This is a genomic window from Synechococcus sp. CCAP 1479/9 (assembly GCF_019038535.1).
Lineage (GTDB): Bacteria > Cyanobacteriota > Cyanobacteriia > PCC-6307 > Cyanobiaceae > Cyanobium.
Genome location: NZ_JAFKRK010000028.1, coordinates 1 through 53,777, shown reverse-complemented (window position 1 = coordinate 53,777; position 53,777 = coordinate 1). Strand labels below are relative to the sequence as shown.

The following is a 53,777-nucleotide window of genomic DNA, read 5'->3' as shown; positions in this document are numbered from 1 at the left end:
GCGCCGGGTGACGATCTCCGACACCAGGCAGAGGCGCGCCGCATCCTCCAGGGAGAGGTCCGGGCGGCCGATGTAATCGAGGGGAGGCTTGCCGTACTTGGTCTCGCCGATCTGCAGGAAGGGCGTGTCGTCGGTGGCCATGATCGCGTTCCCCTGGGGGTAGATCATGTAGAGCCCATGGGGCTGGCCGGCGATCTGGCCGCCGAGGATGAAGCTGGCCTCGCCGCTGGCGCCCGCCTGGCGCAGGTTGGGATTGAACTCCTTCTGGACCATCACGTTGAGCCGGCCGATGTAGTCGGCCACCTCGAACAGGTAGCGGGCCGTGAGCATGCTCGGCCCGGCCGGCGGGTCGTCCTGGCGGGTCCACTGAGGGCTGGGGCCGGCGCCATGGTTCTCGATGTCACGGCGGATCCGGTTGAGCACCGCCTGGGTGGTGCCCAGATTGCCCGCCGCCATCAGCACGAACAGCCGGTCGGGGGCCGGGGCCAGCACGTGCATCTTGCTGTAGCTGGAGATGTAGTCGACGCCCGCATTGGTGCGGGAGTCGGAGGCGAACACCAGGCCGCTGTGGAGGAGGAAGCCGAGGCAGTAGGTCATCAGCTGAGCAGCCTCTCCAGGATCGAGGCCACCGACTGGACCGCGGCGCGGGCGGTGGCGTAGGCCATGCGCATCGGCCCCACCAGGCCCACCTGGCCGCGGCCGCCGTGCCCGGTGCGGTAGGTGGCCTGCACCACCGCGCACTGGCCGAGGGCCGCATGGGGATGCTCCGTGCCGATCCAGATCGCTTCGGTCGCGAGCGGGTCCTGGGCGCCGGTGATCCCGAGCAGGGTGCGGGGGCCGTGCTCCACCAGCTGCACCACGGGCAGCACGCTGGAGCTGTGGCGGAATTCGGGCTGGGCCAGCAGGCCGCCCAGGCCGGCGGCCACCACGGCATCGAGCTCCTCGCTGCGGATGCGGCCGTGGCTGTCGAGGGCCTGGCGCAGCAGACCGCCGCTGCGGCGCAGTTCCGCCGGCAGCCGCTCCCAGGGGATGCGGCCGTCGCCACCGGCGCGGAGCTGCTCGTTGCTCCAGCGCTCCAGGATCGGCAGCTCCTCCTCCAGGCCGGCGCCGAGGCGCAGGTTGAGGCTGGTGCTGAAGTCGGGCCCCTGGACGAGAAACACCAGCAGCCGGTCGCCGCTGGGCACGAGCCGCACGGCCTGCAGCAGGGGGCTGGGCCGCTGGGGGCGGGTGATCAGGCTGAGCAGGCCGGTGAGATCCGCCAGGCGGCGGGCCAGGTGCAGCAGCAGGTCATCGAGGGCGGCCCACTGCAGGCTGATCCCGGCCAGCTCACGCTCCAGCTGCAGGGCGGCGGCCCCCGGGGCCGGCAGCAGCTGGTCGACGTAGAGGCGGTAGCCCCGCTGGCTGGGGATGCGGCCGGCGGAGGTGTGGGGCTGGGTCAGCAGGCCGCGCTGTTCCAGGGCCCCCATGGCCGTCCGCACCGTGGCGGGGCTGGCCGGCAGGCCGAAGCGCCGCACCAGCGTGTGGCTGCCCACGGGTTCGACGGTGTCCACGTAGTGCCGCACCGTGGCCCGGAGGACCTCCTGTTGTCGGCGCGGCAGCGTGTCCAAGGAATGGGGGAAAAGTTGAAAAGATAAACAGAAGGTTGATCCTAGGTGCGGTGGTCCCGCCGACCGCCCCGGGGCGGGGACTCAGTAACGGGGAACCTGGGGATCCACCTCCCGGCTCCAGGCATCGATGCCCCCCTTCAGATTCCAGACATCGCCGTAGCCCTTCTCCTGAATCAGCCAGCAGGCGAAGTCCCAGCTGCGGATGCCCGCATGGCAGAGCACCACCACCGGCTGTTGGCGGTCCAGGCGGTCCTCCAGGTCCGGCAGCCATTCGCGGTGACGGCTCAGCGGGAGATGCACAAACGGGAGCGGCAACGTGGCCAGGGCCAGTTCGCCGTCCTCCCGCACGTCCACGATCCGGAGCGGTTCCCCCTCCGCCAGGCGCCGCTGCAGCTCCGCGGCGGAAAGGGTGCGGGGAGTGCCCGGGCGGGTCGGCTCGTCCATGGCGGGCGTCGGAGGGGGGGTGGCGTCAGGATGGTCCCATCCTGCTGAGAACAGATGAAGGCCCGCCCATTCCTGGCGGTGCTGCTGGCGCTGGTGCTGGTGGTGCTCGGTCTGGGGTTCGGTGGCTGGTGGCTGGTGTGGCAGCGCAGTGCCCTGCGTCTCCAGCGGCTGCCGCTGGAGGTGCCCCGGGCGGCCCGGTTCGTGCCCCGGGACGCCCCCTTCAGCCTCCACCTGTTCACCGATGGTGAGCAGCCCCTTGACTATGCCCGTGCCGTCGCGCCGCCCCGCCAGCGACGCCAGGCGGCGGAGGCGGTCGGCCGGCTGCGCGACGGGGCCTTCGCCGCGGCCGGTCTCGACTACGGGACGGAGCTGAGCTCCTGGCTGGCGTCACCGGTGGGCCTGGCCCTGTTCGAGGCGGACACCGGCGGCGCGGCGGGGGCCACCCGGCGTGGAGGGTGGCTGCTGGTGCTGGGCAGCCGGGACGACGGCGGCGCCCGCCGCTTTCTGCAGCGTTTCTGGCAGACCCGCAGCCTGGCGGGCACCGATCTCCAGATCAGCACGTACCGGGGCCTGGGTCTGATCAGCGGCCGGGGAGCCCTGCTGGGCCGGACGCCGATGCCCCTGGCCACGGCCCTGGTGGATGACGACCTCGTCCTGATCGCCTCGGGACGGGGGGTGCTGGAGCAGGCCCTCGACGTGTCCCAGATCGACGAGCTCAACCAGGCCGGCCAGCCCGGCTTCCAGGAGGGGCTGCGGCGCCTTGGCACCGGGGCCGCCCTGGTGCAGGCGGCCCCGGATGCCCTGGAGCGCTGGCTGGGGCTGCCGCTGCCGGCCCCGGCCGACCAGCGGCCCGGTGGCCTGCTGCTGGCCCTGCGGCCCGACGGCCGCAGCCTGCGGCTGTCGGGCCTGCTGGAGCTGCCCCCAGAGACGACCCTGCCGGAGGTCGGTGCCGATGGCGACCTGGGCCGGGCCCTGCGGGCTGCCCTGCACCGCCCCTCCGCCAGCCTCGCCGTGGTGCAGGACCCCGCCGCCATCGACGCGATTCCCCTGCTGCAGCCGCTGCTGACCCGCATGGCCGGGGCGGCAGGGGCGGCGGGGCCCCTGCCCGCCCTGGTGCTGGGGGCCGACGCAGGCCCCCTGCTGGCCGCCGCCAGCGGCGATCGCTGGCTGCTCGGCACGGCGGCCGATCGCCCGGCGTCGGCGGCCGTCGAGGCCTCCCTGGCGGCCGATGGCCTGATCGCTGCTCCCCTGGACGTGGAGGGCCGCTCGCTTCAGGTCTGGACGCGGCTGCGGGCCGGCACCGGCCGGCGCGACGACAGGGCCGAGCAGCTGCAGGCCCCCCTGCTGGGCTGGCGCTGGCAACGGGGCGACCAGGCCTGGTGGGGGGAGTCCCTGGGGCAGCTGGAGAGCCTCGACGCACCAGGCTCGAAGGGCGCCGCCCACCCCCAGGACCCGCTGGAGGTCCTCGCCGCCCCGGAGGCCGCCCTCCAGTGGGCCCTCGATGGTCCGCGGGCCCGCGACCTGCTGGCCTCCTGGCAGCCGTGGCAGCGCCTCACCGCCCTGGCCGGAGGCCCCCTCAGTGACCCGGTGGCGGGGCTGGCCCTGGCCCTGACGGGGGAGTCCGGGGTGCTGGCGGTGGACGCCCGTCTCGACTTCGGGGACGCCTGACCATGGCGTCCCTGGGCTGGGAACTGCTGCTGCTGCGCCATGGCATCGCCGAGGAGCGCAGCCCTGACCGCGTCGACGCCGAGCGGGAACTCACCGCCGCCGGCCGGGCCCGCACCCGGGCCGTGCTGGAGCGGGCCGCCGGCCTGGGGCTGCGGGCCGATCGCCTGCTCTCCAGCCCCCTGGCCCGCGCCCGCCAGACCGGGGAGATCGCCCGCGAGGCCGGGCTGGCCCCAGCCCTGGAGCTGGCCCAGGCCCTGGAGCCGGGGGGTGACCCCCTGCCCCTGCTGCCGGCCTGGCGGACCCAGGCGGAGGGGGACGGGGCGGCGCCTTTCCGGCTGTTGCTGGTGGGCCATGAACCGGACCTGGGGCTGCTGGCGGCCCGCCTCCTGGGGGCGCCGCCCGGGGCCATCACCCTGCGCAAGGCGGGCCTGGCCCTGCTGCGCCTGCCCGCGGTGCCGGCCGGGGCGGCGCTGGCCGGCACCGCCCGTCTGGAATGGCTGGTGCGGCCGAAGCTCTGGCTGCCCCGCCCCTGAGCCGGCAGCCGGCGCTACGGCAAAAGCCCGTTCCTGCGCCTAAGTTCGTCCCATCCACAGGATTCGGCATGGCGGCGGTGAGCACCCCAGAGGCCAACGACCCTCAGGGCACCCCTCCCTCTCCATCGCCCCAGGCGCCGGCCATGCCCACGTTCCGCCCGGGTCTGGAAGGGGTGCCGGCCACTCAGTCGGCGGTGTGCGACATCGAAGGCCAGCGGGGCCTGCTCACCTACCGGGGCTACCCGATCGAGCAGCTGGCGAGCCACAGCAGCTTTCTCGAAACTGCCTACCTGCTGATCTGGGGTGAGCTGCCCACCATCTTCCAGCTGCGGGAGTTCGAGCAGGAGGTGCAGATGCACCGGCGGCTCAGCTTCCGCATCCGCGACATGATGAAGTGCTTCCCGGCCACGGGTCATCCGATGGATGCCCTGCAGGCCAGTGCGGCCTCCCTGGGGCTCTTCTATTCCCGCCGCGCCCTCTACGACCCGCAGTACATCGTCGACGCGGTGGTGCGCCTGATCGCCAAGATCCCGACGATGGTGGCGGCGTTCCAGCTGATCCGGAAGGGCCAGGACCCGATCCAGCCCCGGGACGACCTGGCCTACTCGGCCAATTTTCTGTACATGCTCACCGAGCGGGAGCCCGATCCCCTGGCGGCGCGGATCTTCGATGCCTGCCTGATCCTGCACGCCGAGCACAGCCTCAACGCCAGCACCTTCAGCGCCCGGGTCACGGCCAGCACCCTCACCGACCCCTACGCGGTGGTGGCCTCGGCGGTGGGCACCCTGGCCGGCCCCCTGCACGGCGGTGCCAACGAGGATGTGCTCGACATGCTCGACCAGATCGGCAGCATCGACCAGGTGGAACCCTGGCTCGACCGGGCCATCGCCCAGAAGCACAAGATCATGGGCTTCGGCCACCGGGAGTACCGGGTCAAGGATCCCCGGGCCGTGATCCTGCAGGGCCTGGCGGAGGAGCTCTTCCAGCGCTTCGGCCACGACGCCATGTACGACGTGGCCCTCAAGCTGGAGGAGGTGGCCGGCCGGCGGCTCGGGCCGAAGGGGATCTACCCCAACGTCGACTTCTACTCCGGTCTCGTCTACCGGAAGCTCGGTATTCCCCGCGACCTGTTCACCCCCATCTTCGCCATCGCCCGTACGGCAGGATGGCTGGCCCACTGGAAGGAACAACTGGGTGCCAACCGCATCTACCGTCCCTCGCAGATCTACACCGGCCCCACCGAGCGGGGCTGGCTCCCCCTGGAAAGCCGTCCGGTTCCTGGCTGAGTCACTGGCTGACCCTTTTCCCCCTAGGTTCCCCACCAACGGAGTTCTCTGATGCTGTCCACTGGCCTGCTGGGTGCCGCCGTTGCTCCCCCCGGTCTCGACCTCCAGTCGAGCTTCCTCGACCTCGCAGAAGGCTTGGGCCTCACCCCCGGTGCGGCCCGCCTGCTGTGGCTGCCCCTGCCGATGGTGCTGGTGCTGGTGGGGGCCGTTGTCGGCGTGCTGGTGAGCGTCTGGCTCGAGCGCAAGATCTCGGCGGCGGTGCAGCAGCGCATCGGCCCTGAGTACGCCGGCGCCCTGGGGGTGCTCCAGCCCCTGGCCGATGGCCTCAAGCTCGTCTTCAAGGAGGACATCATCCCGGCCCGGGCCGATGCCGTGCTGTTCAGCCTCGGCCCGGTGCTGGTCGTGGTGCCCGTGATCCTGTCCTGGCTGGTGGTGCCCTTCGGCCAGAACCTGCTGATCAGCAACGTGGGGGTGGGCATCTTCCTGTGGATCGCCCTGAGCAGCATCCAGCCCATCGGCCTGCTGATGAGCGGCTACTCCAGCAACAACAAGTACTCCCTGCTGGGCGGCCTGCGGGCCGCCGCCCAGTCGATCAGCTACGAGATCCCCCTCGCCCTGGCGGTGCTGGCGGTGGTGATGATGAGCAACTCCCTGAGCACCGTCGACATCGTCGCCCAGCAGACCGGGGCCGGCATCTTCAGCTGGAACATCTGGCGTCAGCCCGTCGGCTTCGTGATCTTCTGGATCTGTGCCCTGGCGGAATGCGAGCGCCTGCCCTTTGACCTTCCGGAGGCGGAGGAGGAGCTGGTGGCCGGCTACCAGACCGAGTACTCCGGCATGAAGTTCGCCCTCTTCTACCTGGGCAGCTACATCAACCTGGTGCTCTCGGCCCTGCTGGTGTCGGTGCTCTACCTGGGCGGCTGGGGCTTCCCGCTGCCCGTCGAGTGGATCACCGGCTGGCTGGGCCTCTCCCCCGACGCCCCCCTGGTCCAGGTGATCACCGGCTCCATCGGCATCGTCAGCACGATCCTCAAGGCCTATCTGCTGGTGTTCTTCGCGATCCTGCTGCGCTGGACCACCCCACGGGTCCGGATCGACCAGCTGCTCGACCTGGGCTGGAAGTTCCTGCTGCCGATCGCCCTGGTCAATCTCCTGGTCACCGCCGGCCTCAAGCTGGCCTTCCCGGTGGCCTTCGGCGGCTGAACCCGTTCCCCGGATACCAACACAGCGGCCCCCACGGGGCCATCATGGTCCCCATCCCGTAACCCCCTCGCCCCAGCCATGTTCGGGTTTCTCAAGCAAGTCGGTGATTACACCCGGGAGGCGGTGAGCGCGGCCCAGACGATGACCCAGGGGCTGGCGGTCACCTTCGATCACCTGCGCCGGCGGCCGATCACCGTCCAGTACCCCTACGAGAAGCTGATCCCCTCCGAGCGGTACCGGGGGCGGATCCACTACGAGCTCGACAAGTGCATCTCCTGCGAGGTGTGCGTGAGGGTCTGCCCGATCAACCTGCCCGTGGTGGACTGGGTGATGAACAAGGCCACCAAGAAGAAGGAGCTGCGCAACTACTCGATCGATTTCGGGGTGTGCATCTTCTGCGGCAACTGCGTGGAGTACTGCCCCACCAATTGCCTCTCCATGACCGAGGAGTACGAGCTGGCGGCCTTCGATCGCCATAGCCTCAACTACGACAACGTCGCCCTCGGTCGCCTGCCCACCAGCGTCACCTCCGACCCGGCGGTGTTCGCCCTGCGGGAACTGGCCTACCTTCCCAAGGGCGCCATGGATCCCCATGGGGTTCCCGCCAGCGAGCCGCGGGCCGGCCAGCTGCCGTCCCAGGTGCTGGAAACCCTCCAGCCGGTCCCCAGCGGTGGGTCCCCCGCCGCCGCCCCCTCCGACAGCACCGCAGAGTCCTGATGTCGATCGCCTCCACCACCCAGCAGATCTGTTTCCTGGTGCTCTCGGCCACCACGGTGATCGGCTCCCTGGGCGTTGTCCTGCTGCCCAACATCGTCTATTCCGCCTTCCTGCTCGGCGGTGTCTTCCTCTCGGTGGCCGGCCTCTACCTGCTGCTCAACGCCAGCTTCGTCGCGGCCGCCCAGATCCTCGTCTATGTCGGGGCGGTCAATGTCCTGATCCTGTTCGCGATCATGCTCGTGAACAAGAAGGAAACCCTCGCCGCGATCCCCGGGCTGCTGGTCCGCCGTCTCCTGTCCGGCGCCGTCTGCGCCGGCCTGTTCGCCCTGCTGCTGCGGGTGGCGTTCACCACCCCGTGGGCGCTGCCGGGTCCCACGCCGGTCGGCGAGGAAGCCACCATCCGCATCGGCGAGCACCTCTTCACCGACTATCTCCTGCCCTTCGAGCTGGCGTCGGTGCTGCTGCTGATGGCCATGATCGGGGCCATCGTCCTGGCCCGCCGCGACGTCTTCAGCACCGACGTGATCACCGGTGAACCGGCCGATCAGGGTCTGATCGAGAAGGATCGCACCCCCCTGCTGATCGAAACGTCCGCCAACGCCCCCACCCTGCTCACCAAGCCATGATCTCCGACGCCGCCTCCCCGATCCCCCTCGAGGCCTTTCTCGCCGTCGCGGCCATGCTGTTCTGCGTGGGCGTCTGGGGGCTGATCAACAGCCGCAATGCCGTGCGGGTGCTGATGAGCATCGAGCTGATGCTCAACGCCGTCAACATCAACCTGATGGCCTTCTCCAACTACCTCGATGGTCAGCTGATCCGGGGGCAGGTGTTCGCGATCTTCGTGATCACCGTGGCCGCGGCCGAGGCGGCCGTCGGTCTGGCCATCCTGCTGTCGCTCTATCGCAACCGCGAAACCGTCGACATGGAGCGCTTCAACCTGCTGCGCTGGTAGCGGTGTCAGCGTCCCCGGCTTTCGCCCATGCGGCTTGAGAGGGTCTGGCTGATCCTTCGCAAGGGCAGCCAGGCTGCCCAGCGCCAGGCCCGTCGCTGTGCCCAGGACCTGCGCTCCCAGGGGGCCAGCGTCACCACCGCCGTCAGCGGACTTGGCCTCAACCCCTTCCCCGGCCTTCTGGCCACCGAGGCCGAGCTGCCTGATCTGGCCGTGGTGCTCGGCGGCGATGGCACCGTGCTGGCCGCAGCCCGTCACCTGGCCAGCTACGGGGTGCCGGTGCTCAGCTTCAACGTCGGCGGCCACCTGGGCTTCCTCACCCACGAGCGGCGCCTGCTCAGGCTCCAGGGCGATGGCCACGGGGAGCCGGGCCACGATCCGGACGACACCCTCTGGCAGCGCCTGCGCGACGACCGCTTCGCGATCGAGCGGCGCATGATGCTGGAGGCCCGGGTCGACCGGGGCGACGGCGTGCCCCAGGAGGGGGACGGGGCTTCCGACGTCGACCTCAGCGGGGGGGGCGACGGCCCCCACACGGCCCTCAACGACTTCTACTTCCGTCCCGCCCTCGACGAGCTCTCCCCCACCTGCATGCTCGAACTCGAGATCGATGGGGAGGTGGTGGATCAGTACCGGGGCGACGGGTTGATCATCGCCACCCCCACCGGCTCCACGGGTTACGCGATGGCCGCCGGGGGGCCGATCCTCCACCCGGGCATCGAAGCGATCGTGGTCACGCCGATCTGCCCCATGAGTCTCTCCAGCCGGGCGGTGGTGGTGCCCCCCGGCTCCAGGCTGTCGGTGTGGCCCCTGGGGGAGGCCAGCCGCCGGGTGAAGCTCTGGAAGGACGGGGCCCATGCCACCGTGCTGGAACCCGGGGATCGCTGCGTCCTGCAGCGGGGCCGCCATCCGGTGCTGATGCTCCAGCTCGAGCAGAGCCCCTCGTACTACAGCACCCTCACCCACAAGCTCCACTGGGCCGGCAGCCTCACCGCCGGCGAGCCGTCCCGCAACTGATCCGCGTCCATCCACGCCCCCCCGACCCATGGCCCTGGAAATCGAGCGCCGCTTCCTCGTCCGCGGCGAGCTGTGGCGCCCCCATGCGGTGGGAGAGAACCTGATCCGCCAGGGGTATCTGGCCAGCGGCCGTGAGGACCTCACCCTGCGGGTGCGGCTGGCCCGCCCCCCGGAGGGCCCGATGGCGGCCTTTCTCACCCTCAAGCTGCCGGCCGCCGGCGAGGGCCTGATGGGGCCGGAGCTTGGGGAGCCGATCCCGGCGGCCGGTCAGGCCCTGACCCGGCAGGAGTACGAGTATCCGATTCCTGCCGCCGACGCCGAGGCCCTGCTGGAGCGGTGCGACCATCGGCTCGGCAAGATCCGCTTCGGCCTGGATCTGCCCGGGGGCGACTGGGTTCTGGATGTGTTCGAGGGGGCCAATGCGCCCCTGGTGGTGGCGGAGGTGGAACTGGAGCGCGCCGACGGGCCGGTGGCCGTTCCCCCCTGGTGCGCCCTGGAGATCACCGGCCGCCGCGAGCTCAGCAATGCCGCCCTGGCCCACCGCCCCCTGGCGATGTGGCCGGAGGCCGACCGGAAGGCCCTGCTGGCCCAGGCCCACGGAGGGCCCGACTGAGGACCCGAGCGCCGCCGCTCAGCCGGGGCCGGTGCCGTCGTCAGGGGGCAGGGCGCAGCAGTTGAATCCGTCACGGCAGATCTTGCCGTGGTCCATCGCCCAGTTCAGCAGGGCCACCCGGTTCTTGGCGCCGGTCTTGGTGAAGATGTTGCTGACGTGGTTGTCGACCGTGCGCTTGCTGATGGTGAGCTGGCCGGCGATCTCGAGATTGGTCAGTCCGGTGGCCACCAGCTCGATGATCTCGATTTCCCGCTCAGATAACTCGCTGTGTGGATGCACCATGGGCCGCTCCAGGGACGGGGATGGGGACGGTGAGCTGGAAGCCGCCATGGACCTGCGCTCAGCCATCGGCTCCTCGGCGAGGGCTGTTTCACTCTAGGCAGCGGCTGCTCCATGATGCCCCTGTCTTGGAGATGGCCGTTGCAGCTTCGACAGGCCCTGGCGGACGGTCGGTTCGCCGTGACGGCGGAGGTGACACCGCCCCGGGGGGGCGATGCCACGCGCACCCTCGAGGCGGCGACGGCGCTGCGGGGTCTGGTGCATGCGGTCAACGTCACCGATGGCAGCCGGGCCGTGATGCGGATGAGCAGCCTGGCGGTGTGCCGTCTGCTGCTGGAGGCCGGCATCGAGCCGGTGCTGCAGATGACATGCCGCGACCGCAACCGCATCGCCTTGCAGGCCGATCTGCTCGGCGCCCATGCCCTCGGCATCCGCAACCTGCTCTGCCTCACCGGTGACCCGGTGCGGGCCGGCGATCAGCCTGGGGTCCGGGCGGTGAACGAGCTGGAGGCGGTGCGGCTGCTGCAGCTGGTGCGGGGCCTCAACGCCGGCGAGGATCCGGTGAAGGGGGAGCTGCCGGATGGGGCCACGGCCCTCTTCCCTGGCGCCGCCGCCGATCCCCAGTCGCCGAGCTGGAGTGGGCTTCTCTCCAGGGTGCGGCGCAAGCAGGAGGCGGGCGCCCGCTTCCTCCAGACCCAGATGGTGATGGATGCGGCCGCCCTGCGCCGCTTCGTCGAGGAGATCACCGGCCCCCTCGGGCTGCCGGTGCTGGCCGGGGTGTTTCTGCTCAAGTCGGCCCGCAATGCCCAGTTCATCAACCGCGTCGTGCCGGGGGCCTGCATCCCCCAGTCCCTGATCGACCGCCTCGCCGGCGCGGCCGATCCAGCGGCGGAGGGCGTGGCGATCGCCGCCGAACAGGTGGCCGCCTACAGCTCCATCGCCCAGGGGGTGCATCTGATGGCCATCAAGGCCGAACACCGCATCCCCCAGATCCTGCGGCTGGCGGGCCTAGGGGGCGCCGCTGGCGGCGAGGTCGGTGCCCAGCAGCTCGGCCATGGCCTTCTGCTGCGGTGAGGGGGTGCCCACGTCCTGGCGGCGCGAATCGGTGATCAGCCAGTCGAGGGCGGCCTCCTGGAGATCGAAGTGGTCGCCGTTGCGGTCGACGCAGTAGCGGCCGTAGACCAGCTTCTCGACGAGCTGGACTCCGGGGCCGATCCGGGAGTAATCGAAGATGATCGAGTTGTCGATCGTGGCCCCTTCGCAGATGTGGCAGCTCGGCCCGATCATGGCCGGCCCGATGATCGTGACGCCGTTTTCGATGCGGGTCATGCCGCCCACGAAGATCGGCCCTTCGACGTGGATCTGGTCCCAGTCGGCCGCCACGTTGAGGCCTGCATAAATGCCAGGGCGGACCTGCTTGCCGGGAATCTGCACCTGGCGTACATCCCCCTGCAGCACGCTGCGGATCGCCTGCCAGTAATCCGGCACCTTGCCGATGTCGACCCACTCGAACTCCATGGGCAGGGCGTAGAAGGGGGCCCCGGATTCCACCAGCCTGGGAAACAGGTCGGCGGCGATGTCGAAGGGTTCGCCGCTGGGGATGAAGTCGAGGACTTTCGGCTCGAAGATGTAGATGCCGGTGTTGATCATGTCGCTGGCGGCCTCTTCCACCGACGGCTTCTCCTGGAAGGACAGCACCCGGCCGGCTTCGTCGGTCACCACCACCCCGTAACTGCTCACCTGGTCGCGGGGCACCCGTTTGGTGATCAGGCTGGCCATGGCCCCCTTCTCGCGGTGTCGCCGCACGGCTTCCGTGAGGTCGAGATCGATGAGGGCATCGCCGCAGAGCACCACGAAGGTGTCATCGAAGAAGGACTGGAAGTCCTGGATCTTCTTCAGGCCACCGGCCGAACCCATGGCTTCGCCGATCAGCTCACCGTCCTTGATGCGTCCTTCGAAGCTGTAGGCGATCTGGACATCGAAGCGCTGGCCGTCGCGAAAGTAGTTCTCGATCTCCTCCGAAAGGTGGGAGACATTGACCATGATTTCGTTGAAACCGTGCTCCCGGAGCAACTCGAGCAGAAACTCCATCACGGGTTTCTGGAGGATCGGGATCATCGGCTTGGGCGTTGTGTGCGTGATCGGACGCACCCTTGTTCCCTTGCCTGCCGCCAGGATCATCGCCTTCATCGGCGTCGTTTCAGGTCGGAGGTGAAGTGCCACCCTACGGAGAAAACTCAGGCGGCCACTGCCTCCAGAGCCGGCCCCCTATCTGACCCCTGCCCCGGCAGCCGCGGCAGGCTGAGCGCTTCGACCCGCTCCTCCCCGCGGCGGCGCAGGCTGAGGGGACCGTAGAGGCCGCCCTCCTGGGCCAGTTCCACCTTGCCCTGGGAGGAGAGGAACAGCAGGGCCCAGAACACCCCCACCCGGTCGCTGTCCAGATCGGCATCCTCCGCAGAGCCAGCGGGGGGGCTGGCCAGGGCCTCCGCCCAGGCGCCCACCAGGGCGTCGAAGGTCACCCACGCGAGGGCTTCGGCGGTGGGCTCCCACGCCACCAGGAAGCGGCTCAGGGCGGCGGTGGTCTCCGGCAGTTTCTCCCGGTGGGCCAGGGAGGCCACCTGGGCGATCGCCGCCCGTTCGCTGTAACGGCGGGCGCGGGGCCTGTGCCGCCCTTCCCCACCCTCCTGCTCGAGCCGCTCGGCGATGTCCTCCAGCTGGCGGATCAGTTCCCCCAGGGTGACGGGTCGCTGCAGCGGGGGTGGCGCCACCGGCCGGCGCTGCAGGTGCCGTTCGGGCCGCCGCGGCAAGGCCACGGCGGCGGGGTCCCAGCCGCCGTCGTCCTCGGCGGCGAAGGGGTCCTCCAGCAGGGGCTCGGGCGGGAAGGTGGCCGATTCCAGCAGTTCCGCCTTGAGCCCCACCAGCACCGAGGCGGCCAGGAAGGCCTCGCTGGACTCGGCCAGATCCCGTTCGTAGCTCCCTCCCTGGGGGGCCAGGCGCCTGGGCAGCTCGATGCGCTGGCGCAGCTGGTCGAGGAAACCGTCGACGACGGCGATCACATCGACGTCCCAGGGATCGATATCGCCCCGTTCGGCCGCGTCCTGGAGCAACCGGATGGCGAGTCTGGCGCCCGCTTCTGCCACGCGCGATGTCCTGCTCGGAGGGTGCCGTCCCTGGGCAAGCTACCGGCTGCGGCCCGATGGCACCAGTCGCGGTGATGACCGAACCGGCCCCAGGGCCTAGTCGGCGGCCAGCGAGAGGCTGCCGTCGCCCCCCTCATCACGGGACGACGCCGAGCTCTCGCCGGCGGCCGGCAGCAGCCCCAGCTGGGCATCCACGGTGGCCCGGTAGCGGCGCAGATCGTTCTCCAGCTCGCTGATCCTCACCTGCTGGGCCTCCGCTTCGCCGGCGGTCTGCAGGGTTTCCACCTTCTTCACAACGCCGCTCCAGACGGCGTAGATCCAGGCGGCGGTGGCACCGAGACCGCCCACCACCAGCAGCAGGGCCGCCAGCGGCAGGGTGGCGCTCACGCCCGGCAGGAAATGCACCGTGGTGGCCGTGGTGTTCTCCAGGGTGAACATCACCGTGGCCAAGCCGAAGCTGAAGATCAGAAGGAAGTTGATCTGCCGCATGGAGACCCTCGCTGTGCGATGGAGGAGCGTAGGCATCCTCCCCGGAGGATGGCGCCATGGCCCCGGGCCTGCGCAGGGTTTCGTAACCGGCCCCCAACCGGCCCCCCGCCGTGGCGGGGACGGGGCCCAGACGAAGGCCTGGGCTCAGCCGAGGGCCGGGGCGTGCAGCAGGGCCGGCGGCAGGTGGCCGAAGGCGCCGGTCGCCATCACCGCCGGGACCGGGGCACGGCCCACCTTCACCAGGGCGACGGACTCCCGCTCCACCAGGGCTTCGATCGCGGCCTGGTAGCTGTCGGTGACCAGGCGCGGGTAGAGGCCGATGCCGATGATCGGCACCAGCAGGCAGGAGATCACGTAGATCTCCCGCGGCTCGGCGTCGACCAGGTGGGTGTGGGAGGCCAGCTCGGGGTTCTCCTTGCCGAAGAAGATCTCCCGCAGCATCGACAGCAGGTAGATGGGGGTGAGGATCACGCCGATGGCCGCCAGGACGGCGATGACGATCCGGAAGCTGAGGCTGTAGGCCTCACTGGTGGCGAAGCCCACGAACACCATCAGCTCGGAGACGAAACCGCTCATGCCCGGCAGGGCGAGGGAGGCCAGGGAGCAGACAGTCCAGAGGGCGAACATCTTGCGCATCTTCTGGCCCACCCCACCCATCTCGTCGAGCTGGAGGGTGTGGGTGCGGTCGTAGGTGGCCCCCACCAGGAAGAACAGGCTGGCCCCGATCAGGCCGTGGCTGATCATCTGGAGCATGGCGCCGCTGGTGCCCAGGGCGCTGAAGCTGCCGATGCCGATCAGCACGAAGCCCATGTGGCTGATCGAGCTGTAGGCGATCTTGCGCTTGAGGTTGCGCTGGGCGAAGGAGGTGAGGGCGGCGTAGATGATGTTGACCACCCCCAGGATCACCAGCAGGGGGGCGAACTGGACGTGGGCCTCGGGCAGCAGCTGCACGTTGAAGCGCAGCAGCGCGTAGCCGCCCATCTTCAGCAGGATGCCCGCCAGCAGCATGTGCACCGGCGCGGTGGCCTCACCGTGGGCATCGGGCAGCCAGGTGTGCAGGGGCACCACCGGCAGCTTGACGCCGAAGGCGATCAGCAGGGCGGCGTAGCAGAGCACCTGGAAGCCCGTGCCGAACTCCTTGGCCGCCAGGACGGTGTACTCGAAGCTCGGGGCGCCGCCGCCGTAGAAGGCCATCGCCAGGCCCGCCAGGAGGATGAACAGGGAGCTGCCGGCGGTGTAGAGGATGAACTTGGTGGCGGCGTACTGGCGCTTCTTGCCGCCCCAGATGGCGAGCAGCAGGTACACCGGCAGCAGTTCCAGCTCCCAGGCCAGGAAGAACAGGAGCATGTCCTGCACGGCGAACACGGCGATCTGGCCGCCGTCCATGGCCAGGAGCAGGAAGTAGAAGAGCTTGGGCTTGAAGGTGACCGGCCAGGCCGCCAGGCAGGCCAGGGAGGTGATGAAGCTGGTGAGCAGGATCAGCGGCATGGAGAGGCCGTCGGCCCCCACAGACCAGGCCAGCCCCAGATCGGGCAGCCACTGCACCCGCTCCACCAGCTGCAGGTCGGGATCGGCCGGGTCATAGCCGCGCAGGTAGGCCGCCACGGTCACCAGGAAGGTGATGAGGGCGACGCCGAGGGCGTACCAACGGACCTGCTTGCCATCGCCCTTGTCGGGCACGAAGGGGATCAGCAGAGCGGCGCCGATCGGGAACAGAATCGCGGTGCTCAGCCAGGGAAAGGGCACAGAAACGGTGCTGTCCATCTGGCCGGAGTGTAGAAATCCCTGCCTCCGACATACCCACCGGATGGGCGTTGTCACACACAGAGGGACTCAGCCGAAGGCGCTGAACAGGAGCACCAGGCCGATGACGCCGCCGAAGACGATCAGGGCATAGAACTGGACCCGGCCGGTCTCGAAGTACTTCAGGCCCTCGCCGCTGCCCAGGGTGAGCAGGCCGGTGAGGTTGACCACCCCGTCCACCACCTTGGAGTCGACATCGAGCACCTGGCGGGCCAGGCGGCGGCTGCCCTGCACGAACAGCTTCTCGTTGATGGCATCGAGGTACCACTTGTTGGCCAGGAACCGGTTGATGGCCGGGAAGCGACCCGCCACGGCGGAGCCCAGGTCGATACGGTGCAGGGCGTAGGCGAGCACCGCCAGGCCGATGCCGAGGCTGGAGATGGCCACCGAGGCGCCCGCCAGGGGCAGGAACTCACCCCAGCTGAACTCCTTGGCCACCTCGGCGGCCTCGACGGGATCGACGAGGTTGCCGAAGCGGCTGTTCCAGGGGGTGCCGAGCAGGCCGATCAGCACCGACGGGACCGCCAGCACCACCAGGGGGGCCGCCATCTGCCAGCCCGATTCGTGGGGATGGCTGGCGTGGGCGTGGTGGTCGTCGTCGGTGGATCCGCCGGAGGGCTGGCCGGCGGCGCTCAGCAGCTGGGCGCGGATGCCGGCATCCTGGCCGCGGAAGGAGCCCTCGAAGGTGAGGAAGTAGAGGCGGAACATGTAGAAGGCGGTCATCCCGGCGGTCAGGAAGCCCATGGCCCAGAGCAGCGGGAAGCTGTTGAAGGCCTGGCCGAGGATCTCGTCCTTGCTCCAGAAACCCGCCAGGGGGGGGATGCCGCTGATCGCAATGCAGCCGATCAGGAAGGTGGCGGAGGTGATCGGCATGTATTGGCGCAGGCCGCCCATCAGGCGCATGTCCTGGGCCAGCACCGGCTCGTGGCCCACCACCTCCTCCATGGCGTGGATCACCGAGCCGGAGCCCAGGAACAGCATCGCCTTGAAGAAGGCGTGGGTGACCAGGTGGAACATGCCCGCCACCGGGGCGCCGCAGCCCATGGCCAGCATCATGTAGCCGAGCTGGGAGACGGTGCTGTAGGCCAGCCCCTTCTTCAGATCCATCTGGGTGAGGGCGATCGAGGCCCCCAGGAACAGGGTGATGGTGCCGATCACGGCGATCACCAGCTGCACCTGGGGAAAGGGCTCGTAGACCGGCTGCAGCCGGGCCACCAGGAAGACGCCGGCCGCCACCATGGTGGCGGCGTGGATCAGGGCCGAGATGGGGGTGGGGCCCTCCATGGCGTCGGGCAGCCACACATGGAGGGGGAACTGGGCCGACTTGGCCATCGGGCCCATGAACACCAGCAGGCAGAGCAGCACGGCCACACCGGTGGGCAGGCCGCCACCGGCGACCGCGGCCGAGAGCCGTTCACCGATCTCCTCGAAGCCGAAGCTGCCGGTGGCCCAGAACAGGCCCAGGATCCCCAGCAGCAGGCCGAAGTCGCCGACCCGGTTGACCACGAAGGCCTTCTGGGCGGCGTTGGCGGCGGCGTCACGGTCGTACCAGAAGCCGACGAGCAGGTAGGAGCACATGCCCACCAGCTCCCAGAAGACGTAGATCTCGAGCAGGTTGGGGCTGATCACCAGCCCCAGCATCGAGCTGCTGAACAGGGCCAGATAGGTGAAGAAGCGGACATAGCCCTTGTCGTGGGCCATGTAGCCGTCGGAATAGACCATCACCAGCAGGGCGATGGTGGTGACCAGCGACAGCATCACCGCCCCGAGGGCGTCGACGCGGAAGCCCATCTGCAGGTGGAAGGTGCCGGCGCCGGCCCAGTCGAAGAGCACCTCCGTGGCGCCGGCTCCGGCCAGCTGCTCGGCCAGGATCGCGAAGCTCAGCACCGCGGCCATGCCCACGCTGGTGATCAGCAGCAGGGCCACCGGCTTGCGCAGGCGGTTGACGGTGCGGTTGAACGTGATCAGCCCCAGCCCGGTGAGGCAGGCCCCCAGCAGGGGAAGCACCGGGATCAGCCAGGCAAGTTCGGAAGCGGCGGGCATCCTGGGGGCTCTGTTGGCGCGAGTTTAGGCAGGCCCGTCGGCCTGGCTCCGCCTCTGTGGTGGCCTGCCCATCGACCCCCGCCGGCTGGTGGGCGCTTCAGCCCAGCCAGTGGGCGAGGGCCGTGCGCGAGAAGGTGGTGGCGCCGAGGCCGATCCAGCGGTGGGCCCACCAGAACACGCCGATGGCGATGGCGATCCCCAGCTGGGAGGGCCGCAGGAATTCCGCCGCCACCAGCGTCTGGCGGCCGTCCAGCACGGCGGCGAAGGGCAGCACCGACGTGGAGGCCCGCAGCTCCTCGAAGGCGGCGCCGAAGCGGTGGCGCAGGCGCCGGTCCCCGTTCCAGACGGCGAACAGGTGGTGGCCGATCAGCCCCACGCAGGCCACCAGGGTGAAGCTGGTGCCGATCCAGAGCAGGTGGGTGGCGCACCAGAGCACCTGGCCCACGGCCTGGGGATGGCGGCTCACCCGGATGATCCCCGTGGCGTACAGACGCACCTGGGGCTTCAGCACCGCCGGGATCTCGAGCAGGTTGTAGGTGGCGGGATACAGGAACAGGAAGCTGATGGCCGTGCCGGTCCAGACCAGCGGCACCACCCAGGGCTGGTCCTGCAGGTTCCAGAGCCTGACCCCGTCGTAACGGTGGGCGAGAAAGTACCCCACCACCACCACCGCCGAGGGAATGCTGAGCCCGGCGAACAGCAGGCGCCAGAGCCGGGCCCCGATCCGCTCCTCCCCCCAGACCCTCAGGGAGGCCCCGCCGCTGTGGATCAGGGCGAAGAGCACCAGCAGGGCCAGCATCACCACGCTGCTGTGCTGGGGGCCCGCGGTCAGCAGGGGAAGCGAGGCCATGGGGATGCGGCGTCCTGGAGCGGATGTGACAGGCCGATTCTTGCCACCGGGAGAGCCCCCTAGAGTTCCGCACGGCCTGCCGGCTCCGGCGAACGGTCCCCCCGCGGCCTCCCCGACCCATGGCAGATCTGCCTTTCACCCTCGACCAGCTGCGCATCCTGCGCGCCATCGCCAGTGAGGGCAGCTTCAAGAAGGCGGCCGACAGCCTCTACGTCACCCAGCCGGCGGTGAGTCTGCAGATCCAGAACCTGGAGAAGCAGCTCGACGTCTCCCTGTTCGACCGCGGCGGCCGCAAGGCCCAGCTCACCGAGGCCGGCCACCTGCTGCTCAGCTACTGCGACCGGATCCTGAGCCAGTGCCAGGAGGCCTGCCGGGCCCTCGACGATCTCCACAATCTGCGCGGCGGCTCCCTGGTGGTGGGGGCCAGCCAGACGACGGGCACCTATCTGATGCCCCGGATGATCGGCCTGTTCCGCCAGAAGTACCCGGACGTGGCGGTGCAGCTGCAGGTGCACAGCACCCGCCGCACCGGCTGGAGCGTGGCCAACGGGCAGATCGACCTGGCGATCATCGGCGGCGAGCTGCCGGCGGATCTCAATGACCTGCTGCAGGTGGTGCCCTACGCCAACGACGAACTGGCCCTGGTGCTGCCCCCCAAGCACCCGCTCTCCCGCCTGCCGGAGCTCACCAAGGACGATCTCTACCGCCTCGGCTTCGTCTGTCTCGATGCCCAGTCCACCACCCGCAAGATGGTGGACCAGCTGCTCAGCCGCTCCAAGCTCGACGTGCAGCGGCTCAAGATCGAGATGGAGCTCAACTCCTTCGAGGCCATCAAGAACGCCGTTCAGGCGGGCCTGGGGGCGGCGTTCCTGCCGGTGGTGTCGATCGAGCGGGAGCTGGCCGCCGGCACCCTGCACCGGCCCCAGGTGGCCGACCTGATGGTGCGGCGCCAGCTGAAGCTGATCACCCACCCGGCCCGCTACTGCTCAAGGGCCGCCGACGCTTTCCGCCGCGAGGTGCTGCCGGTGTTCGCCAGCCCGGACAGCCCCCTGCGTCAGGTGCAGACCACGCCGGGGCTGGCCGAGCGCAACGGCCTCAGAACTGATCGGCCTCAGGGGTGATGCCAACGGCGTCATCGGCGGCGCCGGCGACTCCGCGGGTCTGGAACTTGTTGCCGGTGATGTCGGTCTGGTAGACGCAGCGGACGATCGGTTTGTCGCGCACCGAGCCGATGTAGGCGAAGGTGTTCATGCGCTGCTTGCACTGGCGCATCTGCTCGGCGGTCACGGCGCCCTCCTTCTGCAGCACCGACCAGTTCTCCCGGCGGATGACGCAACCGGGCTGGAGCGTGGGCTGGGTCACGAAGCTGCTGCTCGGGTTCATCGTGGTGTACAGCTCGATGTCCATCACAAAGGCGCTGGCGCCCCACTGCTTGCAGAACTCGGGGTCGGGCACCGCCATGTCGAGCTGCTGGGCGCTGGCGATGTTGCCCTGGTTCCCCTGGGTGGTGCTGGTCACGGCGCTGCCGATGCCGATGCCCACCACCAGCACGCCGGCCAGCACCGCCACCGTGGCCACGTTCAGCTGGATGTTGGGCCCGCCGCCCCCGCCGCCACCACCGTTGCCGGCGGGGGGCCGGCCGCCGCCGCCACCGTTGCTGCCGCGGCGGCCCTGGGGCCCGTAACGGGGATCCTCCCGGCGGTCGTAGCCGGTGGCGAAGCGATCGGCCCGGTCGTCGTAGCGGCCGGAGCGCGCGTCGGCCCGGGGGTCGTAGCGGGGGTCGGTGCGGTCGGGTCGGGGCGCATAGCCGCCCGGTTCCGGGCGGCCGGCGCTGCTGCGGGAGCGGGTCACAGGGTTTCCGGGCTGCGGGGCAGGCCCATCGAGTAGTTCAGAACCCGGGCCTCGGGGTTGTAGCTGAGTTCACCGGCCTGGAGCATCTGACGCACCAGCCCCTCGAGCTCGGAGCCGATGCGGCGCAGGCTGTAGTCGCTCAGTTCCTGGCCGGCCTGGGCCGCCACCAGCTCCCGGAACCGGGCGCGCACCTTCTCGAGGGCCGGCTCGTCCCAGAGGAACTCGTTGTCGGGATCGATGTCGAGGGTGAGCTGATCCGGGTCAGGGATGAGGTCGTTGTTCTCGACCCGCGCCGTGAACAGCCGGATGTGGCGGGTGGTGGACTTGAGCAGCGTCTCGACCATGGGCTCGGCCTCGGGGGCGGGGATCGGGAGAAGGGGGTGGCACCCATTGAGTGCTGCAACAACTTTAGGTAGGTCGGCGGCCGATTCCGGCGCCGCGGCCCCCCGGCGCCGGTCGCCCCTGCCCTGGGAGGCCCGATAAGGTTGCTGCTGATCTCGGGTACGACATGCGGGTTGTCATCGCCGGGGCCGGTCTGGCCGGCCTGTCCTGCGCCAAATACCTCTGCGACGCCGGCCACACCCCGATCGTGCTCGAAGCCAGAGACGTGCTGGGCGGCAAGGTGGCGGCCTGGCAGGACGCCGATGGCGACTGGTACGAAACCGGTCTGCATATCTTCTTCGGCGCCTATCGCAACATGCGCCAACTCTTCGCCGAGCTGGACATCGAGGATCGCCTGCAGTGGAAGTCCCACGCGATGATCTTCAACCAGAAGGAAGTTCCGGGTACCTACAGCCGTTTCGATTTCCCGGATCTGCCGGCTCCGCTGAACGGGGTGGCGGCGATCCTGGGCAACAACGACATGCTCACCTGGCCGGAGAAGATCGCCTTCGGCCTTGGCCTGGTGCCGGCCATGCTGCGCGGCCAGGCCTATGTGGAGGAATGCGACAAGTACAGCTGGAGCGAATGGCTGCGGATTCACAATATCCCCGAGCGCGTCAACGATGAAGTCTTTCTCGCCATGAGCAAGGCGCTCAACTTCATCAACCCCGAAGAGATCTCCAGCACGGTGGTGCTCACCGCTCTCAACCGCTTCCTCCAGGAAACGGACGGCTCCAAAATGGCCTTCCTGGACGGCAACCCGCCGGAGCGGCTCTGCCAGCCGATGGTCGAGTACATCGAGGCCCGGGGGGGTGAGGTCCATCTGGAGTCGCCCCTCAGGGAGATCCGCATCGACAAGGACGGCGCCGTGACGGGCTTCCGCATCGGCGGCATCAAGGGGCGTCCCGAGCGGGAAATCCAGGCCGACGCCTACGTGAGCGCCATGCCCGTTGATCCGCTCAAGCTGCTGCTGCCGGACGCCTGGAAGTCACTGCCCTACTTCAGCAAGCTCGAGGGGCTGCGGGGGGTGCCGGTGATCAATATCCATCTCTGGTTCGACCGCAAGCTCACGGACATCGACCACCTGCTGTTCAGCCGTTCCGACCTGCTCAGCGTCTATGCCGACATGAGCAACACCTGCCGGGAGTACGAGGATCCCCACCGCTCCATGCTGGAGCTGGTGTTCGCCCCGGCCGCCGACTGGATCGGTCGCCCCGATGCGGAGATCGTGGCCGCCACCATGGAGGAGCTCAAGCGCCTGTTCCCCATCCATTTCACCGGCGACACCCCGGCCGTGCTGCGCAAGTCGGTGGTCGTCAAGACGCCCCTCTCCGTCTACAAGACCGTGCCGGGCTGCCAGCAGCTGCGGCCCTCCCAGGACTCCCCCATCCCGAACTTCTTCCTCGCGGGCTGCTTCACCATGCAGCGCTACCTGGCCTCGATGGAGGGGGCGGTGCTGAGCGGCAAGCTCTGCGCCGCCGCCGTCGATGCCCACCTCTCCGGCAGTGGCCAGGGTCCGGCCCCCGCCCAGAGCCTGGCGACGGTGTGAGTGTGCTGGCCCCGCTGCCCCTCGACCGCGCTTCCGACCTGGAGGAGGCCTACGAATCCTGCCGACAGGAGACGGCGCAGTGGGCCAAGACTTTCTATCTCGGCACGATGCTGTTGCCGCCGGCCAAGCGCCGGGCGATCTGGGCGATCTACGTCTGGTGCCGCCGCACCGACGAACTGATGGACAGCGCCCAGGCCCAGACGCTGTCGGCCGAGGTCCTGCTGGAGCGTCTCGATGCCTGGGAGGAGCGCACCCGCGCGCTGTTCGCCGGCCATGCCGTCGATGGCCTCGACCGGGTGATGCTGGACACGATCGAGCGTTTTCCCCAGCCCCTGCAGGCCTACCTCGACATGATCGAGGGCCAGCGGATGGACGTGCTGCGCGACCGCTACGCCAGCTTCTCCGATCTCCAGCTCTATTGCTACCGGGTGGCGGGCACCGTGGGTCTGATGACCCAGGAGGTGATGGGGGTCGATGCGGCCTACACCTCCGCCCCCTGGAGCGAGCGTCCCGACACCTCCGAAGCGGCCGTGGCCCTGGGCATCGCCAACCAGCTGACCAACATCCTCCGGGATGTGGGTGAGGATCGCGGTCGTGGCCGCATCTACCTACCCCAGGAGGATCTCGACCGCTTCGGTTACTCCGAAGCCGATCTGATGGCCGGGCGTCTCAATGAGAATTGGCAGGCGCTGATGCGGTTCCAGCTGGAGCGGGCCCGGGACTGGTTCAACCGCTCCGAGGCCGGCGTGCGCTGGCTGGCTCCGGATGCCCGCTGGCCGGTGTGGGCATCGCTGCGGCTGTATCGGGGGATCCTTGATGTCATCGAGAGGTTGGATTATGACGTCTTCAATCACCGCGCCTTCGTGCCCAGGGTCGGCAAATTGCTGGATCTTCCCCTCTCCTATGTGATCGCCCAGACGCGATGAAGCGGCGCCCCATCCGCCAGGCCATCGGGCCGCTGAAGCGGCTGCTGCCTGTGTCCGTACGCCTCACCCTCGCCGCCTCCGCCGGGCTGACGCTGCCGGGCCCGGCCCTGGCCCAGTCCCTGCCGGCTTCGGTCAGCCCTCCCGAGGTGAAGGCGGTCGAGGGACTGGGGGCGGGATGGCCCGGCCCGATGCCCAGCGGTGACCGCCTGCCCCCCTTGCCCCCCGAGCTCCTGGGGGCCCTGACGATGGAGCAGGCGGCGGCCTGGGCCGTGGATCGCAACCCCGTGGTGCGCTCCGCCTATCAGTCGTTGGTGGCCACCCAGAACAGCCTCGGCGCCGCCTACGCCAGCTGGTGGCCCACCCTCAACCTCAGCCTCAACGGCGGGCCCTACGCCTCCAAGACCTTCTACAACTACCCCTTCAGTGCCTCCGCGGGCTTCTCCATCTCCGGCTCCGGTCTCAGCAGTCAGAGGGTGTTCGAGGCCAGCTACTTCCAGGCGATCGGCCAGATCGACACCACCTGGAACCTGATCGATCCCACCCGGTCGGCCACGATCTGGCAGAACAAGTATCTGGTCCGCCAGGCGGCCGACACCTATGTGATCACCCGCCGCGACCAGCGCCTCAAGACCCAGTCGGCCTACATCGATCTGCAGCGGGCCCTCGCCGCCGTCCAGACCGGCCGCCAGATCGTCGAGAACGACGAGCTGCTGTATCGGCTCGCCCAGACCCGGGTGCAGATGGGGGTGGCCTCCAAGCTGGAGGTCTTCAAGCAGCAGACGGTGTTGCTGGCCGATCGCCAGGCCCTGCTGGCCGCGGAGCAGCAGGTGGAGACCGCCCGGGCCAACCTCGCCCAGCTGCTGGCCACCCCCAGTCCCGACGCCCTCACCCCCGCCACGCCCTTCGCACCCCTCGGCGCCTGGGACCATTCCCTCGACGACTCGATCACGGCGAGCCTCGCCTACCGCAAGGTGCTCGAGCAGCAGCTCCTCGCCGTCCAGACCAACGAGGCCCAGGCGCGGATCTACCTGGCCACCTACCGCCCCACCCTGCAGCTGATCACGTCCCTCTACTGGACCAAGGGGGTGGGTTACCTCAACCAGGGCCCGCCGTTCGTGCCCAACGCCCGCTCCGACGAATGGAACGGATCGGCCCTGCTGCAGCTGACGTTCACGGGCTTCGACGGCGGCCAGGCCCGCATGAACGCCGCCGCCGCCCGCCGCCAGGCGGCGGCCGCCGCCGAGACCTACAGCGCCACCGTGCTGCAGGTGCGCAGCGACGTGCAATCCCTGGTGGCCCAGGCCCGCTCCGGCCGCAGCATCGTGCTGGCCGGCGCCGAACGGGTCAAAGCGGCCAACGGGGCCCTGCGCCTCCAGACCCTGCGCTTCAACGCCGGCTACGGCACCATCACCGACGTGGTGCAGGCCCAGCAGGAGATCAGCCAGGCGGTGAGCTCCTACATCCAGAACCTGGCCACTTACAACGACACCCTGGTGCAGCTCAGCCGCTCGAGCGGCCTGCAGGTTCAGCCTGATCCCGCCCTGCTCCAGGCGGTGGGCAATCCCCTGCAGACCCTGCGTCTGCCGACACGGATGGGGCAGATGCGCTGATCTGCTCCAGGCGTCGCTGGCGCATGGCCCGGGCCCGCTCACTGAGCTGCTCGAAGCCGGGGTCGTTGAGGATCGAGCAGACCTGGCCCTGCAGTTCGCTGGCGTTGATGTTGATCTCCATCTGGCGGATCTGGTCCCGCAGGGAGTTCTCCCGGTCCGCCACCGCCCCCGACATGCGGTTGAAGGCCCGCACCAGCCGGCCGATGGCGTCGTCCGACGGGTAGGTGAGGGCCTGATGGCCCTGGCCGTCGGCGATGGCATCGGCGGCGGTCGCCAGCTCCCGCAGCTCCCGCCGGATGCCGCGGGCGATCAGCCAGGCGGCGACGCCACTGGCGCTGATCAGGATCAGGGTGAGGATCACCAGCCGGCGGACCATCTCGTCCTTGGCCACCTGCATCGGCAGGAGGGCATCGGCGAGGGCCTCCTCCTCGACGGACACGACCGCCAGCCAGTTCCACTCAGGGAAGGCGGCGATGTAGAGGTGCTGCAGCACCGGGGTGGTGGAGCCCGGGGGGCGCACCATGGCCTTGCGCTCGAAGGGCTCGCTATGGCCGAGGGTGCGGGGATCGGGAATGCCGCCGTTCTGGCGCAGGGCCATGGCCAGGTCGATGCAGGCCTCCGTGTCCTCGGTCTGGTAGCTGCAGTACAGCCCTCCGGTGGGGGTGATGCCGAAGAAGGCCGCCTGGTGGGTCTCGGCGGGGAAGAGGCTGGAGCCGGCGGCGAGGAGCTTGGAGGCGGCCTGGGTGCTGACGTCCACCAGCAGGGCCAGGTGGCCTTCGCCGGGCTGGCGACCCGAAAGGACGGTCAACCGGGCCATCCGCCATTCCCCATCCAGCTGCAGCATGGCGCTGCGACTCATCTCCGTCGCCGGAGCGCCCTTGAAGAGGTGTTGGAAGTCGTCCACCGTGGCTGGCAGGGCAGGTGCGCCGGGCTCCAGGGCCTGCCCCTGGCTGGTGATGCCCGTGAGCCGGCGCCAGGTGCCGCTGCGGTCGCGGTAGTAGACGGCGGCCCGCTCCCGCAGCAGGGCCAGGGGGAGTCGCAGCCGGTCGTTGAGCAGGGCGGGGGCCTGGTCCTGGGTCAGGGGCTGGCCCTTCCAGGACAGGCGGCCTTCGGTGTCCATCCGCAACGGCGCCAGGGCCTTGCGCAGATCCTTGGAGTCCTGACGGATGACCCGGCTGAACTCCTCGGCCGACTTCTCGATGATCGAGGTGGTGACCGCCAGGGAGGAGAGGTTGTCGTGGTCGAACATGGTGCTGATCTCGATCCGGGCCTTCTGGGCCAGGCGGATCGAGCCGATGGTGGCCAGCGCCAGGAAGATCGCCAGGCTCACGAGCGGGCCGCTGACCCCCAGAAGCATCAGCCGCACGGACAGGCGCAAGGGTCGCCCCCGCCTCACCGCCGCTGTCCGTTGAGGCCGTCCGGCGAGCCGTTGGCGAATCGTCAAAAGGGCCTTCAACGCCATGCCTATGATTTTCCCACGTCCGTGAGATGGATCGCTTCATGACCAGGATCCTTTCCGTCCATTCCTTCCGCGGTGGAACGGGAAAATCCAACCTCTCGGCGAATCTGGCGGCCGCATTCGCGGCCCGCGGACTCAGGGTCGGCGTCTTCGACACCGATCTTGCTTCACCAGGTATTCATGTGCTGTTCGGGTTCACGGCAGGGCCGGAATCCCATACGCTCAATGATCATCTTCAGGGCTCCATTCCGATTGAAAAGTGCTCCCATGACGTGACCCCCGCCTCGATGGCGGGCGGCAAGGGGCGCATCTTTCTGGTGCCTGCCGCCATGGAGGGCGACCGGATCGCCCGGCTGCTGCGGGAAGGCTATGAAGTGGAGCGGCTCAACGATGCCCTGTTCAGCCTGGGCCAGAGCCAGCACCTGGATCTGCTGATCGTGGACACCCACCCCGGGATCAACGAGGAGACCCTGCTCACCACCGCCATCTCCGACTGTCTGGTGATGGTGATGCGCCCCGACCAGCAGGACTACCTCGGCACGGCCGTGGCGATCGAAGTGGCCCAGAGGCTGATGGTGCCCGAGGCCCGCCTGGTGGTGAACAAGCTGCCGGCCCATTTCGATGCCGAACAGGTGCGCGCAAGGGTGGCCCAGAGCTACGGCATTCCCGTCGGAGCGATCCTGCCCCTCAGCGACGACCTGCTCACCATCGCCAGTGGCAGCCTGGCCCTGATGGATGTCCCCACCCACCCGTGGAGCACCGGGGTGACCCAGCTCGCGGCTGACCTCGCCGATGCGCTCCTCTGAGCACGACACCGGCGCTGACCCCGCCGGCGACGGCCCGCTGACCATGGCCCGGCTGCTGGCGCTCGAACCCGCCGCGCTGCGGCGGCTCCTGACCACGGGACTGCGGGCCGGACTGGCTGAGGACGAGCTCGACGCCGGTTGTGCGGCCGCGGTGGCCCCGGGCCAGGCGCCGGCGGAGCTGCGGGCCCTGCTGCAGGAGCGGGGCTGGCTGGGCTGGGATCCCGATCGCCAGCGCTGGCGCACCCGGCTGGGCGCCACCAGGCCGGCGGCGCCGCCTCAGGGCTGATCCGCCAGCGCCAGCCACTCCTCCAGCACCGGGTTCACCCGGGAGGGATCTTCGTCGTGGGGGCAGTGGCCGAGGCCGCTCAGGACGCGCAGGTCGCGGACGGCGGCGAAGGCCCCGGCCCAGCGCCGCGCCTCGGCCACCGGCTCCCACGGGTCCGCCTCCCCCCAGAGCAGCCGGACCGGGATGGTCAGTTCCGCCAGCAGGTCCGGGGCGAGTCGGTCGCGGAAGAGGTTGATGAAGCCCCGGAAACTCTCGTCGGCGCCGGGGCTGCGCGCCGGGGTCAGCAGCAGCTGCACCAGCTGGTCGTCGATGCCCTCGCCGGAGGGGTAGGCGGCGCCGAGCACCCGGCGGATCACGCCAGGGTTGGCCACCCAGCGGAACAGGCGGCCCGTGAGCCACCGCTGGCGCACCAGGCGCTTGAGCAGGGGCCGGCCGATCCGGCGCAGGGGCGGCTGCTCGCTCAGGCGGCGGTCGTCGAGGCTGCGCTGGGCACAGTCGATCAGGATCACCTGGCGGGCGTCGTCGCCGAGCCTGGCGGCCGCGGCCAGGGCCACGACGCCCCCGATCGAATTGCCGACCAGCTGGACCGGCGTGCCGATCACCTCCCGCACGAAGGCGGCCACCTGGTCGGCCCACAGGTCGATGCCGTAGCGGAGCGCCAGCCCGTCCTCCGGCTCATCTTCGAGCCGGGAGGGGGGCTTGCTGCTGGCCCCGAAACCCACCAGGTCGATGGCGTAGACCGGGCGCCGGCCGGCCAGCACCGGCAGGTTGTGGCGCCAGTGCTCCTTGCAGGCGCCGAAGCCGTGGATCAGCAGCACGGGCAGCGCCCCGCTCGCCTCCGGGGCCGCCGATGCGCGGGTCACGTAGCTGATCGTCTGCCCCTGCCACGACCAGCTGCCCAGCCAGTCCTCCGGGAAGATCGTGCCGCCGTCGGCCAGGGGAGTGACGGTCATGGGGCCTGGGGTCGGGGGACTCAATGGGACCCCTTCCAGGGTTCGACCCTGCCATCTTCGATGGCCCAGATCCGATCGGCGTCATCCAGCAGGCGCAGGTCGTGGGTCACCAGCAGCACGGAACTGCCCCGTTTGCGGCAGAGGTCGCCCAGCAGGGCCACCACCTCCTGGCCGGAGCTGCTGTCGAGGGAGGCGGTGGGTTCGTCCGCCAGGACCAGATCGGGCTCGGGGGCCAGGGCCCGGGCGATCGCCACCCGCTGGCGCTGGCCGCCGGAGAGCTCGGAGGGGAAGTGGTGCAGACGGTGGCCCAGGCCCACCGCCTCGAGCAGGGTGGTGGCCCGGTGCCGGCGCCGCTCGGGGTCCGGCTCGCTCAGCTGGAGCACGAGCGACACGTTCTGCAGGCTGGTGAGGGAGGCCACCAGGTTGTGGCTCTGGAAGATGAAGCCGATGCGGCGGCGGATCTCCACCCGCATCCGTTCGCTGGAGCGCCGCACCTCGCTGCCCAGCACCCGCAGGGAGCCCTCCTGGACGGATCGCAGCGCCCCCACCAGGGTGAGCAGGGTGCTCTTGCCGCTGCCGGAGGGCCCCACCAGCAGGGTGATCTCGCCGGGGTTCACCGTGAAGCTGATCCCGTGCAGGATCTCGCTGCGCAGCGGACCTTCCCCGTAGGCGTGGCGCAGATTCTCGGCGACGACAGGCAGCATCGGGATCAGAAGACGCTGGCCGGATCCGCATCCCGCAGCTTGTTGAGCGCGATGGCGGCCGCCACGGCGCAGACCCCGATGGTGAGGCTGAACACGAGCACGGTCTTGCCGGTGGTCATCACGATCTGGATGCCGGAGACGGCGGTGAGGAAGGCATAGAGGGCGGCGCTCGCCACCAGGGCGGGAACAAACGAGGAGATCGCCAGGATCGAGGCCTCCTGCAGCACCAGGATCAGCAGGAATCGGTTGCGGAAGCCCAGGGCCTTGAGGGTGGCGTACTCGTGCAGGTGGTCGCTGACATCGGTGTACAGCACCTGATAGACGATCACCCCCCCCACCAGCAGACCCATGATCGTGCCGAAGCCGAAGATGATGCCGAAGGAGGAGCTGGTGTTCCAGTAGTTCTGCTCGTTCGCGATCAGTTCGGGCTTGGTGAACACCTGGAGCTGGCTGCCGTAGAGGGCCCGCAGATGACGCTGGACGGGGGCGATGGCGGCCGGATCGGTGACGCGGATCAGGCCCATGGAGATCTCGCCCTCGTTGATCTGCTTGTAGGCCAGTTGCAGGGCCGTGGTGTCGCTGCTGATCAGGTTGCTGTCGGCGGCGAAGGTGGAGCCGAGGCGGAACAGGCCCACCACCCGGAAGGTCTTGGAGTAGTCGGAGAGGATCATCGTCTGGCTCCCCTGGGCCTTCACCGCCGCGGCGACCGGTCCGGTGTTGCTGTTGCCGGCCGCATCGAACAGCACGTAGCCGGGGGTGCGGATGCGGTCGATCTGCTCGCGCACCGGCGCCAGATCGAGAATCTGCTGGTCGGGATCGAAACCGATCAGGCGCAGGCTGGTGGGCTTGATCCCGCCCATCTGCTGGGCGTTCACATTGGCCACATAGACAGGGATGACATCGGCCACCCCCGGCACCCCCAGCGACTGATACAGCTGGGACTGGGGGAACTGCTGGAAGGCGCCGCTGTCGCGGGTGCCGGGGCTGATCACCACCAGATCCGTGATCAGGGCCTGGTAGAAGGTGGTCGCGCTGGTCAGCAGACCGGACTGGAAGCCCAGCTGCATGAACATCAGCAGGGCGGCGAAGCCGATGCCGGTGACGGCCACCAGGTAGCGGATCGGCTGGCGTTTCAGCTGCAGCCAGGCCACCGGCAGATCGCCCAGGCTGCGCCTCAGGGAGCGGCCGATCACGGCAGGAAGCGGACGTTCACGTTCAGCCCGCTGAGCTTGGCGAGGCGGGCGGAGTCGGCGGGGGTCAGCGCGATCTTCACCAGCACCACCCGGGCATTGACGTTGTTGTTGGAATTGACGCTGAACAGATCCCGGTCGGAGACCTCGCCGGTGATGTCCAGGACCCGGCCCTGCAGCTTGCCGCTGAAGCCACCGCTCTCCGGCCAGATCTCCACCGGCTGGTCAGGCCGCACCTGGGGAATGTCGCTCTGGAACACCTGGGCCCAGACCTGCATGGCGCCGATCTTGCCGATCTGGGCGAGCCCCTGGTCGGTTTCCTTCATGCCCGGCCAGCTGTAGATCCGCAGCAACTTGCCGTCGAGGGGGGAGCGGATCTCGGCGTTCCGCAGCTGGCTGCGGGCCTGGGCCAGGTTGGCCTTGGCCACCGCCACGTCGGCGACGGCCACCTCCCGGTCGACCGGACGGACCGTGAGGTTGTCGTAGAGGGTGCCCTTGAGGGCCTGGATGTTGGCCTGGCCCTGGGCGAGGGCCGCATCGGCCTTGCCGAGTTCCTCCTCGGAGATCGCCCCGGCCTTGAACAGCTCCACGCTCTTCTGCTGGCTGATCTTCAGATAGGGAATCACCACCTGCTCGGCCTTGAGATCCGCCTGGGCCTTGGCCCGGGCCCCCTGGCGGGCCCCCGCATCCACCTGGGCCAGCTTGGCTTCGCTGAGGGCCAGCTGGCTCTCGGCCTGGACGACACCCTTGCGGAGACTGGCCCAGCTGCTGAGGAACCCCAGCAGCTGGTCGCGGCGGATCGCCGCCCCCTCAGGTACCAGCCACTTGTCGACCACCTCCGAACCGCCGCTGTTGCCCGAGGCGGTGGACAGGGACACGACGCCCCCCTGGGGGGTGAGGCGTCCCAGGGCGGTCACGGCACGGGGCGCCAGGGGCGGCGGCGGCGGGGCGGGTCGGTGGGTCAGCTGCCAGCCCGCCAGCCCCAGCACGGCCAGCACCGACACCGTGACGACCTTGCGGCGGCCGCTGCCCCAGGCCCGCTCCCGCCAGGTGCGCTGCAGGCCCTCCAGCCTGTCGCCGTGCGGCGTCTCCGTCACGAACCGAGGGGCTCCGGGCGCGCCATGGTAACGGCGGGGTCCCCGCCCAGCCAGCGGCGGTGCATGCGGCGGTATTCGATCGAGAGGATGTCGGAGGCCACGTGCCGCTCCTGGGTGAGATCCAGGGGGACGGGGGTCGGCCGCTGGCTGCGCACCACCCCATGGTCCTCCTGGAAGATGGTGCGGGAGATGGCGATCGACTGGGCTTCACTGCCGGGCAGGCGGAAGCGCTTGCGTTTCGAATACTTCACCCAGCGGGCCAGGGTGTGGGTGTCGCTCTGGGGGAGGCTGGCGTTGAAGAAGACGAAGCGCAGCTGGTCGCCGATGCTGGTGTCGACGATGTTGAGGTTGGGGTAATAGAAGCTGAAGGTGGTGGTGGCGCAGAGGGGGCCGCTCTGGCCGCTCAGGGTGCGCAGCAGCTTCAGGACCCCTTTCACCGGCAGTTCGAAACTCACCGTGGCGGCGATCATGCGGTCCTCCTTGCGGAGATCGACGGGGATCGACAGGGGTGAATCCTGGCTGGCGAAGGTGCTCTTGTGCACCCAGTAGGCATGGGAATTGTCGAGGTTGGACTCGATCACCCGGCTGAAATGGGTGTCCCAGTCGAAGCTGCTCTCCACATGGCCCCAGGCCTCGTCCGGGAAGACGGGCAGATCGGGCAGCAGGGCCGGATCGGGCGGACCCTCACCCCACCACATCCAGATGAAGCCCCTGGACTCGACCGCCGGCCGCTCACCCACCAGGGCGCTGCGCGCCGGGGGACTGGAGCCGGCCGGTTCGGCGGGGGCCTCCAGGCAGGTCCCGTCGGCGGCGAATTTCCAGCCGTGGAAAGGGCAGCGCAGGCAGCCGCCCGCCTCCAGCCGCCCCAGGGCCAGGGAGGCCCCCCGGTGGGGACAGCGGTCGCTGAACAGCCTCGGCCGGCCTTCGGCATCCGGGAAGAGCACGAAGTCGTGGCCCGCGAAGGGGACGGCCACCGGTCCCTTGCGGAAGGCGAACGAAGAGGCGACGGCGTACCAGCAGTTCCGGGCCAGTTGAGACACCTGGGGAGGGGATGTCTCTGAGGTGGTCCCCGTCAATGACATGCTCTGCCGATGCTGCGCGGATCTTAAGCGAAGCGTCCCGATCGAGAGAGCGACACCCCCTAGATTGGCGCCGCCGCCAAGGTTGGGTCGTCCCACACTGCCGTCCGCATGATCCGCAAGTGATTCGCAAGCTGCGCAGTCCCCTGGCGATCGTCTTTCTCACCCTGTTGCTGGACAAGCTGGGCGAAAACATCGTCTATCCCCTGCTTCCCTTCATCCTCGAGAAGTTCTCTCCCGACGGACTCACCCTGGGGCTGCTGGCCTCCACGGCCACCCTGTTCTCCGTGCTGGCGTCACCGATCATCGGTTCCCTCAGTGATGCCTATGGCAGGAGGCCGGTGATCCTTCTGTGCGTGGCCATCAACGGTCTTTCCCTGTTCATGTTCGGCCTGGCGGGAACGCTGGGGCTGATCTTTCTCTCCAGGGCGATCAACGGCGTCTCCACGGCCACGGTCGGCACGGCCCAGGCCTACATCTCCGACATCTCCACCCCGGCGAACCGGGCCCGCAACTTCGGCATCAGCGGCGCCGCCTTCGGCCTCGGGGCCATCGCCGGTCCGGCCCTCGGTGGAGCGCTGGTGGGATTCGGCATGCGCATTCCGGTGTTCGTGGCCGCAGGCCTGGCGGCCTACAACTTCCTGATGGCGTTTCTGTACCTCAAGGAGACCCTGCCGCTCCAGAACAGGCCCCGCTTCCAGTGGTCCCAGATCAACGGACTGGCCCCAGTGATGGCCCTGTTGGCGCTGCCGAAGGCGAACCGCGTGGCGCTGGCCTTCTGCTGCTTCAACTTCGCCTTCAGCGGCTTCACCACCCTGCTGGTGCTCTATCTCAAGGATCAGTTCTCCTGGTCGGCCTCCCAGTCGAGCGGCATCTTCGTGATCGTCGGCCTCACCGTCACCTACGTGCAGGTGGCCCTCACCGGCCCGCTGGTGCGGCGCCATGGGGAGGCCCGCCTCAACATCTACGGTCTGCTGGCGGTCGCCGCCGGCATCGCCCTGATCCCCCTGGCCCGGGTGTTCGGCGCCGGCGCCGCCGTCGTGATCGTCACGGCCGCCGTGATGCTGTCGGTGGGGGCGGCCTGCGTGATCCCCACGGCCCGCAGCCTGGTCTCGCGGTTGGTGCCGGAGAACCGGCAGGGCGTGATGCTGGGCAGCCTGCTGGCCATCACGGGCCTGGCCAGTGCCCTCGGCCCGATGCTGGCGGGGGTGCTCTACGACCTCTCCCCCACCCTCTGCTTCCTGCTCCAGGCCGTGGTCTGCCTGCTGGGGGCGCCCCTGCTGCGCGGCGTCAGGGAACCGGTGCCGGTCCCCGTCGACATCGCCGGCTGAGCAGGCGCGCCTCAGACCCGGGCGTGTTCGCGCATCATCCGCCGGTACTCCACCAGGATCAGGTCGGACTCGATCAGCACCTCATGCGAGCCCCGGAAGCTCACCCGCTTGGGCTGCTGTTCGCTGATCACGGCCGCGTCCTCCTTGGAGATCTGCAGGCCCGTGTCCAGGGTGATGCGATCGAACAGGCGATTCAGCACCGGCGTGGCGGTGAGGAAGTTGCGGCCGTTGGTGACCCGGACGGTGGTTTCGCCGTCGTTGTCGGGCACATGGGCCTGCAGGGCCGCCAGGGTCACCGCACCGAAATGGATGATCGAGACCACCACGTTGGGGTAGAGGAAGCGGTACTCCTTGTAGGCATTGGCGCTGTCCCCCTTCAGCAGCAGGCGGGTGAGGCCATTGAGCTTCTTGACCTTGATCGGCATGCGCCCGTAGAGGCTGCCGGGTCCCACCTGCACCGGATAGTGCTCGAGGCTGAAATCGGTGGTCGGGTCCACCCGTCCGATGCTTTTGCCGTGCACGAAGGCGGCGTGGGTGGGGTCGATGCCGTTCTCGATCGTGCGGGTGAAATGGGTGGCGTAGGTGTAGGCCATGTCACCGCCGGCCCGCAGGGTCAGCCCCTCCAGTTCCGGGATGTCGAGCACATCGCCATCGGGGCTGGCCTGGCTGCCGGCCAGCCACAGCCAGACGAACCCGTGCCGCTCCCGGGTGGGGAAGGTGCGCAGCCGCGCCTGGCGCGGGATCGACTCCTCGGCCCGCAGGGCCGGGATGTGCACGCAGGTGCCCTGGGCGTCGTACTGCCAGCCGTGGTACGGACAAACCAGGCTGTCCCCCTTCGCCCAGCCCCCCGCCAGGGAGCAGCCCCGGTGGGCGCAGCGGCCATCGAAGGCCAGCACCCGGCCGCCGCCATCGCGCATCAGCACCACCTCCCGGCCCTGGAAGCGGTGGGCCAGGGGCTGGTCGCCCACCTGGCTGGAGAGCCCGACGGCGTACCAGCAGTCGGTGGGCCAGGACGACGGGGTCGGCATCTCAGGGCGTGGGGACGGGGGGCGTGGGCACGGGGGCGGTGGCCGGGCAGGCCCGGGCCAGGGCACGCCTGTAGGCCAGGATCAGCTGGTCGGAGGCCAGCAGCAGCTCTTCCCCCTGGGTGCTCCAGGACGGGCCCGGAGGCTGGGTTTCCACCACCGCCTTGTCCTCCTCGTAGGTGTCGACCGTGTTGCGGATCGAGTTGCCGTCGGCCCAGCCGTAGGGGAGGAAATTGCGCACGCCGATCCACTTGGTGAGGGTGGTGTGGTCGTCGACGGGGATGTTGCTGGCGAAATAGATGTACTGATACCCCTTCCAGTTGAAGTCCAGGGCGATTCTGTTGACGTTGGGAAGGTAGCCGGTGAGGGTGGAGCTGGAGTGGCTCCTTTCCCTCTTGACGATGTACTTCAGCAGGCCCACCCGGGCCGGCGGCTTCAGTTTGTGATGGGTGGACACCAGACCCGGTTCGCTCACGATCTCCAGGCTTTCTACGCTCGCGTCCTCCCGGTTGCCGAAGAAGGGCCGGTGCACGAAGGGGGCGTGGGAGGTGTCCAGCGCCGACTCCACCACCCGGCTGAAGTGGGCGTTCCAGGTGTAGGACCCGCTCACCGCCCGCCAGCCCGGCTGACCCAGTTCCGGGAAGGGGGGGATAGGCACCTCGGAGGCCCGATCGGCCTCGCCGGGGAAGATCCAGAGGAAGCCGGACTGCTCCTGGATGGGGAAGGTGGCCATCCGGGCCCGGGCCGGGATGGGTGTTCCCGGGGGGTCGGCCGGAATCCGGACGCAGTGCCCATCCACGTCATAGCTCCAGCCGTGGTATGGGCAGCGCACGCAGGAGCCCTCCACCCATCCCCTCGCCAGGCTGGCGCCGCGGTGGGCGCAGTAGTCGGCCAGTGCATGGGCCTGGCCGGCCGCATCACGGAAGAGGAGGTAGCGGCGCCCCAGGAGGGTGACGGAGACGGGTTGGTCGCGAAGCCCGTGGGCATGCTCCACCGCATACCAGAAGTTCTCGAGTCCCTGGGTCATTCCTCGGGTCGTTCCTCGGGTCGTTCCTGAGCGGGGTGCGACCCGGGTTCCACGGACCGACCGACCCTGTTTAGCACCGATGGGGCCTGGATCCAAGATGAACCGGCTGAAGGAATTGCTGAACGATTTAGAATCGGTTTCTGCTGAGCGGCGACCATTGCGCAAGCTTCACCTGGACCCCGGTGAGTTCGCCTACCGAAGTGGAGACAGTGGCCAGGAGGTGTATCTCGTCCGCACCGGGGCGATCGAACTGGTCACCCTCTATCCCGAAACCGGAGAAGGCATTGACGGGCGCCATGGCCCGGGCCACGTGTTCGGTGAGGTGGAGCTGATCGACGGCCGGGCCCGCACCCACACCGCCAGGGCCTCCCAGCCCACGGAACTGCTCGTCTTCAACCGCGACGAGCTGATGGACCTGCTGTTTGAGCACCCCGAGCGCAGCCTGGTGCTCGGACGCAGCGTCTTCGACCGCCTCCGGGACCTCTACACCAACGAGACCCTGGAGTCCGATCTGGCCCGGCTGCGCGAGGAGATGCAGGCGAGCATCCGCGACGCGGTCGTCGCCCATGAGGGCAGGGTGGTGCGCAGCCACAGCGGCATGGCCGCCATCGCTGTTCCGATCGTGCTGATGGTGCTGCTGGCGATCGGTTCCTACTGGTACTTTCACCGGGGCTGAGCCCCATGCACCCAGCCCATCCCACCTGGCCCCGTTCCATGAGCATCCAGCCGGTCCCCCCTGAAGACAAGGAGCACGCCCTCTCCGAGTTCCGGGAGCTGATCAGTGCCGACGTGGAGGCCGGTATCGACAGCCACGAGCGCAGGATGAGCCGCATGGGCTTTCTGTTCCTGGCGATCTTCGTGGGCGTGGTCGGGTTGATGGCCGTTCTCCCCTGAGGCCGTCCCCCAGGCCCGCCCCCTGGCGGGAGAGAAGGCCAGGGGGGCGACGTCAGCTCAGACCGCGGCTTTCTGGTTGGCCAGCAGGCTCTTCAGCTTGGCCAGCTCGCCGGCCCAGCGGGGATCGGGGGCGCCTTCGCCGACGGCGTCGGCATGGACCACCTTGTTGACGCTCTTGCGGGCGGCCGTGGGGGGGCTGCCGGGGCGGCGGTCGTTGCCGGCGGCACCGCGGACCTCACGGCGCTGCTCGGAAATCTCGATGCGCAGGGTGCTGCCGCCGAAGTCCTTGCCGTTGAGCTGGGCGATCACGGCCTCGGCCTGGGCCAGGTCGTCGACGTTGGCGAAGCCGAAGCCACGGCAGGTTCCGGTCTCCCGGTCGTTCACGGCCTTGAAGCGAACCCCTTCTCCCACGCTCGAGAAGAGAGCATCCAGCTCTTTGGCATCAAAGGTTTGCGGCAGGTTGCCGACATAGAGACGAACGCTCATGGGGAGGGGCTCAGGAAAGGAAAAAACTCTGGCAGGCGGTGCGATCGCGCCATTGCATCCAGCAGTTAATCACGCCGTGGGTCCGGGTCTGCGCCGGGTCCAGGGCGGTCGAGCCAGAGCCGGGCCGCGGCAACGGCCTCTTCAACTGCAGACGCGTCGGTCAACTCCGCTGTGTCCGTCGCTGCTGTTCCGCCGAGTCGACCGAAGGCCCGCTCGGCCGTCAGGTGATCGATCAGCTGGCCCAGGCGGGGGCCCGGCGGGATGGCCAGGAGTTGCTGCAGCCGGCGGCCGTCGAGGGGCGGGCGGGGGTGGAACAGGCGATCTGCCGGGTTGCGCCACCGCACCATGGCCGCCCGTGCCGCCGCCGGATCCAGCGGCATCAGCAGGGCGGGCAGATCCTCCTCCAGCTGGCGGTGCAACTGCAGCCGGTCCGCTTCGCCCAGGGCCTCCAGGGACGGCCCGCTCCGGGGTGAATCGCTGCGCTGGAGCCGGTCGTGCCAGTGACGCAGCCGCTGGCAGCGTTGCTGCAGGCGCCGGCTGGCCCGCAGCCGCTCCAGGGTCGGGCCGTCGAGCACGGCCGCCAGCCGCGCCAGCGGCAGGGCCCAGGCTGCTTCCGGCGGCGTCAGGCCGCAGGCTTCCGGCCGTTGCGGCCCCAGGGGCTCCAGCCGGGGCCCGGACCCGTCGGCGGCCCCCCAGGGCTGGAGCAGCCCCGCCTCCAGGGCCAGCTCCAGCCCCCGGTGCCCCTCGGGAGCGGCGGCCAGCCGTTCCAGCTCCGCCAGCACCCGCTCCCCGGCCACGGCCGTGATCCGCTGCCGATGGCGCCCGATCAGCTCCCAGGTGGCCGGAGCGATGCTGAACGCCAGTTCGCAGGCCAGCCGCACCCCCCGCAGCAGCCGCAGGGGGTCATCGAGCAGGTTGGCTTCGCTGATGGCCACCAGCCGGCCTGCCGCCAGATCCGGCAGGCCGCCACAGGGGTCGACCAGCTGCAGATCCGCGGTCGATCCGCGGCCTGACGGCGTCGCTCCCTCCAGGGGCAGGGCGATGGCGTTGGCGGTGAAGTCCCGGCGGGTCAGATCGGCAGCCAGATCCTCGCCGGCACAGCGGGCCAGGTCGATCGTCCAGCCCTGCAGCACCAGCCGGGCGATCGAGCGCTCCTGGTCAAGCACCACGCAGCTGCCCCCCAGCTTCCGCCCCAGGCGCCGGGCCAGGTCGATGGCGTCCACGGGCACCACCAGGTCCAGATCCGGCCGGGCGGTCAGGCGGCCCAGCAGGCCGTCCCGGACCGCCCCCCCCACCAGTGCCGTGCCCGCCGGCAGCTGGTGCGGGGCCACCGGCCAGGTCTCGGGCGCCAGGACCCGCCACAGTTCAGGGACTTGACGTCCCGGCTCCCACGCCACAATGGGCGCCCTGCTGGGCCGCGGCGGCATGTGCATCTGCGTGGATTGCCACTGGGTCGAGCGGTGTCAGGCCTACCACGCGGTCGAGCGCCAGCATGGCGTCGCCCATCTCAATCCCCACCCTGACTTCAGCCCCCGCCAGCCGCGCATCCACGTGCAGGTGATCGATCTCGACACCGCCGGCACCAGCGTCGGGGTTGAGTGGGACGTGCGCGCCTGCTCCGACTTCCGTTCCGATCCGGGCCGCTGGCGTCGCTGTCGCCCCGACGGACCCCTGCCCCGATGAGTGTCCTCTCTGCTACGGACGGGCGCCCCTGGCTGCTGGCCCTGCACAGCTCCAGCGAGAGCCTCGGTGTGGGGCTGCAGCGCCTCGGGGCGGCGGCGCCCGAGCGGCTGGAGACGTTTCCCCTCGGCCGCTCCCTGTCCAACGGACTGTTCGACTGCCTGGAGTCGGTGCTGCCGGCCAGCGCCTGGCCCCGGCTGGGCCGCCTGGCGGTGGCCATCGGCCCCGGAGGCTTCACCGGCACCCGCCTGACGGTGGTGCTGGCCCGCACCCTGGCCCAGCAGCTGGCGCTGCCCCTGGACGGAATCAGCAGTTTCCGCCTGATGGCCCGTCGCCTGCTCACCGGGTCCGAGCCCCCCGGCGACGGTCCCTTCTGGTTGCTGCAGGAACTGCCGCGCCGCGGGGTGGTGGCGGGGCTCTACGGCGCCGACCCGGGCCAGCCCGGCGGTGTCGCCGAGCTTGAGGCCCCGCGGCTCCATCGCAGCAGCGAGGCGCTGGCCCCGTACCCGATCCGTCCGGCCCTGGTGCAGCTGCCGGAGGACGTGATCCAGCTGCTCGGCTTCGGTGCGGCCAACGCCTCGGAAGGACGGGCCGCCCCCTGGCAACCGGTGCTGCCCCTCTATCCCACCAGTCCGGTGGAGGCGCTCCCATGCTGAGCCGCCCCGGACCCCGCCCCCAGCCCCGGCCGCGCCGGCGCCGCCCGCGGCGCCCAGCCACCACTGCCGCCACCACTGCCGCCGCCACCATGCCCCCGGCCGTCGCCCCCCAGCGCTCGCGCCGCGGGCAGCGCCCCCGGCGACCCGTTTCGGGCCGGGTGGTGTTGGCGGGCCTGGCGGGACTGGCCCTGCTGTGGCTCTCCCGCGGCGGCTGGTGGCCCACGCCGCCGCCGCCCCAGATGATCCTGGTGCTGGGGGGGGATGCGGATCGGGAGGCGGCGGCGGCCCGCCTGGCCCGGGTGGACGGACTGCCGGTGGTGGTCACCGGCGGCACCAACCCCGAGTACGCCCACTGGCTGTTCCTGCAGAAGGAGGGTCTGTCCCCCCGCCAGGTCCAGCTCGACTACCGGGCCCGCGACACGATGTCCAACTTCACCTCCCTGGTGGACGACCTGCGCAAGGCCCGGATCCGCCATGCCCTGCTGGTCACCTCCGCGGACCACATGGAGCGGGCCCTGCTGGTGGGACGGATCGTGGCCGGCAGCCGCGGCATCCATCTCACCCCGGTCCCGGTGTCCTGCGGCGAGCTCTGCGTCGTCGAGGGCCGGCGGCGCCTCTGGGGCGACGGCGCCCGGGCGGCCCTCTGGGTGATCAGCGGTCAGGACATCAGGCCGTGGGTGGAAGAGCGGGTGGCTCCCTGGCTGGAAAAAGCAGGCTTCCGCTGATCGGACCCAGGTCGAGCATCCGGTTGATCTGCTCCTGGGCGGCGCGGGTGGCGGCGTCCAGGTCGGGGCGGCGCCGGGAGGCCGGCGGTGGGATCGGGGTGCCGATGCGGATGTGGATCGGCACCAGCCGGGGGCCGTGGCCGCCGGGGCCCAGGGCCCGGTGGCTGTTGATGATCGCCACCGGCAGCAGCGGCACCCCGGCCCGGGCCGCCAGCAGGGCTGCTCCGGGCTGGGGGGCATTGACGCGGCCGTTCGCCTGCCGGGTGCCGTCGATGAATACGCCGGTGGCCCAGCCCTGCAGCAGCCGGTCGGTGGCGACGCGGATCGCTTCGCGGTCGCCGGCACCGCGCTCCACCGGGTAGGCGCCGCAGGCCCGGATGATCGCCCCCAGCAGGGGCACCCGGAACAGTTCGGCTTTGGCCATGAAGGCCACCGGCCGGCCGAGGGCATGGCCCAGCAGCGGCGGATCCAGGTGGGAGCCGTGGTTGGCCACCACCACCACGGCCCCCTCCAGGGGCACGTTGTCGTTGCCGGTGGTCCGGCCCCGGAACAGCACCCGGAAGACCGGGAACACCAGCAGGTAGCTGATCAGCCGGTAGGTCAGGCTCGGCTTGGGCGTGCTCAGCAGGGCAGGGGGATCGGCGGGGGGGCGGCGGCGGCGTCTCACTGGCCCAGGTCGCCGGAGGTGGCGATCTGGGCGGTGCCGAGCCCGGGGCAGCTGCGCTTGATCAGGCCGGAGAGCACGTTGCCCGGCCCGATCTCCACGGCGGTGCTGATCCCCTCGGCCTGCAGCCGGTCCATCGTCTCCCGCCAGCGCACCCCCATGGTCATCTGCTGGCGCAGGCGCTCCTTGAGCACCGTGGCGTCGGTCTCGGGCCGGGGATCGGCGTTGCTGAGCACGGGGATCCGGGCGTCAGCGAACGGCACCGCCTCCAGTTCGGCGGCGAAGGCCTCGGCGGCGCCGGCCATGAAGGGGGAATGGAAGGCGCCGGAGACCGCCAGGGGGATGGCCCGCTTGCAGCGCACCGTCGCCGTGACACTGGCCAACGCTTCCGGGGTGCCGGAGAGCACCACCTGGGCGGCGCTGTTGTCGTTGGCGATCACCACCCCCTCGGTGGCGGCCACCGCCTGGTCGAGCTCGTCCCGGTCGAAGCCCATCACGGCGGTCATGGCGCCGCCGCCGGCGGCGGCCATCAGTTCGCTGCGGCGGCGCATCAGCTTCAGGCCGGTCTCGGCATCGAAGACCCCGGCGGCGTAGAGCGCCACCAGCTCCCCCAGGCTGTGGCCTGCCACCAGCCGGGCGCTGCGGCCCTGGCCGTGGAGCGCATCCACCAGCAGGCTCTCGACCACGAACAGGGCCGGCTGGGTGTGGCGGGTGTCGTTGAGCTCGTCTCCGGCGCAGATGGCCAGCAGGTCACGGCCGAGCAGCTCGGAGGCCCGATCGAAACGCTCCCGGGCCCCGGGAAGGTCGATCACCCCCTCGGCCATCCCCGGCTTCTGCGAACCCTGTCCCGGAAACACCCAGGCGATGGCCATGCAAGCCTCCCGTGCAACGGCAGGAGATTAGGGCTCGGCTGGGGGGACCCCCGGACCGCTCCAGCGGAACAGGGCGGCGCCCCAGCTGAGGCCGGCGCCGAAGCCGCTGCTGGCGATCAGGTCGCCGGCGCCCACCCGCCCATCCCGGACGGCTTCGTCGAGCATCAGCGGGATCGTGGCGGCCGAGGTGTTGCCGTAGGCCGAGAGGTTGCTGAGCACCCGCTCGGCGGGCATGGCGAAGCGGTCGGCCACCGCGTCGAGGATGCGCTGGTTGGCCTGGTGCAGCAGCAGCCAGTCCACGTCGGCGGCGGCGGTGCCCGTGGCCTCCAGCAGCTCCGCCAGCACGGCGGGCACCTCGCGCACGGCGAACTTGTAGACCTCCTGGCCGTTCATGTGGATCGGCGCGAAGCCGCCCACCTGGGCGGAGAGATCCCCCACCAACGGCTGGTGCTCGGCCACCTGGGCCAGGGTGAGGCAGGCGTTGCGGCTGCCGTCCGAGCGCATGCGGAAGCCCACCAGGCCGTCGTCAGCGGGGTCACAGGCCTCCACGGCCAGGGCACCGGCCCCGTCGCCGAACAGGACGCAGGTGCGGCGGTCGTCCCAGTCGAGCCAGCGGCTCAGCTGGTCGGCGCCGATCACCAGCACCCGCCGCATCGTGCCGCCGCGGATGTACTGGGCCGCCGTGATCAGGGCGAACAGGAAGCCGCTGCAGGCGGCGGTGAGATCGAAGGCCACCGCTCGATGGGCCCCCAGGGCCGCCTGCACCCGCGGGGCGGTGCCGAACAGGTCGTCGGGGCTGGAGGTGGCCAGCAGGATCAGATCCACCTGCTCGGGGGCCCAGCCCGCATGGGCCAGGGCCGCCCGGCCCGCCTCGGCGGCCAGGCTGGTGACGGTTTCCCCGGGCCCGGCCACGCGCCGGGCCCCGATGCCGGTGCGGCTGCGGATCCAGTCGTCGTTGGTCTCGACCCGCTCGCTCAGCTGGTCGTTACTGATGCTGGCGGCGGGGAGGGCGCGTCCGCAGCCCACCAGGGCCATGCCCCGCAAGGCGGCCGTGGTCCCCGTCGTGTCTGACCCGAGCGGCACCCATTCGGTTCACAGGTGGGCTCAGTCAACCACAGGTGGTTGCCACTCCGGCGCTCCCCTCGCCGAGGGCGTGCAGGTCGTCCATGACGCCGTGGCTGGCGGCGGAGTGGGCCAGCCGCAGGGCGCTGACCACCGAGAGGGCCCGGCTGCTGCCGTGACCGATGACGCAGATGCCATCGACCCCGAGCAGCAGGGCGCCGCCGTGCTCGGCATGGTCGAGGCGTTTCTTGATCCGCACCAGGTTGCTGCGCAGGAACGCCGAGCCCACCTTGCCCCGGCGTCCCCGGGGCAGCTCGGCCCGCAGCACGTCCAGAAGGACGCTGCCCACCGATTCGAGGAACTTGAGCAGCACGTTGCCGGTGAAGCCATCGCAGACCACCACGTCGAAGTCGCCGGAGAGGATGTCGCGCCCCTCGCAGTTGCCGGCGAACACGAAGCGCTCGTCGGCGGCCAGGAGCGGATGGGTGCGCAGGCAGAGGTCGTTGCCCTTGCACTCCTCCTCGCCGATGTTCACCAGGCCGATGCGGGGCCGCTTCACCTGCAGCACGTCGCGGCTGTAGATGTTCCCGAGCAGGGCGAACTGGTGCAGCCATTCGGGCTTGCAGTCCATGTTGGCCCCCACGTCGAGCACCAGCACCTGCTGGCTGGGGTCCTTGGTGGGGAACAGGGCGCCGATGGCCGGGCGGTCGATGCCGGCCAGCCGGCCGAGGCGGAAGATCGCGGCCGCCATCACGGCGCCGGAGTTGCCGGCGGAATAGACGGCGGTGGCCTCGCCCTTCTTGACCAGGTCCATGGCCACGTTGATGCTGGCGTCGCGCTTGCGGCGCACCACGGTGGCCTCCTCGTGCATGCCCACCGACGGGCCGCTGGGCACCAGCTGGATCAGGCCACGCTGCACCGCCTCCTCCAGCTCCTGGCCCAGGCCCATGGCCGCTACCGCCTGGCGCAGCGGCTCCGGCTCGGCCACAAAGCGGATGCGCAGGGGCAGCAGGGCCACGGCCCTCAGGCAGCCCTCCAGGATCGGCCCCGGGGCGTGGTCTCCGCCCATGCCGTCGACGGCCACCCAGAGGCGCTGCCGGTCATCGATGGCGGCGCCGGTGTGGCTGCCCTGCTGCAGACGCCGCAGGGGATCGAACACCAGGGGCTGGAGCACGGATCCCGCCACGTTGGTGGCGGCGCCGGCCATGCTGCCGGCCACGGACACCGCCCCCGAGGCGGCGCCGCTGGCCGTGGCGGTGGCGGTGCCCACGAGACTGGTGACGGCCGCGTTGCGGCGATACCAGATCACCAGGCGGCGGATCGTGCGGTTGGGTTTGGGGCGGTTGGAGGCGAAGCGACGGCCGTCGCGCCCTGCGCCTTCAGGATCCTTCGGTGGCAACGGGTTCAACGATGCGCTGGAACAGATAGCCGGTACCCCGCGCCGTGAGGATCAGCTCGGGGTTGGCCGGATCATCCTCCAGTTTGGAGCGCAGCCGTGAGATGTGGACATCCACCACGCGGGTGTCCACGTGACGCTCGGGCGTGTACCCCCACACCTCCTTGAGGATCTCGCCGCGGCTGAAGGGCTCGCCGGAGCGGCTCACCAGCAGCTCCAGCAGGCTGAACTCCATGCCGGTCAGGCGGATGCGCTCGTCGCCCCGGTACACCTGGCGCTTGTTGGTGTCGATGCGGAGATCGCCCACCTGGATCACGCCGGAGTTGGGGATCCCGGCGCCCGGGTCCTTCTCGACCCGCCGCAGCACGCAGCGGATGCGCGCCTCCAGCTCCTTGGGGCTGAAGGGTTTGACGACGTAGTCGTCGGCCCCGAGCTCGAGGCCGGTGATGCGGTCAGCCACGTCACCGAGGGCGGTGAGCATGACGATCGGCACGTCCGATTCCTTGCGCAGCTCCTGGCAGACGCCGTAGCCGTCGAGCTTGGGCATCATCACGTCGAGGACCACCAGGTCCGGCAGGACGCGGTGGAAGGCCTCGATGGCCTCCTCGCCGTCGCAGGCGGTGACCACCTGATAGCCGATCATCGAGAGGCGCGTCTCGAGGATCCGGCGAATGCTGGCCTCGTCATCGACGACGAGGATCGTTTCCTTGGCGGTGGGGGAGGCCGTCATTGCGCGGCGAGGAGAATGCAACACGGTTCCGACCCACTGAACCGGCCGGAAGGTCGGGAATTCACCGAACGCCACCTTTCTTCATACACACCGCCCGCTCCCCTTGGCCCGTCCCGGTTCCTCGTTCGTCTGCCAGGCCTGTGGGGCCAGGACGCGGCAGTTCTTCGGCCGCTGCTCCGGCTGCGGCGGCTGGAACACCCTGGTGGAGCAGAGCGAGCCGAGCGGCGACAGCCGCCGGCGCCGGCCGGTGGCGGCCGCTGCCGCTCCGGGGGCTGACGGGGCCGGGACGCCGGGGCGGCCGCGCCGCTCCGAACCGATCCAGGCGGTGGGGGACCGGCCCCTGCAGCGCCTGGCCAGCGGCTACGGCGAACTGGACCGGGTGCTGGGGGGTGGCCTGGTGCCCGGTTCCCTGGTGCTGCTGGGGGGCGACCCGGGGATCGGCAAGAGCACCCTGCTGCTGCAGAGCGCCCGGGCCATGGCCGCCCGGGCGGTGGTGCTCTACGTCAGCGCCGAGGAGTCGGCCCAGCAGGTGAAGCTGCGCTGGCGGCGCCTGGCCGAGGACGGCCCCGGCGCTGGACCCGGCGCCGTGCCGGAGGCGGGTGACGGCGAGGGCGCGGGCCTGCGCCTGCTGGCGGAGACCGACCTGGAGCTGGTGCTGCAGGAGCTGGAGACCCTGCGGCCCGAGGTGGCGATCATCGACAGCATCCAGGCCCTGCACGACGCCGAGCTGGGCAGTGCCCCCGGGTCGGTGTCCCAGGTGCGGGAATGTGCCGCCGCCCTGCAGCGCATCGCCAAGCGGCAGCACACCGCCCTGGTGCTGGTGGGGCACGTCACCAAGGAGGGGATGCTGGCGGGCCCCAAGGTGCTCGAGCATCTGGTGGATGCGGTGCTCACCTTCGAGGGGGATCGCTTCGCCAGCCACCGGCTGCTGCGGGCGGCCAAGAACCGCTTCGGCGCCACCCATGAACTGGGGGTGTTCGAGATGCGGGGGGCGGGGCTGGTGGAGGTGAGCAACCCCAGCGAGCTGTTCCTGGCCGGGGATGGCCCCAGCCCCGGCACCGCCACGATCGTGGCCTGCGAGGGCACCCGCCCGCTGCTGGTGGAGGTTCAGGCCCTGGTCAGCCCCACCAGCTATGCCAGCCCGCGGCGCACCGCCACCGGCATCGGCACCAACCGCCTGCACCAGATCCTGGCGGTGCTGGAGAAGCACATGGGCCTGCCCCTGTCCCGCTTCGACTGCTACCTGGCGGTGGCCGGCGGCCTCGAGGTGGAGGAGCCGGCGGCGGACCTGGGGGTGGCGGCCGCCGTGGTGGCCAGCTACCGCGACCTCACCCTGCCGGCGGGCACGGTGCTGCTGGGGGAACTGGGCCTGGGGGGGCAGCTGCGGCCCGTGGGCCAGCTGGAGCTGCGCCTGCAGGAGGCGGCCCGGCTGGGGTTCGCCCGGGCCGTGGTGCCCCGCGGCAGCGCCCTCGGGCCGGTGGCGGCCGGCCTGGGCCTGCAGTTGCTGGAGGCGGCCACGGTGGCCGAGGCCCTGGTGGCCGGCCTGGGGGTCAACCCCGCCGAGTGAGAGCGGCTCAGAAGTAGACGTCGACGTTGCTGCGGCCGGAGGACTTGAGCCAGTTCTCGATGTCCAGGTAGCCGCCCGGGTAGAGGCGCACCGCCTTGGTCCAGTAGGCGGCGGCCTCGTCGAACCAGCGGTCGGCCGCGTCCTGGTCGCCGGTCTCCTCCGCCAGCCGGCCCCACTTCTCGTAGATCAGGCCCATGTTTTTGAGGCAGGAGGGGGAGTTGCCGTTGGCGTCCAGGGACTGGCGGTAGAAGTCGAGGGCCTTTTCCTCCTCGCCGTTGCTCATGAAGATGATCGCCATGTTCTTGAGGATCTCGCCCCGGTCGATGCTGTTCTCCTCGAGCTTCAGGGCCTCCTCGTAGTTCTCCAGCGCCTCGGCGTAGTCGCCGTCGTTCTGGGCCGACAGGCCGTCGCGGTAATAGACGTAGGCCTCCTTCGCCTTGGGATCGATCGGCAGCAGCTTGACGATCAGGTCGGCCATGACCGTGAAGCTCTTGTCGATGAAGTTGTCGTTGCGCTGCGAGCGGGGCAAGGGTCCAGGTCCGGATCTTGCACCCATCCTGCCTTGGGCGGCCGGGGCAAGGGTGTGGCGGCTCCCTAGCCTGGGGCCCGGCCCCCCGCTCCGGCACCCAGCACCGGCACCCCCCGCTTGAGCGCCACCCCCCCTGCCAGCAGCCTCCGCGAGCCGTTGCTCCTCGATGTGGAGGGCATGAAATGCGGCGGCTGCGTCCGCGCCGTGGAGCAGCGCCTCCTCCAGACCGAAGGGGTGCGCCAGGCGAGCGTCAACCTGCTGACCCGCACGGCCTGGGTGGATCTGGAGCCCCGGGTGGACGGACCCGACGGCTCCGCCGCCGATCCGCTGCCCGCCCTGCTGGGCAGCCTCGAGGGCCTGGGCTTCCAGGCCCGCCTGCGCCCCCAGGAGCCGGAGCCGGCCAGCCAGCGGGAGCGGCGCCAGGCCGAGCAGTGGTGGCGCCACTGGCGCCAGCTGCTGGTGGCCCTGCTGCTGCTGCTTGTCTCCGGCCTGGGGCACCTGGCCGACGCTGGTCTGCTGGCCTGGCGCGGTCCCTGGCCGCTGCTGGGCAGCCCCTGGTTCCATGCCCTGGTGGCCACCCTGGCCCTGGCCTTCCCCGGCCGGCCGATCCTGGTCCGCGGCGTCCGTTCGGCCCTGGCCGGGATGCCCGGCATGGACACCCTGGTGGGACTGGGGGTGGCCAGCGCCTATCTCTCCAGCCTGGTGGGCTGGCTGTGGCCGGCCAGCGGCTGGCCCTGCTATTTCAACGAGCCGGTGATGCTGCTCGGCTTCGTCCTCACCGGCCGTTTCCTGGAGGAGCGGGCCCGCTACCGCACCGGCCGGGCCATCGAGGAGCTGGGCGCCCTCCAGCCCGACCATGCCCTGCTGCTCCTGGGCGACGGCCCCCCCCGCCAGGTCCGGGTGGGCGGGCTGCGGCCGGGGGACCGGCTGCGGCTGCTGCCGGGCGACCGGGTGCCCGTGGATGGGGTGGTGCTGGAGGGCTGCTCGCGCGTCGATGCCTCCAGCCTCACCGGGGAGCCCCTGCCCCAGTCCGTCGAGCCGGGCAGCGAGCTGGCCGCCGGTCTGCTCAACGTCGAGAGTTCCCTGGTGCTGGAGGTGCGCCGCCGTGGTGCCGACAGCGCCATCGCCCGCATCGTGCGCCTGGTGGAGCGGGCCCAGGCCCGCAAGGCGCCGATCCAGGGCCTGGCCGACAGGGTCGCCGGCCGCTTCACCCTCTTGGTGCTGCTGCTGGCGCTGGCCACCCTGCTGTTCTGGTGGCTGTGGGGATGCCGGCATTGGCCCGAGGTGCTCACCATGGCCGCGGCCGCGGGCCACGGGGCCCATGGGCATGGCGCCTTGGCCCACGGGGGCGTGGGAACCGGCACCCCCTTCAGCCTCGGGCTGCAGCTGGCCATCGCGGTGCTGGTGGTGGCCTGTCCCTGTGCCCTCGGCCTGGCCACGCCGACGGCGATCACCGTGGGCTCCGGGCTGGCGGCCCGTTCCGGCCTGCTGTTCCGGGGCGGCGATGCGATCGAGACCGCCTCCCGGCTGGAGGCGGTGCTGTTCGACAAGACCGGCACCCTCACCATCGGCCGTCCCCTGGTGACGGCCGTCCGGGTCGTGGGGGCGGCCCCGGGCAGTCCGGCGGAGGTGGCTGAGGCCGCCCGGCTGGTGCAGCTGGCGGCGAGCCTCGAGCAGCACAGCCGCCATCCCCTGGCCCACGCCGTGCTTCAGGAGGCCCAGGGCCGGGGGCTCCCGCTCCTGGGCGTCAGCGGGGCCCAGACCCTCCCCGGCGAAGGGGTGCAGGGGCTGGTGGAGGGCTCCGGCCTGGTGCGGGTGGGCCGGCTGGACTGGCTGGCCCGCCAGGGGGTGAGGGCGGAGCCCGCTGCCACGGCCCTGCAGCAGGATCTGGAATCGGGTGGTGCCACCTTGCTGGCGGTGGCCGCCGAGGGGCGGCTGCTGGGACTTCTGGCCGTGGAGGACCGGCCCCGGGCCGATGCCGCCGCCACCGTGGGCCGCCTGCGGCGGCTGGGGCTGCGGCTGGGCCTGCTCAGCGGTGATCGGCGCGCCAGTGTCGAGGGGCTGGGCCACCAAGTGGGCCTGCGGCCCGAGGAGCTGGCCTGGGAACTGCGACCCGAGGAGAAGCTGGAGCGGCTCCTGCTGGCCCATCGCCGGGGGGCCGTGGCGATGGTGGGTGACGGGATCAACGATGCCCCTGCCCTCGCCGCCGCCGACCTGGGCATCGCCGTCGGCACGGGCACCCAGATCGCCCAGGAGAGCGCGGCCCTGGTGGTGATGGGCGAGGGACTCGACGGCATCGTCCGGGCCCTGGAGATCGCCCGGCGCACCATGGCCAAGGTCCGCCAGAACCTGGCCTGGGCCTTTGGCTACAACCTGATCGTGCTGCCCATCGCCGCCGGTGCGCTCCTGCCGGGCTTCGGTCTGAGCCTCTCGCCCGAACTGGCGGCCCTGCTGATGGCCTTCAGCTCGATCACCGTGGTCGGCAACGCCCTGCTCCTGCAGGGTCTCCCGAGGGATGCCGCGCCATGAGCGGGCGCTTCCTGGTGCTGGAGGGCATCGACGGCTGCGGCAAGACCACCCAGATCGAGGCCCTGCGCGCCTGGCTGCCGCTCAGCGGCCTGATGGCGCCCGGCGCCCGGCTGGTGGTGACGCGGGAGCCGGGCGGGACGGCCCTGGGCCAGGCCCTGCGCGCCCTGCTGCTGCGGCCGCCGGAGGGGGCCGCCCCCTGCAGCCTCTGCGAGCTGATGCTCTATGCCGCCGACCGGGCCCAGCACGTCGAGGAGTGCCTGCGTCCGGCCCTGGCCGCCGGCGACTGGGTGCTGAGCGATCGCTTCAGCGGCTCCACCGCGGCCTACCAGGGCTATGGCCGCGGCCTGCCCCTGGCCACCATCCGGCAGCTCGAAGTGTTGGCCACCGGCGGCCTGGAGCCCGATCTCACCCTCTGGCTGGATCTCCCCCTGGCCGGATCCCTGCAGCGCCGGGGCGACCGGCCCGCCGACCGCATCGAGGCCGCGGGCGAGGCCTTCCTGCAGCGGGTCAGCGACGGCTTCGCCACCCTGGCCGCCGAGAGGGGCTGGCACCGCGTCGCGGCCGGAGGGCCGATCGAGCAGGTGACGGGCCGCTGCCGCAGCCTGATCACGGAACACCTGGGCGGCGCCGGCGCAGGCGGCCATGGCTGAGTTGCTCGCCGATGCTGGGCTGTTCGCCGATCTGGTGGGCCAGCCCCAGGCGGTGGCCCTGCTCACGGCTGCCCTCGAACGGCGGCGGCTGGCGCCCGCCTACCTGTTCGTCGGCCCCGACGGGGTGGGCCGGCGGCTGGCGGCCCTGCGCCTGCTCGAGGGGGTGCTCGCCGGTGGCACCGCCGGTTCGGTGCCGCTGCGGCGACGTCTGGCGGCGGGCAACCACCCCGATCTGCTCTGGGTCGAACCCACCTACCTGCACCAGGGCCGGCTGGTGAAGGCTTCCGAGGCCGAGGCCCAGGGCCTCAGCCGCCGCAGTCCCCCCCAGCTGCGCCTGGAGCAGGTGCGGGAGGTGACCCGGTTCCTGGCCCGCCGTCCGGTGGAGGGGGAGCGGTCCCTGGTGGTGCTGGAGACGGTCGAGGCGATGGCCGAAGCGGCCGCCAATGCCCTGCTCAAGACCCTCGAGGAACCGGGCCACGGCCTGCTGATCCTGCTCACGGCAACGCCGGACCGGCTGTTGAGCACCATCCGCTCCCGCTGCCAGGCCATCCCCTTCGCGCGGCTGTCCCCCGCCCTGGTGCGCCAGGTGCTGGGGCGGCTGCCGGTGGCCGAGGGGACACCGGAGCGGGCCTTAGCCGATCCCCCCGAACTGCTGGAGCTGGCCGCCGGATCTCCCGGGGCCCTGCTGCACCACCGGCGGGTCTGGCAGGGCTTGCCCGAGGGACTGGCGGAGCGGTTGCTGGCCCTGGGCCGGGAGCCGATGGAGGCCCTGGGCCTGGCCCGCGACCTCAGCGAGGCCCTCGATGGCGAGCAGCAGCTCTGGCTGCTCGACTGGTGGCAGCTGCACCTCTGGCGACGGCGCCAGGAACCGGCACCCCTGCGGCGCATCGAGCAGCTGCGCAGCCACCTGCTGGCCTACGTGCAGCCGCGGCTGGCCTGGGAGGTGGCCCTGCTGGACCTGGGCGGGTGAGGAATGGCGGCTGAGGGGTGCCCTCAGGCCACCGCGCCCTCGCCGGTCTTGGGAACCGCGGAGAGCCTGGCCTCCCTGGCGGAGCGGATGGCGGCGGCAAGGGATTCGATCTGATCGGTGGGGGGCAGCTCAAGGCAGTAGCCGGCGCCGTAGACGGTCTTGATGAAGCGGGGTTTGCGGGGATCGGGCTCGAGCTTGGTGCGCAGGTGGCGGATGTGGACCCGGATGGTCTCGATGTCGTCGTCCGGCTCGTAGCCCCAGACCTCCTTGAGGATCAGGGAGGGGGCGACGGTCTGGCCGTGGCGCTGCAGCAGGCAGTGGAGGAGTTCGAACTCGGTGTGGGTGAGGCGGACGGGGGCGTCGAACCAGATGGCCTCGAAGCGCTCGGGGACGAGGGTGAGGGAGCTGAAGCTGAGGATCTCGTTGTGCTTGGCGGAGAGGGGTGCGCGCTCGCTGCGCCGCAGGAGTGCCTTGACCCTGACCATGAGCTCCTCAAGATCGAAGGGCTTGGTGAGGTAGTCGTCGGCGCCGGAGTTGAAGCCGCTGACCTTGTCCTTGGTGCTGCCGAGGGCGGTGAGCATCAGGATGGGGATCTTGGCGGTGCGCTCGTCGCGGCGCAGGCGCTGACAGAGGGTGAGACCGTCGACCTTGGGGAGCATGAGGTCGAGCAGGATCACATCGGGGCAATACTGAACGGCAAGGGCTTGGCCCTTGATGCCGTCAGCGGCCCTCTGGACATCGAAGCCGCCGTGCTCAAGGTGTCCGGCGACGAGATCGAGCATGTCGCCGTCATCTTCGATGAGCAGGATGGAGGGCTTCATGGGTGTTCGAGGCGAGGCGAGTCGTCGTGGGTGCCTGGGTAGGGAGCACGGGGACGGGAGAGGACAGTGTCGCGGTTTTGTGTTGACACTGCAGGGATGAGGGTGCAGGTGCGCACCTGGCCGGGGGCTGAATCCGGCTCAGCGGACCACCATCACCGGCCGGTACCGGAGTGATGGGGCCCGGCAACGGGCGGAAGGAGAAACTCCCCGGGCGGGATTCGAACCTGCGACCAATCGGTTAACAGCCGACCGCTCTACCACTGAGCTACCGAGGAAGACACCCGGCGGACCGGGATTCGAAGACCTTACCTTTCGGCCCCGCCGGCGGGCAAGGGGGCCAGGGAGCGGCGCAGGCTTTCGCCGCTCTGCCAGGGGCCGATCGCGCCGGCTTCCATGCGGGCGGCCCCGTCACAGCACTCCAGTTCCTCGAGACGGTGGGTGATCCACAGCGCGGTGAGGGGGGATGGGCTGCGGTGGCAGAGCCGATGGATCAGCTCCAGCACCTCCTTCTGGCTGTCCGGATCCAGCAGGGCGGTGGGTTCATCGAGGAGCAGCAGCGTCGCGGCGCTGGCCAGGGCCCCGGCGATCGCCAGCCGCTGCTTCTGGCCGCCGCTCAGGGTGTGGATGGGGCGCTGCTGCAGGCCCTCCAGCCCCACCTGGGCCAGGGCTGAGGCCACCCGAGCGGCACGGGCCGCGTCGTCGAGTCCCTCGGGGAGGGCCAGCTGCAGGTCGCTGCCGCAACTGGGCAGCAGCAGCTGGTGGTCGGGGTTCTGGAACACCAGGGCCGGTCGGCCCTGGCAGGTGATGCGGCCGGCCGTCGGCGTGAGCAGGCCGGCGACCAGGCGCAGCAGGGTGCTCTTGCCGCTGCCGTTGCTGCCGACGAGCATCCACAGGCCCGGCCCCGGAATCCGCAGCCGGCAGTCCCGCAGGGCTGGAACGCCTTCGCCCCAGCCGAAGCGGAGCCCCTCGATCTCCAGGGGCGGCTCGACCGCCCCGGATGGAGCCGATGCGCTCAAGGCTCGAAGTTGAAGCCGGGACGCTTGCCGCCGCCGGCGACCGACGACTTCTCATAAATCTGCACGGCGACGATCTCGCCGCTCAGCAGACTGACGCGCTTCTGCTCGTCCTTCTCGCAGGTGAGCTCGAGCACCTTGGGGTGCCCGCTCTCGAGCGCCTGACGCACTTCCCCGTACAGGGCCCGGGCGGCCTCCAGCTCCTTGCGCTGGACGGCAACGGGCATGGGGCTGAGCCGGAGGGAGATCTCGACGACGTACATGGTGGAGGGGGCTGGGGGCCGGGACGGCGGGGAGGGCGAGCCAGGCCACTCTGGCGAATCGCCGGCCGTCCGGGAGAGGTGGGTACTTGTACTCATTCCCTGATGGCGACGGCCCCCTTGGCCGCACAGAAAGGGGCTCTTCTCTTACGATCGGGTTGTAACGCTTCGTGAAGCACATCCCATGACGATCGCCCTGGGGCGCGCCCCTGCCACGCGTGGATGGTTCGACGTCCTCGACGACTGGCTCAAGCGCGACCGCTTCGTTTTTGTGGGGTGGTCCGGTCTGCTGCTCTTCCCCACGGCCTATCTGGCCCTGGGCGGCTGGCTCACCGGCACCACCTTCGCCACCTCCTGG

At 70.4% G+C, this 53,777-nt stretch carries 57 protein-coding genes, 1 tRNA gene and 1 pseudogene (1 of these 59 running past the window's edge); 27 read left to right on the top strand and 32 right to left on the bottom strand.

Annotation, left to right across the window (positions count from 1 at the left end; genetic code table 11):
* From KUG38_RS12370 to KUG38_RS12360, 3 genes are all read right to left on the bottom strand, one after another.
* On the bottom strand, positions 1 to 597 hold the 5' portion of the coding sequence (locus KUG38_RS12370) for a proteasome-type protease (protein ID WP_094587418.1). 189 nt of this gene lie to the left of the window's left edge; the window shows 597 of its 786 coding nt (coding positions 1–597); the start codon lies at positions 595 to 597; the stop codon falls past the left edge of the window.
* Positions 597 to 1,607, bottom strand: a complete 1,011-nt coding sequence (locus tag KUG38_RS12365; RefSeq protein ID WP_216922094.1) for an HrcA family transcriptional regulator — start codon at positions 1,605 to 1,607, stop codon at positions 597 to 599. The genes KUG38_RS12370 and KUG38_RS12365 overlap by 1 nt, the downstream gene beginning before the upstream one ends.
* Before the next feature lie 81 nt (positions 1,608 to 1,688).
* Complete coding sequence (locus KUG38_RS12360; protein ID WP_216922091.1) at positions 1,689 to 2,051, bottom strand: rhodanese-like domain-containing protein; 363 nt, start codon at positions 2,049 to 2,051, stop codon at positions 1,689 to 1,691.
* A 54-nt stretch (positions 2,052 to 2,105) separates the two neighbouring features.
* On the opposite strand from KUG38_RS12360, the gene KUG38_RS12355 reads away from it, so the two are divergent.
* The 9 genes from KUG38_RS12355 (at position 2,106) to KUG38_RS12315 (ending at position 10,037) form a co-directional block, all read left to right on the top strand.
* Entirely contained in the window at positions 2,106 to 3,719 is a 1,614-nt protein-coding gene (locus KUG38_RS12355) for a DUF3352 domain-containing protein (RefSeq protein WP_216922088.1), read from the top strand.
* A gap of 2 nt (positions 3,720 to 3,721) precedes the next feature.
* Positions 3,722 to 4,252 carry a phosphohistidine phosphatase SixA gene (gene sixA, locus KUG38_RS12350; protein ID WP_216922085.1) on the top strand — a complete coding sequence of 177 codons (531 nt, stop codon included), beginning with the start codon at positions 3,722 to 3,724 and terminating at the stop codon, positions 4,250 to 4,252.
* A 143-nt stretch (positions 4,253 to 4,395) separates the two neighbouring features.
* Positions 4,396 to 5,538 (top strand): citrate synthase, encoded by a 1,143-nt coding sequence (locus tag KUG38_RS12345; RefSeq protein WP_216922082.1) that lies wholly within the window; start codon positions 4,396 to 4,398, stop codon positions 5,536 to 5,538.
* A 51-nt stretch (positions 5,539 to 5,589) separates the two neighbouring features.
* Positions 5,590 to 6,741 carry an NADH-quinone oxidoreductase subunit NuoH gene (gene nuoH, locus KUG38_RS12340; RefSeq protein WP_216922078.1) on the top strand — a complete coding sequence of 384 codons (1,152 nt, stop codon included), beginning with the start codon at positions 5,590 to 5,592 and terminating at the stop codon, positions 6,739 to 6,741.
* A 78-nt stretch (positions 6,742 to 6,819) separates the two neighbouring features.
* Positions 6,820 to 7,458, top strand: coding sequence for an NAD(P)H-quinone oxidoreductase subunit I (gene ndhI / locus KUG38_RS12335; RefSeq protein ID WP_015110401.1), 639 nt, complete (start codon positions 6,820 to 6,822; stop codon positions 7,456 to 7,458).
* On the top strand, positions 7,458 to 8,084 hold the full coding sequence (locus KUG38_RS12330) for an NADH-quinone oxidoreductase subunit J (protein WP_094586744.1): 627 nt from the start codon (positions 7,458 to 7,460) through the stop codon (positions 8,082 to 8,084). The genes ndhI and KUG38_RS12330 overlap by 1 nt, the downstream gene beginning before the upstream one ends.
* Complete coding sequence (nuoK, locus tag KUG38_RS12325; protein ID WP_015110403.1) at positions 8,081 to 8,410, top strand: NADH-quinone oxidoreductase subunit NuoK; 330 nt, start codon at positions 8,081 to 8,083, stop codon at positions 8,408 to 8,410. Before KUG38_RS12330 ends, nuoK begins: the two co-directional genes overlap by 4 nt.
* A 27-nt stretch (positions 8,411 to 8,437) precedes the next feature.
* Complete coding sequence (locus KUG38_RS12320; protein WP_216922075.1) at positions 8,438 to 9,424, top strand: NAD(+) kinase; 987 nt, start codon at positions 8,438 to 8,440, stop codon at positions 9,422 to 9,424.
* A 28-nt stretch (positions 9,425 to 9,452) separates the two neighbouring features.
* Positions 9,453 to 10,037 (top strand): CYTH domain-containing protein, encoded by a 585-nt coding sequence (locus tag KUG38_RS12315; RefSeq protein ID WP_216922073.1) that lies wholly within the window; start codon positions 9,453 to 9,455, stop codon positions 10,035 to 10,037.
* Positions 10,038 to 10,055: 18 nt separating this feature from the next.
* On the opposite strand, the gene pedR is transcribed toward KUG38_RS12315, so the two are convergent.
* Positions 10,056 to 10,319 carry a photosynthetic electron transport-dependent transcriptional regulator PedR gene (pedR, locus tag KUG38_RS12310; protein ID WP_216922071.1) on the bottom strand — a complete coding sequence of 88 codons (264 nt, stop codon included), beginning with the start codon at positions 10,317 to 10,319 and terminating at the stop codon, positions 10,056 to 10,058.
* 114 nt (positions 10,320 to 10,433) lie between these two features.
* Here pedR and KUG38_RS12305 point away from each other — a divergent pair, with 114 nt between their 5' ends.
* Positions 10,434 to 11,390 carry a methylenetetrahydrofolate reductase gene (locus KUG38_RS12305; RefSeq protein WP_502988699.1) on the top strand — a complete coding sequence of 319 codons (957 nt, stop codon included), beginning with the start codon at positions 10,434 to 10,436 and terminating at the stop codon, positions 11,388 to 11,390.
* Here KUG38_RS12305 and KUG38_RS12300 read toward each other — a convergent pair.
* The 6 genes from KUG38_RS12300 to KUG38_RS12275 all read right to left on the bottom strand — a co-directional run bounded on the left by KUG38_RS12300 (position 11,325) and on the right by KUG38_RS12275 (position 18,641).
* On the bottom strand, positions 11,325 to 12,506 hold the full coding sequence (locus KUG38_RS12300; protein WP_216922066.1) for a nucleotidyltransferase family protein: 1,182 nt from the start codon (positions 12,504 to 12,506) through the stop codon (positions 11,325 to 11,327). The two genes, KUG38_RS12305 and KUG38_RS12300, sit on opposite strands and share 66 nt — an antisense overlap.
* A gap of 47 nt (positions 12,507 to 12,553) precedes the next feature.
* Positions 12,554 to 13,456, bottom strand: coding sequence for a segregation/condensation protein A (locus tag KUG38_RS12295; protein ID WP_216922062.1), 903 nt, complete (start codon positions 13,454 to 13,456; stop codon positions 12,554 to 12,556).
* Between the two features lie 96 nt (positions 13,457 to 13,552).
* Positions 13,553 to 13,945: a lipopolysaccharide assembly protein LapA domain-containing protein gene (locus KUG38_RS12290; protein WP_216922060.1), complete on the bottom strand. Its 393-nt coding sequence runs from the start codon at positions 13,943 to 13,945 to the stop codon at positions 13,553 to 13,555.
* A gap of 144 nt (positions 13,946 to 14,089) precedes the next feature.
* Entirely contained in the window at positions 14,090 to 15,709 is a 1,620-nt protein-coding gene (locus KUG38_RS12285; protein ID WP_216922057.1) for an NAD(P)H-quinone oxidoreductase subunit 4, read from the bottom strand.
* A gap of 69 nt (positions 15,710 to 15,778) precedes the next feature.
* Positions 15,779 to 17,791 carry an NAD(P)H-quinone oxidoreductase subunit 5 gene (locus KUG38_RS12280; protein ID WP_216922054.1) on the bottom strand — a complete coding sequence of 671 codons (2,013 nt, stop codon included), beginning with the start codon at positions 17,789 to 17,791 and terminating at the stop codon, positions 15,779 to 15,781.
* A gap of 97 nt (positions 17,792 to 17,888) precedes the next feature.
* Positions 17,889 to 18,641 (bottom strand): NnrU family protein, encoded by a 753-nt coding sequence (locus KUG38_RS12275; protein WP_190610496.1) that lies wholly within the window; start codon positions 18,639 to 18,641, stop codon positions 17,889 to 17,891.
* 119 nt (positions 18,642 to 18,760) lie between these two features.
* Here KUG38_RS12275 and KUG38_RS12270 point away from each other — a divergent pair, with 119 nt between their 5' ends.
* Positions 18,761 to 19,762: a LysR family transcriptional regulator gene (locus KUG38_RS12270; protein WP_216922051.1), complete on the top strand. Its 1,002-nt coding sequence runs from the start codon at positions 18,761 to 18,763 to the stop codon at positions 19,760 to 19,762.
* On the opposite strand, the gene KUG38_RS12265 is transcribed toward KUG38_RS12270, so the two are convergent.
* A complete protein-coding gene (locus KUG38_RS12265) occupies positions 19,737 to 20,492 on the bottom strand; it encodes a DUF3172 domain-containing protein (protein WP_216922048.1) in 756 nt (251 codons plus the stop codon). The two genes, KUG38_RS12270 and KUG38_RS12265, sit on opposite strands and share 26 nt — an antisense overlap.
* Positions 20,489 to 20,836 (bottom strand): NAD(P)H-quinone oxidoreductase subunit M, encoded by a 348-nt coding sequence (locus KUG38_RS12260; RefSeq protein ID WP_216922044.1) that lies wholly within the window; start codon positions 20,834 to 20,836, stop codon positions 20,489 to 20,491. The genes KUG38_RS12265 and KUG38_RS12260 overlap by 4 nt, the downstream gene beginning before the upstream one ends.
* Positions 20,837 to 21,000: 164 nt before the next feature.
* Between KUG38_RS12260 and pds the strand changes: the two genes are divergently transcribed.
* The 3 genes from pds to KUG38_RS12245 are packed head-to-tail and all read left to right on the top strand — an operon-like array spanning position 21,001 to position 24,958.
* Positions 21,001 to 22,422, top strand: coding sequence for a 15-cis-phytoene desaturase (pds, locus tag KUG38_RS12255; RefSeq protein ID WP_216922041.1), 1,422 nt, complete (start codon positions 21,001 to 21,003; stop codon positions 22,420 to 22,422).
* Positions 22,419 to 23,348 carry a phytoene synthase gene (locus KUG38_RS12250; RefSeq protein WP_502690438.1) on the top strand — a complete coding sequence of 310 codons (930 nt, stop codon included), beginning with the start codon at positions 22,419 to 22,421 and terminating at the stop codon, positions 23,346 to 23,348. Before pds ends, KUG38_RS12250 begins: the two co-directional genes overlap by 4 nt.
* Positions 23,345 to 24,958: a TolC family protein gene (locus KUG38_RS12245; RefSeq protein ID WP_216922038.1), complete on the top strand. Its 1,614-nt coding sequence runs from the start codon at positions 23,345 to 23,347 to the stop codon at positions 24,956 to 24,958. Before KUG38_RS12250 ends, KUG38_RS12245 begins: the two co-directional genes overlap by 4 nt.
* Here KUG38_RS12245 and KUG38_RS12240 read toward each other — a convergent pair.
* A complete protein-coding gene (locus KUG38_RS12240) occupies positions 24,849 to 26,336 on the bottom strand; it encodes a HAMP domain-containing protein (protein WP_216922034.1) in 1,488 nt (495 codons plus the stop codon). The two genes, KUG38_RS12245 and KUG38_RS12240, sit on opposite strands and share 110 nt — an antisense overlap.
* Before the next feature lie 110 nt (positions 26,337 to 26,446).
* Here KUG38_RS12240 and KUG38_RS12235 point away from each other — a divergent pair, with 110 nt between their 5' ends.
* Together KUG38_RS12235 and KUG38_RS12230 are read left to right on the top strand one after the other, a co-directional pair.
* Positions 26,447 to 27,223 carry a MinD/ParA family ATP-binding protein gene (locus tag KUG38_RS12235; RefSeq protein ID WP_216922031.1) on the top strand — a complete coding sequence of 259 codons (777 nt, stop codon included), beginning with the start codon at positions 26,447 to 26,449 and terminating at the stop codon, positions 27,221 to 27,223.
* Positions 27,210 to 27,509 (top strand): hypothetical protein, encoded by a 300-nt coding sequence (locus tag KUG38_RS12230; RefSeq protein WP_216922028.1) that lies wholly within the window; start codon positions 27,210 to 27,212, stop codon positions 27,507 to 27,509. Before KUG38_RS12235 ends, KUG38_RS12230 begins: the two co-directional genes overlap by 14 nt.
* Here KUG38_RS12230 and KUG38_RS12225 read toward each other — a convergent pair.
* Genes KUG38_RS12225 through KUG38_RS12205 form a run of 5 tightly spaced genes read right to left on the bottom strand, consistent with a single transcriptional unit; the run spans position 27,500 to position 32,493 of the window.
* Positions 27,500 to 28,462 (bottom strand): alpha/beta fold hydrolase, encoded by a 963-nt coding sequence (locus KUG38_RS12225; RefSeq protein WP_216922025.1) that lies wholly within the window; start codon positions 28,460 to 28,462, stop codon positions 27,500 to 27,502. The genes KUG38_RS12230 and KUG38_RS12225 overlap by 10 nt on opposite strands.
* 20 nt (positions 28,463 to 28,482) lie before the next feature.
* Entirely contained in the window at positions 28,483 to 29,166 is a 684-nt protein-coding gene (locus tag KUG38_RS12220; protein WP_216922022.1) for an ABC transporter ATP-binding protein, read from the bottom strand.
* A gap of 5 nt (positions 29,167 to 29,171) precedes the next feature.
* The gene (devC, locus tag KUG38_RS12215; RefSeq protein ID WP_216922019.1) at positions 29,172 to 30,359 is read right to left on the bottom strand and encodes an ABC transporter permease DevC; all 1,188 of its coding nucleotides are present in this window, start codon (positions 30,357 to 30,359) and stop codon (positions 29,172 to 29,174) included.
* Positions 30,356 to 31,453, bottom strand: a complete 1,098-nt coding sequence (locus tag KUG38_RS12210; RefSeq protein ID WP_216922016.1) for an HlyD family efflux transporter periplasmic adaptor subunit — start codon at positions 31,451 to 31,453, stop codon at positions 30,356 to 30,358. The genes devC and KUG38_RS12210 overlap by 4 nt, the downstream gene beginning before the upstream one ends.
* Positions 31,450 to 32,493, bottom strand: coding sequence for an aromatic ring-hydroxylating dioxygenase subunit alpha (locus KUG38_RS12205; RefSeq protein ID WP_216922013.1), 1,044 nt, complete (start codon positions 32,491 to 32,493; stop codon positions 31,450 to 31,452). The genes KUG38_RS12210 and KUG38_RS12205 overlap by 4 nt, the downstream gene beginning before the upstream one ends.
* Positions 32,494 to 32,654: 161 nt before the next feature.
* Between KUG38_RS12205 and KUG38_RS12200 the strand changes: the two genes are divergently transcribed.
* Entirely contained in the window at positions 32,655 to 33,863 is a 1,209-nt protein-coding gene (locus tag KUG38_RS12200) for an MFS transporter (RefSeq protein WP_216922011.1), read from the top strand.
* Between the two features lie 11 nt (positions 33,864 to 33,874).
* Here KUG38_RS12200 and KUG38_RS12195 read toward each other — a convergent pair whose 3' ends face one another.
* Together KUG38_RS12195 and KUG38_RS12190 are read right to left on the bottom strand one after the other, a co-directional pair.
* Positions 33,875 to 34,891 (bottom strand): Rieske 2Fe-2S domain-containing protein, encoded by a 1,017-nt coding sequence (locus KUG38_RS12195; RefSeq protein WP_216922009.1) that lies wholly within the window; start codon positions 34,889 to 34,891, stop codon positions 33,875 to 33,877.
* A gap of 1 nt (position 34,892) precedes the next feature.
* The gene (locus tag KUG38_RS12190) at positions 34,893 to 35,915 is read right to left on the bottom strand and encodes an aromatic ring-hydroxylating dioxygenase subunit alpha (protein ID WP_216922007.1); all 1,023 of its coding nucleotides are present in this window, start codon (positions 35,913 to 35,915) and stop codon (positions 34,893 to 34,895) included.
* Between the two features lie 157 nt (positions 35,916 to 36,072).
* Here KUG38_RS12190 and KUG38_RS12185 point away from each other — a divergent pair, with 157 nt between their 5' ends.
* On the top strand, positions 36,073 to 36,591 hold the full coding sequence (locus KUG38_RS12185) for a Crp/Fnr family transcriptional regulator (RefSeq protein WP_094586692.1): 519 nt from the start codon (positions 36,073 to 36,075) through the stop codon (positions 36,589 to 36,591).
* Between the two features lie 38 nt (positions 36,592 to 36,629).
* The gene (locus KUG38_RS12180) at positions 36,630 to 36,809 is read left to right on the top strand and encodes a hypothetical protein (RefSeq protein WP_094586690.1); all 180 of its coding nucleotides are present in this window, start codon (positions 36,630 to 36,632) and stop codon (positions 36,807 to 36,809) included.
* Between the two features lie 57 nt (positions 36,810 to 36,866).
* Here KUG38_RS12180 and KUG38_RS12175 read toward each other — a convergent pair whose 3' ends face one another.
* Positions 36,867 to 37,295 carry an RNA recognition motif domain-containing protein gene (locus tag KUG38_RS12175; RefSeq protein ID WP_216922003.1) on the bottom strand — a complete coding sequence of 143 codons (429 nt, stop codon included), beginning with the start codon at positions 37,293 to 37,295 and terminating at the stop codon, positions 36,867 to 36,869.
* 65 nt (positions 37,296 to 37,360) lie between these two features.
* Entirely contained in the window at positions 37,361 to 38,626 is a 1,266-nt protein-coding gene (locus tag KUG38_RS12170; protein ID WP_353617802.1) for a tRNA nucleotidyltransferase/poly(A) polymerase-related protein, read from the bottom strand.
* Between the two features lie 94 nt (positions 38,627 to 38,720).
* Here KUG38_RS12170 and KUG38_RS12165 point away from each other — a divergent pair, with 94 nt between their 5' ends.
* Genes KUG38_RS12165 through KUG38_RS12155 form a run of 3 tightly spaced genes read left to right on the top strand, consistent with a single transcriptional unit; the run spans position 38,721 to position 40,356 of the window.
* Positions 38,721 to 38,978 (top strand): Ycf34 family protein, encoded by a 258-nt coding sequence (locus KUG38_RS12165; protein WP_094586684.1) that lies wholly within the window; start codon positions 38,721 to 38,723, stop codon positions 38,976 to 38,978.
* Positions 38,975 to 39,631, top strand: coding sequence for a tRNA (adenosine(37)-N6)-threonylcarbamoyltransferase complex dimerization subunit type 1 TsaB (gene tsaB, locus KUG38_RS12160; RefSeq protein ID WP_216921988.1), 657 nt, complete (start codon positions 38,975 to 38,977; stop codon positions 39,629 to 39,631). Before KUG38_RS12165 ends, tsaB begins: the two co-directional genes overlap by 4 nt.
* Positions 39,625 to 40,356, top strand: coding sequence for a YdcF family protein (locus KUG38_RS12155; protein WP_353617801.1), 732 nt, complete (start codon positions 39,625 to 39,627; stop codon positions 40,354 to 40,356). The genes tsaB and KUG38_RS12155 overlap by 7 nt, the downstream gene beginning before the upstream one ends.
* Here the strand turns inward: KUG38_RS12155 and KUG38_RS12150 are convergent.
* The 5 genes from KUG38_RS12150 to rpaB all read right to left on the bottom strand — a co-directional run bounded on the left by KUG38_RS12150 (position 40,298) and on the right by rpaB (position 45,080).
* Positions 40,298 to 41,023, bottom strand: coding sequence for a lysophospholipid acyltransferase family protein (locus tag KUG38_RS12150; protein ID WP_216921985.1), 726 nt, complete (start codon positions 41,021 to 41,023; stop codon positions 40,298 to 40,300). The two genes, KUG38_RS12155 and KUG38_RS12150, sit on opposite strands and share 59 nt — an antisense overlap.
* Positions 41,020 to 41,892, bottom strand: coding sequence for an ACP S-malonyltransferase (fabD, locus tag KUG38_RS12145; RefSeq protein WP_216921982.1), 873 nt, complete (start codon positions 41,890 to 41,892; stop codon positions 41,020 to 41,022). The genes KUG38_RS12150 and fabD overlap by 4 nt, the downstream gene beginning before the upstream one ends.
* Before the next feature lie 27 nt (positions 41,893 to 41,919).
* A complete protein-coding gene (locus KUG38_RS12140; protein WP_216922234.1) occupies positions 41,920 to 42,927 on the bottom strand; it encodes a beta-ketoacyl-ACP synthase III in 1,008 nt (335 codons plus the stop codon).
* Between the two features lie 73 nt (positions 42,928 to 43,000).
* Entirely contained in the window at positions 43,001 to 44,353 is a 1,353-nt protein-coding gene (gene plsX / locus KUG38_RS12135) for a phosphate acyltransferase PlsX (RefSeq protein WP_216921980.1), read from the bottom strand.
* Positions 44,334 to 45,080 carry a response regulator transcription factor RpaB gene (gene rpaB, locus KUG38_RS12130; RefSeq protein WP_216909380.1) on the bottom strand — a complete coding sequence of 249 codons (747 nt, stop codon included), beginning with the start codon at positions 45,078 to 45,080 and terminating at the stop codon, positions 44,334 to 44,336. Before rpaB ends, plsX begins: the two co-directional genes overlap by 20 nt.
* 103 nt (positions 45,081 to 45,183) lie before the next feature.
* On the opposite strand from rpaB, the gene radA reads away from it, so the two are divergent.
* The gene (gene radA / locus KUG38_RS12125) at positions 45,184 to 46,647 is read left to right on the top strand and encodes a DNA repair protein RadA (protein WP_216921978.1); all 1,464 of its coding nucleotides are present in this window, start codon (positions 45,184 to 45,186) and stop codon (positions 46,645 to 46,647) included.
* 7 nt (positions 46,648 to 46,654) lie between these two features.
* On the opposite strand, the gene KUG38_RS12120 is transcribed toward radA, so the two are convergent.
* On the bottom strand, positions 46,655 to 47,176 hold the full coding sequence (locus KUG38_RS12120) for a photosystem I assembly protein Ycf3 (RefSeq protein WP_094586668.1): 522 nt from the start codon (positions 47,174 to 47,176) through the stop codon (positions 46,655 to 46,657).
* 117 nt (positions 47,177 to 47,293) lie between these two features.
* Between KUG38_RS12120 and KUG38_RS12115 the strand changes: the two genes are divergently transcribed.
* Genes KUG38_RS12115 through KUG38_RS12105 form a run of 3 tightly spaced genes read left to right on the top strand, consistent with a single transcriptional unit; the run spans position 47,294 to position 51,325 of the window.
* On the top strand, positions 47,294 to 49,705 hold the full coding sequence (locus KUG38_RS12115; protein WP_286195979.1) for a heavy metal translocating P-type ATPase: 2,412 nt from the start codon (positions 47,294 to 47,296) through the stop codon (positions 49,703 to 49,705).
* A complete protein-coding gene (gene tmk / locus KUG38_RS12110) occupies positions 49,702 to 50,355 on the top strand; it encodes a dTMP kinase (protein WP_216921976.1) in 654 nt (217 codons plus the stop codon). The genes KUG38_RS12115 and tmk overlap by 4 nt, the downstream gene beginning before the upstream one ends.
* Positions 50,348 to 51,325 (top strand): DNA polymerase III subunit delta', encoded by a 978-nt coding sequence (locus KUG38_RS12105; protein ID WP_216921974.1) that lies wholly within the window; start codon positions 50,348 to 50,350, stop codon positions 51,323 to 51,325. The genes tmk and KUG38_RS12105 overlap by 8 nt, the downstream gene beginning before the upstream one ends.
* Before the next feature lie 23 nt (positions 51,326 to 51,348).
* Here KUG38_RS12105 and KUG38_RS12100 read toward each other — a convergent pair whose 3' ends face one another.
* From KUG38_RS12100 to KUG38_RS12085, 4 genes are all read right to left on the bottom strand, one after another.
* A complete protein-coding gene (locus tag KUG38_RS12100) occupies positions 51,349 to 52,146 on the bottom strand; it encodes a response regulator transcription factor (protein WP_216921972.1) in 798 nt (265 codons plus the stop codon).
* Between the two features lie 203 nt (positions 52,147 to 52,349).
* Positions 52,350 to 52,421 (bottom strand) — tRNA-Asn (locus KUG38_RS12095).
* Between the two features lie 30 nt (positions 52,422 to 52,451).
* Positions 52,452 to 53,162, bottom strand: coding sequence for an ABC transporter ATP-binding protein (locus KUG38_RS12090; protein WP_216921969.1), 711 nt, complete (start codon positions 53,160 to 53,162; stop codon positions 52,452 to 52,454).
* The gene (locus KUG38_RS12085) at positions 53,159 to 53,422 is read right to left on the bottom strand and encodes a UPF0367 protein family (protein WP_216921966.1); all 264 of its coding nucleotides are present in this window, start codon (positions 53,420 to 53,422) and stop codon (positions 53,159 to 53,161) included. The genes KUG38_RS12090 and KUG38_RS12085 overlap by 4 nt, the downstream gene beginning before the upstream one ends.
* A 181-nt stretch (positions 53,423 to 53,603) precedes the next feature.
* Here KUG38_RS12085 and KUG38_RS12080 point away from each other — a divergent pair.
* Positions 53,604 to 53,777: pseudogene (locus KUG38_RS12080) on the top strand (photosystem II D2 protein (photosystem q(a) protein)); the annotation flags it as partial.

Bases quoted from the DNA above. Each gene is read 5' to 3' on its own strand.
- KUG38_RS12225 (WP_216922025.1), bottom strand. From the start codon at position 28,462: ATGACCGTCACTCCCCTGGCCGACGGCGGCACGATCTTCCCGGAGGAC.
- KUG38_RS12235 (WP_216922031.1), top strand. From the start codon at position 26,447: ATGGATCGCTTCATGACCAGGATCCTTTCCGTCCATTCCTTCCGCGGT.
- nuoK (WP_015110403.1), top strand. From the start codon at position 8,081: ATGATCTCCGACGCCGCCTCCCCGATCCCCCTCGAGGCCTTTCTCGCC.
- KUG38_RS12220 (WP_216922022.1), bottom strand. From the start codon at position 29,166: ATGCTGCCTGTCGTCGCCGAGAATCTGCGCCACGCCTACGGGGAAGGT.
- KUG38_RS12100 (WP_216921972.1), bottom strand. From the start codon at position 52,146: ATGAAGCCCTCCATCCTGCTCATCGAAGATGACGGCGACATGCTCGAT.
- pds (WP_216922041.1), top strand. From the start codon at position 21,001: ATGCGGGTTGTCATCGCCGGGGCCGGTCTGGCCGGCCTGTCCTGCGCC.
- sixA (WP_216922085.1), top strand. From the start codon at position 3,722: ATGGCGTCCCTGGGCTGGGAACTGCTGCTGCTGCGCCATGGCATCGCC.
- KUG38_RS12360 (WP_216922091.1), bottom strand. From the start codon at position 2,051: ATGGACGAGCCGACCCGCCCGGGCACTCCCCGCACCCTTTCCGCCGCG.
- ndhI (WP_015110401.1), top strand. From the start codon at position 6,820: ATGTTCGGGTTTCTCAAGCAAGTCGGTGATTACACCCGGGAGGCGGTG.
- KUG38_RS12290 (WP_216922060.1), bottom strand. From the start codon at position 13,945: ATGCGGCAGATCAACTTCCTTCTGATCTTCAGCTTCGGCTTGGCCACG.
- KUG38_RS12165 (WP_094586684.1), top strand. From the start codon at position 38,721: ATGTGCATCTGCGTGGATTGCCACTGGGTCGAGCGGTGTCAGGCCTAC.
- KUG38_RS12195 (WP_216922009.1), bottom strand. From the start codon at position 34,891: ATGCCGACCCCGTCGTCCTGGCCCACCGACTGCTGGTACGCCGTCGGG.
- KUG38_RS12175 (WP_216922003.1), bottom strand. From the start codon at position 37,295: ATGAGCGTTCGTCTCTATGTCGGCAACCTGCCGCAAACCTTTGATGCC.
- KUG38_RS12230 (WP_216922028.1), top strand. From the start codon at position 27,210: ATGCGCTCCTCTGAGCACGACACCGGCGCTGACCCCGCCGGCGACGGC.
- KUG38_RS12275 (WP_190610496.1), bottom strand. From the start codon at position 18,641: ATGGCCTCGCTTCCCCTGCTGACCGCGGGCCCCCAGCACAGCAGCGTG.
- fabD (WP_216921982.1), bottom strand. From the start codon at position 41,892: ATGGCCATCGCCTGGGTGTTTCCGGGACAGGGTTCGCAGAAGCCGGGG.
- KUG38_RS12305 (WP_502988699.1), top strand. From the start codon at position 10,434: ATGCCCCTGTCTTGGAGATGGCCGTTGCAGCTTCGACAGGCCCTGGCG.
- KUG38_RS12155 (WP_353617801.1), top strand. From the start codon at position 39,625: ATGCTGAGCCGCCCCGGACCCCGCCCCCAGCCCCGGCCGCGCCGGCGC.
- KUG38_RS12105 (WP_216921974.1), top strand. From the start codon at position 50,348: ATGGCTGAGTTGCTCGCCGATGCTGGGCTGTTCGCCGATCTGGTGGGC.
- KUG38_RS12320 (WP_216922075.1), top strand. From the start codon at position 8,438: ATGCGGCTTGAGAGGGTCTGGCTGATCCTTCGCAAGGGCAGCCAGGCT.
- pedR (WP_216922071.1), bottom strand. From the start codon at position 10,319: ATGGTGCATCCACACAGCGAGTTATCTGAGCGGGAAATCGAGATCATC.
- rpaB (WP_216909380.1), bottom strand. From the start codon at position 45,080: ATGACGGCCTCCCCCACCGCCAAGGAAACGATCCTCGTCGTCGATGAC.
- KUG38_RS12330 (WP_094586744.1), top strand. From the start codon at position 7,458: ATGTCGATCGCCTCCACCACCCAGCAGATCTGTTTCCTGGTGCTCTCG.
- KUG38_RS12180 (WP_094586690.1), top strand. From the start codon at position 36,630: ATGAGCATCCAGCCGGTCCCCCCTGAAGACAAGGAGCACGCCCTCTCC.
- nuoH (WP_216922078.1), top strand. From the start codon at position 5,590: ATGCTGTCCACTGGCCTGCTGGGTGCCGCCGTTGCTCCCCCCGGTCTC.
- KUG38_RS12280 (WP_216922054.1), bottom strand. From the start codon at position 17,791: ATGCCCGCCGCTTCCGAACTTGCCTGGCTGATCCCGGTGCTTCCCCTG.
- KUG38_RS12085 (WP_216921966.1), bottom strand. From the start codon at position 53,422: ATGTACGTCGTCGAGATCTCCCTCCGGCTCAGCCCCATGCCCGTTGCC.
- KUG38_RS12245 (WP_216922038.1), top strand. From the start codon at position 23,345: ATGAAGCGGCGCCCCATCCGCCAGGCCATCGGGCCGCTGAAGCGGCTG.
- tmk (WP_216921976.1), top strand. From the start codon at position 49,702: ATGAGCGGGCGCTTCCTGGTGCTGGAGGGCATCGACGGCTGCGGCAAG.
- KUG38_RS12300 (WP_216922066.1), bottom strand. From the start codon at position 12,506: ATGAAGGCGATGATCCTGGCGGCAGGCAAGGGAACAAGGGTGCGTCCG.
- KUG38_RS12140 (WP_216922234.1), bottom strand. From the start codon at position 42,927: ATGGCCCTGGTGGGCTGCGGACGCGCCCTCCCCGCCGCCAGCATCAGT.
- KUG38_RS12345 (WP_216922082.1), top strand. From the start codon at position 4,396: ATGCCCACGTTCCGCCCGGGTCTGGAAGGGGTGCCGGCCACTCAGTCG.
- KUG38_RS12315 (WP_216922073.1), top strand. From the start codon at position 9,453: ATGGCCCTGGAAATCGAGCGCCGCTTCCTCGTCCGCGGCGAGCTGTGG.
- KUG38_RS12355 (WP_216922088.1), top strand. From the start codon at position 2,106: ATGAAGGCCCGCCCATTCCTGGCGGTGCTGCTGGCGCTGGTGCTGGTG.
- KUG38_RS12260 (WP_216922044.1), bottom strand. From the start codon at position 20,836: ATGGTCGAGACGCTGCTCAAGTCCACCACCCGCCACATCCGGCTGTTC.
- KUG38_RS12285 (WP_216922057.1), bottom strand. From the start codon at position 15,709: ATGGACAGCACCGTTTCTGTGCCCTTTCCCTGGCTGAGCACCGCGATT.
- KUG38_RS12270 (WP_216922051.1), top strand. From the start codon at position 18,761: ATGGCAGATCTGCCTTTCACCCTCGACCAGCTGCGCATCCTGCGCGCC.
- KUG38_RS12190 (WP_216922007.1), bottom strand. From the start codon at position 35,915: ATGACCCAGGGACTCGAGAACTTCTGGTATGCGGTGGAGCATGCCCAC.
- tsaB (WP_216921988.1), top strand. From the start codon at position 38,975: ATGAGTGTCCTCTCTGCTACGGACGGGCGCCCCTGGCTGCTGGCCCTG.